This window comes from Actinoplanes sp. NPDC026670 (genome assembly GCF_040638175.1).
Taxonomy (GTDB): Bacteria; Actinomycetota; Actinomycetes; order Mycobacteriales; family Micromonosporaceae; genus Actinoplanes.
Genome location: NZ_JBEZXU010000035.1, coordinates 1 through 56574, shown reverse-complemented (window position 1 = coordinate 56574; position 56574 = coordinate 1). Strand labels below are relative to the sequence as shown.

Below are 56574 nucleotides of genomic sequence, written 5' to 3'. Positions count from 1 at the left end.
CGCCCGGATGGCGTCCTGGGCCGACCGGGTGGTGTTCCTGCGCGACGGGCGGCTGGCCGACCAGACCGTGCCGAGCCCCGGCCCCGAGTCACTGCTCACCCCGGGTGACGGCCGATGAGCCGCAACGGCGGGCTCCCGGCCCGGCGCGCCGTCGTCCGCTGGGCGCTGCGGCTGTTCCGCCGCGAGTGGCGGCAACAGCTCGCGGTGCTGACCCTGCTCACCGTCGCCGTCACGGCGGCCGTCCTCGCCGTGTCCGCCGGCTACCACGCGACACCACCCGCCACCGCCGCCTTCGGCACCGCCCGCCAGGCGCTCACGCTGAACGGCGACGGCTCACTCGACGCCCGGCTCGCGGAGGCCCGCGACTGGTTCGGCACCATCGACGTCATCGGGCACACCGACCTGCCGATCCCCGGCCCCACGGGCACGGTGGAACTACGCCGGCAGGACCCCTCCGGGCCATACGCCGCACCGATGCTCCGGCTACGTGACGGCCGCTACCCCACCGGGCCCGGCGAGGTCGCGCTCACCGACCAGGTCGCCGCGCGTCTGCCGGCTGAGGTCGGCGGCACACTGACCCTCGACGGCCGTACCTGGACCGTCGTCGGCACGGTCGAGAACCCCGGCGACCTGCGCGCCCAGTTCATCCTCGGCGCGCCCACCGCCGGCGAACCGCCGCAGTCGGTCACCGTGCTCACCGACGCCACCTTGCAACGGTTCGAGCAGTACCTGGAACGGCACGGCCGTCCGGCGTACGCCCTGCGCCCCTCGCTTGTCTGGGTCGAGGCGGCCGCCGGGGTGTTCAGCGTCTTCACCGTCGGCATGCTGCTCATCGGGCTCATCGCGGCGGCCGGTTTCGCCGTCGTCGCGCACCGGCGGCAACGCCAGCTCGGCATGCTCGCCGCGATCGGCGCCACGCCCCGGCACCTGCGGCTCGTGCTGCTGGCCCACGGTGCCGCGGTCGGCGCCACCGCGGCCGCGATCGGCACGCCACTGGGTGCTCTTGCCTGGTTCGCCGTCACGCCCCGGTTCGAGACGGCGGCCGGTCACCGGATCGGCGCGCTGGACCTGCCGTGGGGGCAGATCGCCGTCACCGTCCTGCTCACGATCCTGGCCGCCACCGCGGCCGCCTGGCGCCCGGCACACTCCGCGGCCCGGCTCCCGGTGACGCTCGCCCTGTCCGCGCGCCCGCCACGGCCCAAGCGGGCCCGCCGGTCGGCCGCGGTCGCAGCCGTGCTCGTGGTGCTGGGCATCGTGGCGTTGCGGCTGGTGCAGAGCAACCGGCCGGCCGACGGTGACGCGCTGACGATCGGTGACGTGGCGCTGGTCGTCGGCGGCACGCTCGCGATCGGGTTCGCCCTGCTGTCGATCGGGCCGTCGGCGATCCGGCTGCTCGCGGCATCGGCCGGCCGGCTGCCCGTCGCCACCAGGCTGGCGTTTCGCGACCTCGCCCGCCATCAGGCCCGGTCCAGCGCCGCACTGGCCGCGATCAGCGTGGCGCTGGCCATCCCGGCGGCGATCGTGATCGGCGCGCGGGCCCTCGAATCCGAACCGGCCTCGGGCGACGGGCTGGGCGCCCTGCGCGCGATCGCCACCACGGCCGGCGCGCTGCTCGCGCTGGTGATCCTCGCCGTGACCGTCGGCCTGATCAGGGCCGAGGCCGCCGGTGACCTGCGTACGCTGACCGCGGTCGGCGCGACCCGGCGTATCCGGCGCGCCCTGACCTCAGCCACCGCGGGCGGGCTCGCGCTGCTCGGTGCGGTTCTGGGCATCCTCGCCGCGTACACCGTCATCCTGGCCGGCTCGTCCGCCGAGCAGTTACGCGAACTCGCCCGCGTACCGGTCGTCGACCTGACCGTGATCGCCGTCGGCGTGCCACTGATCGCCACCGCGCTCGGCTGGCTGCTAGCCGGCCGCGAACCGCGATCCCTGACCCGGGCACGACTGGAGTGACGCCCACCAGCGCCGGATAGCGGCACGGGTCTCAGCGGTGGCGGTTCAGCAACGCCCGGGCCACCACCGCGACGGACGGCAGGTGGTCGACGGTCACCAGTTCCAGAGCGCTGGACGTACGGACACCGACCGCGCAGCCCCGGCCCGGAGCGATCGCCGCGACCACGAAGTCGGTGGAGGCGGGCTGGTCCAGGACGATCACCGGGCGGCCGCTGCCCGCCAGGTCGGCGAGGGACAGGGCGACACCCGGCACCCCGGTGTCGGCGCCGGACATCACCACCACCGCGGTGTCGTGGGCGGCGGCGACGTCACGCAGGCGATGCAGCGCCGCGGCCACCTCGGCGCGGGTGGCCGGCGCGGGGCTCGACGCGCCGGCGGCACAGTCGTACGGCTGCGCCATCAGGTCATGGAATCCGGGCCGCGCCGGCCGCAGCAGCCCGACGGCGCTCGCGTCGTACCGATGCCGCTGTTGAATGGCGGCCGGCCGGCCGAACAGCCACCCCTGCCCCCATCGGGCGCCCAGCAGACGGGCGGTGTCCAGGTCCGCGGCGGTCTCGATGCCTTCGGCGACCACCAGCGCGCCGGTCCGTTCGGCCTCGGCCCGGACCACCGCGCACACCGACCGGGTGTGGTCGCTGTCCGGGTCACGCAGCAGGCTCATGTCCAGCTTGATCACTTCAGGTTCGATGAGCGGCAGGAACGCCAGCGACATCGGGTCGACGCCGACGTCGTCGAGGGCGAGCCCGTTGCCCCAGCCCTGTGTCTGCCCGGCGATGCGCAGCATGCTGCCCGGCACGGCGGCCAGCGCACGCTCGGTGAACTCGACGACCTGACGGAACGGCAGGCCACCGCCGACGAGTTCGACCAGGCGCGGTGACAGCGGCTGGTCGAGGACCGCCGGCTCGGCGTTGGTGAACAGCAGCGGCGGCGGTTTGTCGGCGGCGATCGCGAGTTCCAGGGAACGTTCCGAGCACAGCAGGTCGAGCGCGCCGAGACAACCGGCTTCGATGGCGGCCGCGAACAGGCGGTCCGGGTACTCCAGCACGGTTCCGGCCGGGCCGCGGGCGAGCGCCTCCAAACCGATGACCAGGCCGGAGGCGAGGTCCACGATCGGCTGGAAGACAGGTTGCACCAGCCGCCCGGCCAGCACCTGTTCGATGGTGACGCCACGGGCGGGCGACCCCGCCGGGGCGTGAGCGGCTGGGATCATGGACGCCTCCCTGCGCCGGGCGCGACTGGACCTCCTGACCTTCGGCAGGGCCGGCCGCCGGTGAAGTGGTTTCCCGGAAGCCATCGCCGATTCCGATGGGCCCCACCGTCAACATCGTTCAACGGAGCCCTCCAGGTCCGCGATCGTAGGTGTCGCATCCCTTTCCGGACCGAAAGAGAAATCTGTCATGACTCGCAAGTTGATCCGCGGCGGCCACGTGCTCTCGATGGACCCCGCCGTCGGCGACCACGCCGGCGGTGACGTCCTCATCCAGGACGGCGTCATCGTCGAGGTCGCGCCGCACCTCGCCGACGACGGCGCGGAGGTCGTGGACGCCCGCGGCATGGTCGTCATGCCCGGACTGGTCGACACCCACCGGCACACCTGGCAGGGCGCGTTCGCGCAGGTGGCCGCCGACTGGACGCTCAACGAGTACTTCGCCGGCGTCATCGGCCGCCTGTCGCCGCTGTTCACCCCGGACGACGTCCGCGACGGCACCCTGTTCGGCGCGCTGGAGGCCGTCGACAGCGGGGTGACCACCCTGTTCGACTGGGCGCACATCATGAACACGCCGGAGCACGCCGACGCGTCGGTGGAGGCGCTGCGGACGGCCGGTATCCGGGCGGTGTTCGGCCACAGCGTGCCCACCTCCGACCCGTCCTGGTACATGGGCAGCGACAAGCGGCACCCGGAGGACGCCCGGCGGGTCGCCGCGCAGTACTTCAACTCCCCCGACCAGCTGCTCACCCTCGCCCTGGGGGTCCGCGGCCCGGAGATGGCCACCATCGACGCCACCAGCGACGACCTGGCCCTCGCCCGTGACCTGGGCGTCCGCGCGTCGATGCATGTCGGGGTCGGCCTGCTCGGCGGGCAGCGGGCGATCACCCAGCTGCATGACCGCGGGCTGCTCGGCCCGGACCTGATCTTCCTGCACGCCAACACGTCCACCGACGACGAGCTGAAGATGCTGGCCGGCGCCGGGGCCTCGGTGTCGGTGTCGGCGCGCGTGGAGATGATGATGGGCCACGGCTTCCCGGTCACCGGCCGCCTGCTGGAGGCCGGCATCCGGCCCGCTCTCTCCGTCGACGTGGTGGCCGGCGTGCCCAGCAGCCTGTTCGACGAGATGCGGTCGGTGGTCGAGGCCGAACGGCTGCGCCAGTACGACCGGCTGCTCGCCGCCGGCCAGGCCCCGGCCGCCGTGCCGGTGACCACCCGCCAGGCGATCGAGTTCGCCACCATCGAGGGCGCCCGCACGCTCGGCCTCGACCACCGGATCGGCTCGCTCACCCCGGGCAAGCGGGCCGACATCATCCTCGTCGACACCGGCCGGTCCCCGCTGCGGCTGCCGGCCGACCCGGCCGCCGCCGTGTTCTTCGCCGACGCCCGCGACGTCGACACCGTCCTGATCGACGGCGAGTTCCGCAAACGGCACGGCGCGCTCGTCGGCGTCGACGCCCTCGCCGTCCGGCAGCGCGCACAGGCCTCCCGCGACCGGCTGCTGGCCGGCCCCGCCAACTGACCTCACCAACATAAGAGGAGACCCGAAATGACCCACACCCTCGACCTCGACTGGCTGACCGCGAACGTCGTCGGACCGGTGCTGACCCCCGGTGACGACCGCTACGCCGAGGAGACCGCCACCTGGAACCAGGCCCTGATCCACCATCCGGTCGTCGCGGTCGGCGCCACCTGCGTCGCCGACGTGCAGGCCGCCGTACGCTTCGCCGCCGCCAACGACCTCCCGGTGGCGGTCGTCGCCACCGGCCACGGCGCGTTCGTGTCCGCGGACGGCGCCGTGCTGATCAACGTGCGCCGGATGGACTGCATCACCATCGACGCCGAACAGCGCACGGCCACCGTCGGCGCGGCCGTCGAGATGCAGAACCTCGTCGACGACGCGGCCGAGGAAGGGCTCGCCCCGATCGCCGGGTCCTCGCCGAACGTCGGCGTCGTCGGGTTCACCCTGGGCGGCGGCATCAGCCCGGTGCTGGGCCGCAGCCTCGGCTACGCCGCCGACCACGTGATCGCCGCGGAGATCGTCACCGCCGACGGGCAGGTCCGCACCGTCGACGCGGACACCGAACCCGACCTGTTCTGGGCGATCCGCGGCGGCAAGGGCAACTTCGGCGTCATCACGTCACTGACCGTCGCCCTGTTCCCGGTCACCAGGTTCTACGGCGGCGGGCTCTTCTTCGAGGGCGGACACGCGAGTGCGGTGCTCACGGCGTACCGCAAAATGATCGAAACCGCGCCCGAGACGCTCACCGCATCCGTCGCGTTCCTGCGGCTTCCGCCGCTGCCGTTCGTGCCCGAGCCGCTACGCGGCCGGTTCACCGTGCACGTGCGCATCGCGCATCTGGGGTCGGCCGACGAGGGCGCCGAGCTGATCGCCGGGCTGCGGGAGGCGGCGCCGGCGCTGATCGACGACGTCACCGAGAAGCCGTACCCGATGATCGCCGCCATCCACGCCGACCCGGTCGATCCGCTGCCCACCTATGAGGTGTCGGCCGAACTCGGCGACTTCCCGCACGAGGCGGCCGACGCACTGCTGGCCGTCGCCGGGCCGGACGCCGACATCCCGGTGCTGATGATCGAGGTCCGCCAGCTCGGCGGCGCGCTCGCCCGCCCGCCGCGGACACCGAGCGCCGTCGAGCACCGCGACGCCGGCTTCCAGCTGTTCGCCGCCGCCGTCGGCGCACCCGGCATGGCCGACGACTTCCGGCCGGCCCTCGACGGCGTCACCGCGGCACTCGCGCCATGGGCGACGGGCCAGACCCAGATCAACTTCCTTTCCGGGTACGACCTGAGCGCCGACGCCGTGGCCAGAGCCTATCCGCGTGACGTCTTCGAGCGGCTGACCGTGGTCAAGGGTGCGTTCGACCCGCGCAACATGTTCCGGATCAACCACAACATCCCGCCGGCTGGCTGACCCGTACCGCTCAAGGCCGTCTCCCCGCAACCACCGGGGAGGCGGCCTCGGTCCGGCCCACCGCCCGCAGAATGCTCGCCAGCAGCGCCGCGGTGGCCGCCGACGGGTGCCGGTCGCTGGGGGTGGCCATCGCGATCGGCAGGCACAGCGAGTCGTCGTCGATGTCGATGATCGCGATGCCCTCCTCGTCCTCGTTGCCGGCCCGGGGCGCCAGAGTGACACCCAGCCCGTTACGGACCAGGCCGAGAGCCGTCTCCTGATCGGCCGCCTCGAACGGAATGTTGCGCACGATGCCGGCACCGGCGAACGCCCGGTCGGTCATCGTCCGATTGCCCCAGCCCGGCGGGAAGTCGACGAACGTCTCATCGGCCAGATCCTCCAGCATCACCGAGGTGGCGTCGGCCAACCGATGCCGGCGCGGGCAGATGAAACACCACGGAATCGACCCGAGATGATGCAGCTTCACACCGTCCGGATGGTTGCGGGTGCCGACCATCGCCAGATCGAGCTCACCGGCGACGATCGCCTCCAGATGGCCGGCGCTGCCCCGCGGCGAGGTCCGCAGCTGGAAGGTCACCTGTGGATGGGTGACATGGAACCGGCCCAGCACCTTCGGCAGGTCGACGACCAGCAGACCGCGCGAGGCCGGCCGCACACCGATCGACGTCAGGGTGCCGATCCGGATCGTCCCGCGCAGACCGCCGCGCACCTGGTCCACCGTGTCCCGGGCGCGGCGTTCCGCGCTGAGCAGCCCACGCGCCTCCGGCAGCAGAGCCGTGCCCGCGTCGGTGAGCACCACACCGGCGGCCTCCCGTACGAACAGCGGCAGGCCGAGCTCACGTTCCAGCTTCTGGATGGTCGCCGACACCGCCGACTGGGCCACCCGCACCCGCCGGGCGCCTCTGGTGAAGCTGCCCTCCTCGGCGACCGCGATGAAATATTCAAGCTGACGAAGTTCCACGGCCATCACTATGGCCGACCGTTGTTCCGAACCAGTCAACAGCGGTCCGCCGGCTTTCTCTGCGCACCGGTCGCGCTCGCCGAAACCGCCAGCCGTCGCTGAGCACTGGAATGCGTGCCGCTTTCCCGTCGTGAGCGACGGCCGCCCTTCGGGCTGCCGCGTCGCGCCGGTGGAGCCGATAGCATCGAATCGTGTCGAAGCGGCGTCGGTCCACTCTGGAGGTGCGTGTGCCCGAGTCGGCAGGAGTCCGGTCGTGAGTGTGGCCGCGGTCGACTGGGGGTCGGTGCCGGATTGGATCGCCGGTGTCGGCTCCGTCATCGCCACCCTGCTGGCGGTCAGCGGGCTGCTGTATGAGATGCGCAAACGCCGGCTCAACGAGGCACGGGCGGACGCCGAACGGCGGGCCGCCGCGGCCAACCAGGCCCGGCTGGTGAGCGTCCAGGCCCGGGTGCGCGGTGACGGGCACCGGGCCGAGTTCACCCTGCGTAATGACAGCGGGGCCCCGATCCGTACCGTGACGCCGGTCCTGTATTGGGCCGACACCGACGGCGTGTGGCGCATTCCCCGGCTGTCGAACGGCAATCCGCACGCGGTGCTCGGCCCGCACGAGTCGGCCACCTCGTTCGCCGAGGTCGCCTTCGGTGAGCCCGGACCACCCGGGCCCGGCGCTGTCCGGAGCGCTGTCGCGTTCACCGACGCCGAGGGCCGGCGCTGGCTCAGCCTGACCGGCGCCGGGTCACCGGTCCCGGTCCTCGACCACTCCGACGCCGGCGCCCTGCTGTCCGCACTCGGCCCACCCTGACCACGTCAAGCCGTCGCGAGGCTGAGGGCGCCGACCTCCTTGCGTTTCTTGGCCTCATACATCGCCAGGTCGGCCCGGGTGAGCACGTCGTCGGTGGAGTCGCCGGGCGCGGAGTGGGCGACACCGACGCTGACACCGATACGCACCTGCTCGGCGCCCACCGGCAGCGTCCGCGCGACCAGCGCCCGGATCCGGTCGACCATCACCTCGACCGATCCCGGACCCCGGCAGACGATCACGAACTCGTCCCCACCGAAACGGCTGACCAGGTCGTTCTCGCGCAGCCCGGCGCGCAGATGGTCGGACACCTCGATCAGCAGCGCGTCGCCGGCGGCGTGCCCGAGCCGGTCGTTGACCGGTTTGAAGCCGTCCAGGTCGCAGAAGAGCACCGCCAGCCCGGCCGGGTCCGACGCCAGTTCGGCGTCGATCCGGTCGACGCACGCCGCCCGGTTCGGTAATCCGGTCAGCGGGTCGGAGGTGGCCATCAGGTGCAGGGCGACCTCGGCCTCGCGCCGGGCCCGGGACAGCCTGGCGATCCGCACCATGACCAGCGGAACCATGCCGGCCGACAGCACCGCCAGCAGCACACCGTCGACGGGCAGGCCGAGCAACGCCCGGATACCGCCGGCGACCGGGGCGATCGCCAGCATGATGCCGAGGAACACCAGACGGCCGGTGCTCAGATGGTCGTCGGGGGCCTGCCCCGCGGTGGCCACCCCGGACATCGACGGGTGCAGTGCGGCACAGCCGACCGCGATGAACGCCGCCATGTAGGGGATGTTCACCCAGTCCGCGCCCATGGTGAACGCGATGTTCTCGACCAGCGCGAAGCCGACGGAGACGCTGAGCAGGCGTACCGACACCACCCGCCGGTCGGAGACGATCGACACCCGCAGCAGCGCGCCGAGGGTGCCGGACAGCAGCAGCACGTTGGTGAACCGGCTGATCTGGTGGCCGGCCGACATGTCGTGGGCGGTCATCGCGGGCAGCAGGACGGTGCTCCAGAGCACACCACCGAACCCCAGCGCGACCACCACCGAGTCGAGGATCCCGCCGATGTCGGCGCGGCCCCGCTGGAGCACCACGACCAGCGACGCCGCCAGGATCAGCGCGCCGCCGGCGGTCATCGTGACGCCGACGATCGGGTCGGCGTCAGCCGTGGCCCGCCCGGCCGTCGCGAGCAGCCACGACCAGACGACGTTCCCGACGTCGTAGACGACGGTGCCGCTCAGGAACAGCCACCACGCCAGCCGGGTGCCCGCCGGGGCACGGCGGAGACCGGCGACCAGCGCGGGCAACGGGCTGAGGGTGACCAGGACGAGCGGCCAGCCCTGCTGCTCTGCTGGCCACGCCGGGTAGGTCACCACCACGAGGCAAGTCAGGGCAGCGTAGAGACGCAGCAGTGACACGCCTGGCCATCGGCCCTGCCGGGCCAGGCATGAGGGAACCCTTGCACGACGTACGCCACACGCCTCGTCGAAGGCCGGGAGTCCCCTGGTCAGCCGCGGACGATTCGGGGCTCGCCGGGATGCTCGTTGTCGATCAGGATGTCGGCTCGCTGCTGTGGCGTGCAGGCGGCGAAGTAGATCTGCTGGGCCTCGACGTAGCGCCGCATGCCTGGATGTGCCGGATCGGGGTTCGTGCCGTCACGCTGCGCCATTCGCCTGGCCGTGGTTTCGAACGGAACCTCCAGGAACACGGACAGGTCCCACGCGTCGCCGATCTCGTCGCGATGCAGGAAGAGCCCGTCGACGATCACGACCGTACCGGGAGCAGCGGTGCGCCAGGGCGGGTCGAGGACCGCGTCGGTGTCCAGATCGTGGCCGGCCGGCCGATAACGCCGGGAGCCACCGGGCACGAACGGGTCCAGAACGTCGCTGCGGAACCGCGGGTAGTTGAAGGAGTCCTGCCAGAAGCCGAGCGGGGAGTCACGTCCCTGGCGGTAACGCACCGCACGGACGTTGTGGAAGTCGTCGAGCGACACACTGGTGACCGGACGGCCGAGGAGACGGACGGCAGCGGCGAGTTCCGCCGCGAAGGTCGTCTTACCGGCGCCGTCGGGACCGTCGATCGCCACCCGGGGACAGTCGCCGCCGCTGAGCTCCGGAACCCGGCGGGCGACATGGTCGAGAACAGCTCCCCGCGAAGATCGATGCACCGGCCAAGGATGCCACCCGCCGGCGGCCTGATTGGGCCTGCACGCCGGATCATGATCCGGGCTCCCGCCGCCTATCCTGTCGCCGTGATGATCCAGATTCTCGGGTGGGTGGCCCGACTGCGGGTGGCGCTGCTGACCATGGCACTGCTGACTGCTGTCGCCCTCCAGGTGCTGCTCCGGAACACCGAGAACGGCTTGGGGCTCAGGCTGGCGGCCGGCATCGTGCCCCCCATCGCATTCATCCTGTGCTCGGCGTTCGCCGCCCGCTTCTTTCACCCGGCGAAGCTGGTGGCACGACCCGAGGTTCCCGCCTTCGACGTCCCGGCGAACCCGACTGTGGTCCTCGCCTCCATCGGTTACACCTTCTTCGCCGTCCTCATGGTGAGCGGGCTGGTCCGTGACATCGCGGCCGACGAGGAACTCTGGTGGTTCCCGGCGATCCTTGCGATTCTCGTCGCCGGTCAGCTGGCTGCGTTCTGGAGTTCGGCGCTGGGACGATTCGGCGCGCGACTCACCCCGGACGGGATCGAGTTCCGGGAGTTGTTCGGGTCTCGGTTCACACCCTGGGATGCCTTGGCCACTCCCCTTGCGGCCTACCCGCACGACGCGCAGCAGGTGACCCTGCACCTCGCGCATCCCGAGTTGGTCCGCCGGCGCGGCCTCCGGCACACCAGCCCGACGTCGCTGCCGGCCGCCGGCGTCGACGCGGAATTCCTGGCCCGCGCGATCCACGAGTATGCGAATCGCGCCGACCTTCGCCCGGCCATCGGCTCGACGGCCGAACTGGAGAGATTCCTGGCCATTCCCCAAATCGACGATATCGCGACCCGGGCGCCGAATTGATTCGACTGCTGCGGCCGGCCCGCGCGTGGATCACGGCATATCAATGAGCCTGCTACGTTCGGGCAGTGGACGAAGGCGGGTTCTGGGCACTCATCGCCGCGTGCCGGCAGGAGGGCGGGAGCGACACCGAGCTCGTCTCACGCCTGCTGTTTCGTCGCCTGCGCGTGCTGGGCACGACCGAGATCGTCGAATTCGTTCGGATCTGGCAGCAGGTCGGATCTCGCCTCTACACCTGGCCGGTGACCGACGCGCTCTGCCTGTTACTGGGAGTGGTCGAGGAAGAGGATCTGCCTCATGCCCAGGACTGGATCATCTCCCACGGTCGAACGGCGGTCGAGCGTACGATCGAGGACCCGGACAGCCTCGTCGAACTCGCGTCGGATGCGAAGAACGCCCGTGCTTCGTGGTTCGACGAATTCATTACCGAGGCCCACATCCTCGTCAGCGGGGCCTGGCCCCTGGGCTATGACCCTGACGGTCCTGATGAGCTGCTCGGTGAGCACGTAGACCTGGCCGAGCAGGCTGTCATCGCGCAGAGCTTTCCGCGGTTGGCGGCCTCCCGCCGTCGGCACCCGGAACTGGGCGCCCCGGAACTCCGCTGACTGTCCGGAACAGCGCGCTGGAGCACAGCAACAACCTACTGCCCGGTCCCGGGGCTGTAGAGGTCGTCCTCGGTGACGACCGGGGCGAGATCGTCCTCGGGGCGGCCGACCCGCGCCGCTGAGCCGAACATCGCGCCGCGGGCCGGGTGCACCGGAGCGAAAGATGCGAAGCCACGGCGCTGCGGGATGTCGTCGTAGACCGCCTCCATGCCGCCGCGCAGCAGGTAGGTCTCGTGCCAGAAGCCGGTGCCGCCGCTGTCACGCAGGAAGTCGCGCCACCACAGGCGATGCGGCTCGGAGCGGGCCCAGGCCAGCAGCGCGGGCAGGTCCCGCCAGTACTGGCGGATGCCGAGGTGCATGGGAAACAACGACCAGAGCAGCGTCTCGTGGGCGAGCAGCCCGTCCGGTTTGTCGTCCGACGGGCCGATCCGCGGGGCGCGGGCCATCAGGGTGCGCAGGCCGTAGAGCCGGTTGACGCGCATGCCCAGGTAGACCACCACCAGGTCGGGATAGGACGACAGGTCGACGGTCTCTCGATTGACGCGGCTGGGCATCGCCAGACCCCCTTCATTCAGATCCTCCGATGGTAGGACAGCGAGACCGTCCAAATTTGCGTGGCGACCCACGGTCCGAATCGAGCCACAGAACCATCACCCGAACCACGACGATCACCTGGTCAGAGGCGGTAGCCCGGCAGTGGCAAGAGCACGGCCGACGTTGAGGTCCAAGCCGATAAACGCCCTGATCTCACCGATTCGCAGGTTTTCTACAGATTTCCTACAGATCCATGCGCGACGATCGATGCCCCTGTTCGGTTTGGCATCCGGCACGGGCGGCGTCGCCGCCCTGGCGATCGGTAGTCACCGCGGGACCGGCGTGGTGAACAACTCCAGTCGGGCTTCTGCTGAAGCCGCGAGCAAACCTGCGATGGAGGAGAACAGTATGCGGAAAATATCCACTTTCGCGGCCGTCCTGACGTTCGCCGCGACAGCCGCGGCGATAACGGTGGCAGATCCGGCCCTGGCCCTCAATCAGAAAACCTGCCAGGTGAAGTACGACGGCTTCGGTACTGCCCTGGACTGACGCTGTACTTCGCCAACGGCTGAGCAGCTCTGTCCACACCGAGGCGGGACACGACCGACGGGTTCGCCGCCGGTGACCCGCCCGCCCGGTCCACAAGATTCCGTGAAATCACCATATTCATCAGACGAGGTGACCAAGATGCGCGGTAAGAAATCGATCCTTGCGGCCGGCCTGACAGCTGCCGCAGTCACGCTGAGCGGGGTCGTCGGAATCCAGCCGGCTTCCGCGGCGGGCTGGCTCGGCACCTGCTATCCCTACCGCGGCAGCTACGTCGCCGGAGGCTGGTGCGATGGCAACGGTCCGGACTGGACCTATGAGGCCGTCGTCAGGTGCGACAACGGCGGGCAGTACTGGGGAGGGGAGAGTCCGCGCCGCTGGGCCGGCGACCGCAACGGTTCGTATGCTGAATGCCCGGCCGGATCAAGGACAATTTCCGGTGGCCTTTACTACTACTACCGGGGTCGCCAAGAAGGGTATGCAGGATCCTAGTCCGGGTCGCACCTGACGACGGGCCGCCCCGCTCAGCGGCGACACCGCTATGCGGGGCGCCTTGGGCGTACCTCGGTTGCGTCTTTCTGGCGGGCGATCAGCCGCAGCGCCTGTTCACGGTGGCGGAAACGGAAGGTCGAGCAGCGGGAATCGGCCAGGGAGCCGTTCATGGCGTGGTAGGCGCAGCCGCCCATGCAGACCGGCAAAGCCACACAGGTCCGGCATTCCGGATCGCTGAACGGGTCGTACGTGAGCCACTTCGACAGCCGGTCGCCCGCCGCCGGCCAGTCGCGCAGGTTTCCGATCACCTCGTTCGGATCGCCGACCGTCTCGGTGCATTTGTAGATCTCGCCCCGGGATCCGATCACCAGCTCGTTGTCGCGGACCGCGGTGCACGGCGCCCCGATCGGCGCGGGTGGTGGCGGGGTGGCGAACCCGAGCGAGCCGGCCAGTTCGAGGAACCGCTGCTCGGCCTCGGCGAAAGCGGGCCGCGTCAGGCATTCGGTGGCGTAGCCCGCGCTCGGGGCGAGCAGGTTGACCCGGGCCGGCAGGACGTGACCGGGGCTCACCGCGACCCGCCCGGCCAGTCCGGCGTCGGCGAGGATCCGCAGCAGCCGGGGCACCGAGGCGAGGTTGCCGGTGTCCAGGTTGACCCGGACGGTGACGTCGAGGATCCCGGCGACGGCGACGACGTTGGCCAGGATCTCCCGGAACGTGCCGCGGCCACCGGCCAGCGGGCGGCGGGCGTCGTGGACCTCGGGCGGGCCGTCCAGACCGACCTGCGCCACGGTCACCGCCCGATCGCGCAGCCGGCGGGCCACCGGCTCGGTGAGCAGATAGCCGTTGGTGATAATCGCCGCCCGGTAGGCGACCCCGGCCGCCGCCGCCCGGGTCAGCAGTTCACCGGAGAGGGCGAGCAGGGCGGGCAGCCCGACCAGGGGCTCCCCGCCGTACCAGAGGACGGCCAGTTCGCGGATCGCCGGCAGCCGCCTGTCGACCAGTTCCAGCAGGCGCCGCTGGACGTCGTCGGTGAGCAGCGACGGATGCTTGGCCTCGAAGCAGTACGGGCAGTCGAAGTTGCAGCCCAGACTGGTCACCACGGTCAGGTGGAAGCGGTGCGGGTTCCGGCGGGTGGCCGCGTACCGTTCCCGGAGCAGGTCGAGCTCGTCCAGGTCGTCCGGGAGGATCATCTGGCCGCGGGCGAGGGCGTGCAGCACCTCCGGGTCGGCGGGCGCGCCGTCGTCGCCGGTGAGGTAGCCCCCGATCGGCCCGCGCTGGCCGGCCGGCACTGCGACGACACGGCCGGAGACGCCGTTGTAGACGTACGATCGCGGGCCGTCGTCGACCCAGATGTTGTACCGCGACTCTCTCACTGCTCGTCCGGCGGACGGTTCAGCGCCTGGTTCACCCGGTCGGCCGCGCCGGGGCCCCAGAGCAGCAGGATGTCGCGCCCGGACGGGGGCGCCTCACCTGCTGCGAACACCGGCCCGCACGCCGAGAAACTCGTGAATGCGGCGCCGAAGGCGGCGTTGCCGGCGGCCGCGGCCTGCCGGCCCGTGTCCTCGTAGTCCGGACGGGCCCGCGGGGTGCCGCCGTGGCCGCGGGCGGCGAGTCCGGCGTCGAAGCCGTCGAGGTAGGTGGTCAGCACCTCGATGGCCTGGCGGACCTTGGGCGGGTAATAGTCGAGCCGCACCGGGCCGGCGGGTCCCTCGATCACCATTATCTGGAGTCCGTCGGACATGAACGCTCTTCCCTTCATATGGAAACTGCGGCGGGAATGATCAGGAATAGACATCCGACTAAGTACGTTTCCGATCGCCGACGTGAATGTCAATACACTGAGCGGGCACTTGACTCATCTATTTTCCCAACTATTTTGATCAATTCTCGCCGCCTACGATCAGGCTTATGGTCGGGCGGCCGAGAGTCGTCGCCGCGGCATGGGCACGCCCCGTCGCGATGGTCGAGCGGACGCGTGAGCTGGCCGCGCTGACGGCATGCCTCCAGGAGATCAAGACCGGCACGGCACGGGTCGTGGTGATCGAGGGCGTCGCCGGGATCGGCAAGACCGCGCTGCTCCAGGCCGTCCGTGACCGCGCGCCGGCCCAGGGCGTACGGGTGCTGGCCACCCTGGTCCCCCACCTCAGTTCCGCCGCGCCGTACGGGCTGCTGCGCCGCCTGCTCGGCCCGGAGGTCGCCCGCCGGGGCGGGGCCACCGCGCTGACCGGTGCCGCCGCGTTCGCTGCGCCGCTGTTCACGCCGGGCGCGCCGGTCGCCGCCGGGGTCGACTACGGCTGTCATTGGCTGCTGGCCGCTCTGGCCGACGCCGGGCCGCTGCTGATCGCGCTGGACGACGCGCACTGGGCCGACACCGAGTCGCTGCGGGTGCTGACCGACGCCGCCGAGGATCTGGGCAGCGCCCCGCTGGCGGTGATGGTCACCGCCCGGCCGGGCCTGAATCCGGCCGCCGAGCCGCTGCTGGCCCGCCTGGCCACCCTGGACGGCGCTCGCGTGGTGCGCCCGGCGCCGCTGTCCGACACCGGGGTGGCGACGCTGCTGCGGCATGCGTTCAACTGTGACCCGGACCCCGAGTTCACCGCCGCCTGCGCCCAGGCCAGCGGCGGCAACGTGTTCTACCTGCGCGAACTGATCCGCCCGCTGATCGCCGCCGGGCTCGCGCCGGCCGCCGGGGCGGTCGCCGAACTCGACGCCGCAGGTCCGGAGGCGCTCGTGCACACGGTGCGGCGGCGGCTGGGCGAGCTCGGGCTGATCGCCACCGATCTGGCCCAGGCGGCCGCGGTCCTCGGCGACGACACCCCGTTCGCCGACGTGGCCGCGCTGGCCGGGGTGGCGGCCGACCCGGCCGGTGACGCCGCGGTGTCGCTGCGGGTGTCGTCGATCCTGGCCCGTACCGCCCCGGTGGCGTTCCCGCACCCGCTGATCCGGGCCGCGGTCGAGCAGACCGTCCCGCCGGAACGTCTGGGCCGCCTGCACGCGAAGGCGGCCGGGGTGCTGCGGGCGGCCGGGACGCCGGCCGCGAAGATCGCCGAGCATCTGCTGCTCGCGCCGCCGGCCGCACAGTCCGACGTGGTCGATCTGCTGGTCGGCGAAGCCCGCCGGGACCTCGCCACCGGCTCGGCCGAGGCCGCCGGCCGGCTGCTGCGCCGGGCCGTCGCCGAGCCGCCCACCCCGGACGCCCGGCCCGGCGTGCTGCTGTCGCTGGCCACCGCGGAACGCGCGACAGGCCGCCTGACCGAGGCCGGCGGACACCTGAGCGAGGTGGTCGAGACCGGCGCCCGGCCGGTCGCGCTGGCCGCCATGGCCGACCTCTTCGAGGTCCTCTACGAACTCGACGACGCCGACGCCGCCTCCCGGTTGCGGCGCCGGGCCTACGCCGCCGAGCCCTACGGCAAGGACCAGGCTGAGGTACGGCTACGCTCCGCGCTGCTGCTCCAGGCCGCCGAGACCGCCGACGACCGGGCGCCGGCGCGACTGGCCGACATCGACATCGACCGGCTCCCGACCGGCACCGGCGAGGAGCGCCGTCTACTGGTCTGCGCGGCGATCCACCACCGGGCCACCGGCCAGTGCCCGCCCGAGGAGTTCCAGGCCCACCTGCGCCGGGCCGTCGAGAACCTGCCGGCCGACCGGCCGCTCACCTACTGGGAGGTGCTGGCCGCCCTGGAGTCGGCGGCGTTCCTGGCCGCGGCCGAGGCGATGACCGACGCCGAGACGGTGCTGGAGCGGCTGCGGCCCGAGGTGGTGCGGCTGCGCCGGATCGCACCGGGGCTACAGGCCGAGTGGTCCAACCGGACCGTGCTGAACAATCTGCGCCGCGGCCACTTCGAGGAGGCCGCGGCCGGGCTGGCCGAGGCTGAGCGGTTCGCGGCCCGGCACGGCCTGACCATGTACGCGGCGCTGGCCAGTTTCGCCCGCGGCATCATCGACCTGGAACGCGGCGACTTCGCCGGGGCGGGCGCCCACCTGCTGCGCGGCCCGGCCGAACCGGCGGTGGTCGGCGCGCTGGGCGAGCTGCTCAGCGGCCGCCCGGCCGAGGCGCTGGCCCGGCTGGCGCTGCCCGGGCACCCGGACGCGCCGGTCACCGAACGGGAGATCGAGTTCGAGATCCACCTGATCGCCAGCCACGCCTACGAGATCCTCGGCGACCGGGCACAGGCGCTGCGCGCAGCCGACCGGGAACTCGCCGTGCGCCGCCGGCACGGCCCGTCCTACCGGCTGGCGGCGGCGCTACGCAGGCGGGCGTCGTTCGCGCCCGCCCGGGAGGCCGTCGACCTGCTCACCGAGGCGATGGCCGCGTGCGACGGCACCCCACGGGAACCCGTGCTGGCCCGGGTCCGCGCCGCCTACGGGGCCGCGCTGCGCCGGTGCGGTCGGCTGCGCGAAGCCCGTACCGAATTGGCGGAAGCTCTTGATCTGGCCACCCGCCTCGGAATGCCGCGGCTGGCCGCCAAGGTCGGCGACGAGATCCGGGCGGCCGGAGGCCGGCCCCGCCGGACCCGGGTGACAGGCGTGGCCGCGCTGACCGGCGGGCAGGCCGCGGTGGCCCGGTTGGCCGCCGCCGGGCGCACCAACCGGGAGATCGCCGAGAGTCTCTACATCACGATCAAGACGGTCGAGACCCACCTGGCTGCGGTCTACCGCAAACTCGCGGTGCCCGGCCGGGAGCAGTTGCGGGCGGCGCTGGCCGGCGACCCCTAATTCTCAGGGTCCGCACCCTGATGACCCCCGCGGGCCAGGCAACCAGGCTGAGAAACATGATGACCCTGGAGAACCTCACCGCCACCGACCGCGCTGCCGCACTGTTCGCCTCCCGGCTGCCGGCCGGCGTCCCGGTCACCGCGAGTGTCCTGAGCGCCGCGATCACCGAGGCGTTACACGACCACGGCGGCCCGCCCGGATGCGCCGGGCAGATGGCCGCCGTCTACGGCGAGAATCCGGCGTACGCCGCCGCCCGCATGCGGTGGGCACTGGCCGTCCTACGTGCCCCGACCCGGCCGTGAACATCCGGGTGCTGGTCGCCGACGACCAGCCGCTGATCCGCGCCGGGATCGCCGCCCTGCTCGCCGCCGAGGCCGGCATCGAGGTGGTGGCGGCCACCGGCGCCGGGCCGGACGCGATCAAGGGCGCCGCCACCCACCTGCCCGACGTGGTCCTGCTGGACCTGCCGGCCGAGGACGACGGCACCGGGGTGGAGACGATCGGCCGGCTGGTCGGCGACGGCGCCCGCTACTGCCCGCAACGGCCGGTACGGGTGCTGGGCATGACCGCCGGATACCACCCCCAGCTGGCGTGGCGGGCCCTCGCCGCCGGCGCCGCCGGGTTCCTGCTCAAGTCCCAGCCGCCGGAGATGCTGCTCGGCGCGGTCCGGGCGATCGCCGAGGCGGGCGCCTGGCTCGACCTGATCGTGCTGCGCGACATGCTGGTCGAGCTCTCCTGCCGGCCGGCCGGCGGACCGAACCCGTCGCGGCTGGTCGCGCGGCTCACCGGCCGGGAACGGGAGGTGCTGGTGCTGCTGGCGTACGGGCTGGGCAACGCGGAAATCGCCGCCCGGCTGTTCCTGAGCGACGCGACCGTGCGTACCCACATCGGTCGGATCTTGATGAAGTTGCAGTGCCGGGACCGGACCCGGGCGGTGATCGTCGCCTACCGCTCGGGTCTGGTCCGCATCGACAGCGGCGACAGCCTGCCGGCCTAGCCGCGGCGGCGGACCTTCGCCGCCAGGTCCACCAGGTCTCTCGCGGTCTGCGGGTCGAAGGTGCCCATGGCCTGGTCGTTGCCGGTCAATTCGTCGAGCAGCAACGCCGCCTCGACCGGGTTGGGTTCGCCGACCACGCACCCGCTGGCGCCGAACTCCAGGTAGGTCCGGCTGTAGTGGATGCCGAGGGTCCGGTGGATCGCGGCGGCGATCGGATCGCCCCGCCGCCCGCGCTTGAGCCGCTGCGCGGCGAGCTCCCGCAACTCGTCGGGAACCGCGCCGAGCCGGTTGGTGCCGCCGATCGCCAGGAACGCGCCGACCTCGGGCCGCAGCAGGGCGTCGGCGTCCCGGGCGTCCTCCCGGGAGGTGGGCGCACCGACCCGGATCAGCAGCGGCTCACCGCGGATCACCGTGGTGAACCCGCGGCCCGCCTGGTCGGCGATGGTGATCATCGGGGTCAGCCGGTACAAGCCGGGTCGGTCGAGCTGGTGGCCCTCGGCGCCGTACGTCAGGTTGAGGTTACGGCTCATCGTCGCGCCAGGCGTCAGCAGTTGCGGGCCGGGCGTGACGTCGGTGAAGCATCGCTGCATCATCGGCGCGAACGCCCGGGCGTCGGCGAGCCGGGCCGGTCCCGGACCAGGATCGCGTTCCACCATGACCAGCAGGAAACCCGCCTTGACGTCGAGCAGGTTGCGCGGCAGCTCAACCGCCCGGCCACCGGTGTTGGACAGCAGCACCTGCAACACCACCGGCTGCCCGAGCTCGAACAACGGACCTCCGGGCGGCGCCACCAGCGTCAGCACCAGGCCACGGTCCGGTTCCGGCGGCACATGCGCCGGCTTCGCGCCGCGCGCCGTGCTCCAGTAGTCGACGTCATGGAACGGCGAGGCGCCGGGCATCACCGCACGCCGTGACCCGTGCCGCAGGAACGACACCTCGTCCGGATCGAACCCGAACGCGAACTGCTGCCAGTACTCGGCCTGCCGCCCGCCGCCGCGGTACTTGTCGGGATAGTTCATCACCGACGTGGAGTCGACCCGACCCACCTCCAGCTCGAACCGATGCGCCAGGTTCAGCACGTGCCCGACCTCGTGCGCCATCGTCCAGGCGATGTGGTGGTCCTCCAGGCGGTCGCCGAACTGCTCGCGGATCTCGTCGACGAAGACCGCGCAGCCCTGCCGTGGCCGGTCCACCAGGTCGAACATCACCCCGTACAGGCCGTTGCGCTCGTCGAACGGGTGCGACAGCATCAGCAGCTGCGCCTGCCAGCCCGGCCCGGACCGCTCCGGGTTCGCGAACGCGGCCATGGTCTCGTCCAGGACACCGTAGATGTTGCCCTCGTGCCACTCCCAGCCCTGGACCCGGCGCGGGATCAGCGCGCCGCCGTCCCGGTAGCGGACCTCGACACCGGCGCCGGCCAGGCAGGTCCGCAGCGTCGCGCGGGCGCTGTCCGGGATCGTCACGCCGACCTCGCGTTCGACCTCCACCTCCAGGACCCGCAGCGCCGGCCCGGTCCAGTCGACCCGCACGTCGATCGGGTCGACCGCCGGCAGCGCGTTGAGCTGCCGGTCCAGGCGCAGCCGCACCGACGGGCGGCCGTCCGGCATCGGGTGCAGCTCCACCACACCGCCGGAGACCCGGCCCTCGGAGTCCTGGCACCGCATCCGCCACGGCCCGGCCCGGCCCGGCACCGCCTCGTCCGGGGCGGTACGGAACGACGCCAGGAACACCGGCCGGCTGCCGACCGTCAGGAAGAGGTCGCCGCTGATCATCCCGGCGGCGGTGGCCTCATTCCGCAATTCCAGGAACAGGCCGTCGCCACCGCCCTCGTACCTGCCGTCCGGCGGCAGCGTCACATCAGTCATCGTTCGATTCTTCGGCCGCTGCCGGGCGCCGGTCGTCAGCCGCTCATCCGAATTCCGATGTCGGATCAATGACGTGCACACCGGCGTGGATACGCGATCGCGCGTACGCCGTACCGCGTAGCCGTTGACGTCTTCTCCCGGACGCCGGAAAGGCGTCCGCGAAAACACCATGGGAATCCGCACCGCCGAAAAGGAGTTCCCATGGCCCGCAAGGCATTGCTGGTAGGAATCGACATCTATCCCGACCCCCGGAACAATCTCAATTCCTGCGTCGCGGACACTCTCGCGTTCCGCTCCCTGCTGATCTCGCAGTACGGCTTCCAGGCCGCCGAGATCACCCTGCTGCACAACAGCAGCGCCACCCTGGCGAACGTCCGCGCCGCCCTCGACGACCTGGTCGCCGGCGCCGAGAGCGGCGACACCCTGGTGTTCTTCGACTCGTCGCACGGCTACCGGTTCCCGCAGGGCGACACCATGGTCGAGGTCCTCTGCCTCTACGACGGCTTCCTGCACGACCGGGAACTCGTCGACCGGGCCGCCGGCCTCCCGCCCGGCGTGTTCACCTGCGTCGCCGACGCCTGCCACGCCGGCGGCCTGAACAAACTGTTCTTCGCCGCCGACGGCGCGCAGCTGATCCGGGCCAAGGTGTGGCAGCCCTCCGCCGCCGACGCCGACCGGCACGCCGGCGAATCCAGCCAGGTCACCAAGTTCAAGTTCTTCGGCCGTGAGGCCACCGGCGACAGCGCGGCCGTCGCCAAGAACCTGGTCGCCGCGCCGGAGAAACTGCTCCAGACCAAGAGCAGCGGGGCCGGGAGCGTCCTCAACGGGGCGCTGTTCGCCGCCTGCCAGGCCGACGAGACAGCCGCCGCCGGCAGCGCGGCCACCGACAACCTGTCGGCCTTCACCTACGCCATCGTCCGTGAGGTCACCGGCCCGGTCCAGCTGCGCACGCTCGCCGACCGGGTCACCGCCCGGCTCCAGACGATCGGCATGCGGCAGACCCCACGCGCGCTCACCCCGGCCGGCCCGCCACAGCTGCTCGACCGCGGCTTCATCACCTTGCAGCCGGTCGGCGGCGGCCCGATCACGCAGCCCGCTCCCGAGGAGGAGTTCGACCCCTGGGAGTGGCTGCGCGGCCAACTGTCCGGCGTGCTCTGACCAGGCACGACCGGGAACACCGAAGAGGAGAGGAACCTCATGTCCACCAACAAGCTCGACGCCCGCATCGAGAACCTGCGGGCGCAGATCGACAGCGCGATGTCCTCCGGCGGCACGAAGGACTTCGACTACCCGATCGGCGGCCCCGTCGTCCCGGACTTCACCACCATCGTCTATCCGCTGCTCGACGCCTACCGGCACGCGGTGCAGGTCAACCCGGCCAAGGCGTTCGCGCCCAAGCCGGTGCCGGCCAAGGCGCTGGAGAACCCGGCCGTCCTCGGTGACAAGGACTTCTGGTCCGACCTGTGGGGCATCGTCCAGCAGGTCGCGCCGATCATCATCGGCGCGCTCACCAAGGACTTCAACCCGTCGGTGAAGTCGCTCAAGCAGGTGGTCGCCGACCTGCCGCCGAACCTGCGCGACGACCCGGAGTTCCGGGCCTACGCCACCGAGCTGCTGCTCTACACCGCCCAGCACACCATGGGCGCCCTGTCCGGCGCGAAGGACTACACCGACGCGAAGAACGTCCCGGCCCCGCCGCAGCCGCCGGCCGGCAAGGACTTCTGGGGCGACGCGTGGAACTTCGTCCGCGACGCCATCCCGGTGATCGCCCCGATCATCCTGAGCCTCCTCTAGGCCCGCGATGAACGCGCCCGCCCGACCCGCAGGCGCGGACCCGGCGCCGGAGCCCTTCCAGGCTCCGGCGCACGGCGTCCACGAGGCCATCGCCGACGCGCTCGCCACCCTCCACGAACCCGACCTGACCGGTTTCGGCCAGACCGAAATCGAAACGGCGATCTCCGAGATGTACGGCCACAGCCCCACCCTCCGGCCCGCCTACCGCGACTGGCTCTACCGGAACGTCAGCGCGGCCAGTTTCGGGCTGACCCGGATGAGCCCGGCCGGACCCGGCGACGCCGCCGTCCCCAGCAAGGACTTCACCAGCACGTACCACCGGCTCACCGGCCTGTTCACCGAACGGATCGTGATCCTCCAGCGCTCCCGCCCACCGATTTCGCTCGTCGCCCCCATTTCGCTCGTCGAACCCAAGGAGACGCCATGACCGACAACGGCCATGCCCGCGCCCCGGTCGAAGACCCCACCCTCGGCATCGAGGTGGACGCCGGATTCAACGGCGACACCCCACCCAACCGCCTGGTGACCATCGGCGACTCGCTGCTGCACGGCATGCAGAGCGGCGCCGTCTACCAGACCGACCTGTCCGCGCCGGCCATCATCGCCCACGAACTCGGCTGCCTCGACGACTTCCGCTATCCCACGTACGGCGGCCCCGGCGGCCTGCCCCTCAACATCGAACTGCTCCTGCGTGTCCTCGAACAGCGCTACGGCACCGACCTGAACCTGCTCGAACTGCCGTTCGCCCTGTTCACCGGCCGGCAATGGCTCGACGGCCTGGAGGACTACTGGGAACGCGGACCCGGCTCGGCCATCCCCCGCACCAGCGGCATCCCGCACAACCTGGCCATGTACGGCTGGGACCTGCGCGACGCCCTCGACCAGACCGTCAACCGGTTCCTGGCCCGGCTCGGCACCCCCACCGACGACTTCCTCCAGCAGCGGGTCCAGAACGACTCCGAACGGGCCGCGCTGCGCGTCTACCCCACCGAACCCGAGCACGCCCGCAACCGGTCGGTGTTCGACCTGGCCGAGGAGCTCGGCAAGGAGGGCTCACCACACGGCATCGAGACGCTGGTGGTGTTCCTCGGCGCCAACAACGCGGTCAGCTCGGTCACCAAACTGAAGGTCGCCTGGAGCGGCGACGACTTTCGCGACCTCGACCGCAAGAGCGCCTACACGGTCTGGCGGCCGGAACACTTCGCCGCCGAACTGGCCGAGGTCGCCGGCCGGGTCCGCAACATCGGCGCCCGGCACGTCATCTGGTGCACGGTGCCGCACGTGACGATCGCCCCGATCTGCCGGGGCGTCGGCGGCAAGGTGGCGCCCGGGTCGCGCTACTTTCCCTACTACACCCGGCCCTGGATCCGGGACCGGGACTTCGACCCGGCCCGCGACCCGCACATCACCGCGGCCCAGGCCCGCGCGGTCGACCAGGCGGTCGACGCCTACAACGACACCATGACCGATCTGGTACGGGCAGCGCGCGAAAGCGGCCAGGACTGGTACCTGCTCGACATGGCCGGCGTGCTGGACCGGCTCGCCGACCGCCGCTACCTGGCCGACGTGGCAGCCCGTCCACCGTGGTGGCGGCCGTATCCGCTGCCCGCCCCGGTGGCCGCCCTCGACCCGCCGTTCACCTCGGACTTCCTCACCTCCGACGGGCGCGGCGGCCGGGCCACCGGCGGCCTGTTCTCCCTCGACGGCGTACACCCGACGGTCACCGGGTCGGGCATCCTGGCCCAGGAGATCATCCAGGTGATGTCCCGGGCCGGCGTCGAGTTCCGCACCCCCACCGGCATGCCGCGCACCGGCCCGATCAGCGTCGACTTCGACCGCCTGCTGCGCCGCGACACGCTGGTCACCCGCCCGCCGCAGAACATCGGCTCCACCCTGTCCAACCTCGCCTGGGCGGACGAGGCCCTCGACCTGCTGCGCATCGCCCTGCCGTTCTGACCCTCAGCCGTCTGGAAGGAGAACCACCATGTCCACCGACCCCCGCTCCGACGAGGGCCTCGAATTCGGCATCGACTCGATGATCCGCGACGAGCCCGGCTACCGGATCGGCTTCACCGTCGAGGCGCTCGGCAACGACGAAAGCCTCGAGATCGTCCTGCGGACCGTCGACCGGATCCGCTGGTGGAAGTCACTGAGCTACTTCATGTTCGTACAAGGCAATCGGGGCGCCGGCCCGGAGATCCGGATCGAGACCAAGAACGACACCCACGAGGCCCGCCAGTTCCTGTTCGGCCCGGCCCTGACCAGCATCGCCACCCTCGAACTGTGGAAGGGCGGCATCGGCGGGTTCGGCGCGTTCGCCGGCAGCCTCCCGATCAACGCCTGGGCCAACCGCGGCCGCCGGATCATCTTCACCTGGCACCAGGACTGACCGTTACCCGGCCCGATCCGGACCACCAGCCGTCGCCCACCACCGGAATGCGCACCGCTTTCCCGTGCTCAGCGACGGCTGAGGCCGTCAGCCGTCGCTGAGCACGGCTAAACCGCACGCATTCCAGTGCTCAGCGACGGCTCGCGGTCTGGGCCTTGACCGGGCCGGCAGGCGCGAGCACCGGCTGTCCTCTACAGGTGGCCGGTGTTGAGTTTCTTCTGGAGGGCTCGGGCGGTCTTCGGGCCGAGTTCGCCGTCCACGGTCACGCCGAGCCGGGCCTGTAGGACCCGCACCGCGTCCGAGTCGCCTGGGCCCACCGTGAAGGATCGGAGGGCCGGCCAGTGTGCGGCGACGGCCGCGGAATTCTGGTTGGAGATGACGCCGTCGTGGTCGGGGGCGCCGATGTGCCTCTGAAGTGCCACGACCGTGGGCCTGTCGATCACGCCGGACCGTGGGCGGTCGAGAACGAACCGCAGCTTCCGCGCGGATTCCGCGCCGATCACGCCGTCCAGTTCGAGCGCGCCGGGGTTCACGACGACCGGGGCCGCCGACGTCACCGGGCCCGCTGTGCCCCGGAAGCGCAGCACACACGACCAGGGCCGGTCGTAGTAGGAGCGGACGACCGTCTCGCGGCCGGTGCGGTTGCCCAGGTCGCCGCCGGTGATCTCGCCGCGTTCGTCGATCGAGGCCTGCGCGAGCTTGTTGCCGCCGACGAACATGGCCGTGTGGTGGCCGTCGGCCAGCAGCACGTCACCCGGCCGGAGGTCGTCGCGGTCCAGGTTGGGCAGCACCCGCCAGCCGCGCCGCTTGAACTGGGCGCGCATGTTGCCGGTGTAGGTGGCGCCCTTGCTCCGGCGGATGTCGTTGCCGTTCAGCAGGCCGGACCGTTCGCAGACGATGATGACCAGGGCCGAGCAGTCCGTCTCACCGCCGTCGCGGAAGTCGAGCCGGTTGAACTGGTCGTAGCCGAGGCTCCAGACCTTGCAGGCGATCTTGATCAGCTTGACCGCGTCTTCGATCGCCATGGCAGCGTGCCCTTCGGCCGGGAGTCGTCAATCTCTCCACACGCTGTCACCGTCGCCGGGGAGTCGACATCGGATGATCGACCATCGGCGCTGCGATGATCAGACGTCGTCCCAGCGGCCGGTTTCGGTGCCCCAACCGGCCGGGGCCACCTGAAGCAGCTGCTCCGGGGTCACCGAGGTCAGGTCGGCGAGGCGGAACTTCACGACCGGGACGCCGAAGGGGAACTCGACGTTCGTACCGTCGTCGAACGACACCGTGACGTGGGTGTCCGGGCCGGCCGGGTGGTTGTCCTCCCATTGCACGTGGACGACCTCGTCGGTCAGGGAGCCGTCCGGGCGTACCAGAATGAATCCCTCCAGGTCGCCTTGGGCCACGTCATCCTGATACCGAATCATGGGGGGTCATCTTAAGCGCCCGGCGGGCGTGGTCGATGAACGCGCCGGTCGCGGGATGGGTCGGGACGCGGGGCCAGAGCAGCCACACCGTCACGGTGCCGCCGTCGGTGATCGGCAGATACCTGATGCCGGGATACGGGTGGCTGCGCTCGGTGCCCTGCGCGGTCACGCCGACGGCCTCGCCGGTGGCGATCGTGGTGAGCCACTCGTCGACGTTGGCCACGTCGAAGGTGTGCGGGCGCTGGTCGCGGGGCCACAGCTGCCCGGTGGTGGCGGAGGTCGAGCAGAGCACGACCCGCTCGTCGCGGAGGTCGGCCAGCCGCACCGACGACCGGCCGGCGAGGCGATGGCCGTCCGGGACGGCGGCCAGGCGGGGCTCACGGTAGAGCTCCGCCGACAGCAGATCGCCGGGCGGGGACGGCATCAGGCGTACGATCGCCGCGTTCAGTTCCCCGCGGCGCAGCGCGGTCTCCGGGTCGTCACGGCGGTGCACCCGGACCGGGGCCGCCGGATGCTGGTCACGCCACGTCCGCAGCAGGCCGACCGTGTGGTCGCCGAGGGCGGCCCAGGCGAACCCGACGTGCAACGGTTGTGGCCCGGCGGTCGCTTCGGCGAGCGCGTCGTCGAGCTGGTTGAGGATGAGGTGGGCGCGTTCGTGCAGTCGCCGGCCGGCGTCGGTGAGGGCCAGCCGCCGGGTGGTGCGTTCCACGAGGGTCGTGCCGAGCCGTCGTTCCAGCTGGTCGAGGGTGCGGGAGAGGGCGGGCTGGCTGATCCGGAGCACGGCTGCGGCGGCGCTGATGGTGCCTTCGTCGCCGATGGCCGCCAGGGCACGCAGGTGCCGCACTTCCACATTCATAACCGTTGAGCATAGATGCCTGCGTGAACGGCATTTCCCGGCCGGCGGCAGCCGACCTAGCGTCGTCGGCATGAGGATTCTGCTCGCCGGGGCGACCGGCACTCTCGGATCGTTCCTGCACAAGGCGCTGTCGGCCCGTGGCCACGACGTGCTGGCCGTCACCCGAAACGGTGGTGACCTGCGGTACGACATCACCGATCCAGCCCAGGTCACCGCCCTGTACCGGGCGGCCGGCCGACTGGACGCCGTGGTCGGCGCCGCCGGTCACGTGCCGTTCAAGCCGGTCACCGAGATGGCCTCGGAGGACTATCTGGCGGCGTTCCACGGCAAGGTGCTCAGCCAGATCGAGCTGGTCCGCCAGGGTCTGGCCCACGTCGCCGAACGCGGGTCGTTCACGCTGATCACCGGGATTCTGGCGCGGGAGCCGATCCCGACCGGCACCGCCGCCTCGATGGCCAACGCGGCGGTGGAGGCGTTCGTGCGGGCCGCCGCCATCGAGATCGCCCCGCAGCGGATCAACGCGGTCAGCCCCAACGTCTTCACCGAGAGCCTGCCCGGGTACGGAAGCCTGTTCCCCGGCATGGGCTCGGTCGACCTGGCCGACGTCGCGCAGGCGTACATCAGGTCGGTCGAGGGGGCACAGACCGGACAGGTCTACACACTCTGAGTCGTTGTCGGCAGGATGGGGTGTGTGGCCGTACACAATGTGATCGTCATCGGTGGTGGTGTCGCGGGGACCGCGACCGCTCTCGCCTTGCGGGAGGCCGGAATCACCGCCGAGGTTTATGAGGCGCATCCGTCCGGGGCCGCCGACGGCGGGGCGTTCCTGACCGTGATGCGTAACGGGATGCTGGCGCTCGCGGAGATCGGCGCGGCCGAGGCGGTCGAGGCGGTGTCGTTCCCGGCGCGGACGGTGGCGCTGGCCGACGAGCAGGGCAACCGGCTCGGGCAGCGGCCGATCGAGGGGCCGGCCCGGACGCTCACCCGGGCCGCGCTCTACCGGGCGTTGCAGGAGCTCGCCGTCGCCCGCGGGATCAGCGTGCGGCACGGCATGCGGATGATCGGGGCGACGAGCGGGCCGGACGGGGTCGAGGCCGAGTTCGCCGACGGCAGCCGGGTCACCGGGGACGTCCTGGTCGGTGCGGACGGCATTCATTCCCGGACCCGGCGGCTCATCGATGCGGCCGCGCCCGAGCCGCGGTGGTCCGGGCAGCACATCGTGTACGGCTACACGCCCGGCAACCCGGCCGGCCTCGACGTCGGCGAGTACCAGATGATCCGTGGCAGCAAGGCGTTCGCCGGTCTGACCGTGCCCGGCGGCGACGGCCGGACCTGGTGGTTCGCCCGGCTGCCGGGCACCGGACCGGCCACCGGGCTGAGCCCGTCGCAGTGGCGGGAACTGGCCTTGGCGACGTGCCCGGCGCCGGCCTACGACGTGATCGCCGCCGGCGAGGACGTGCTGGGCTCGGACTCCTACGACATCCCGACCACACCGCACTGGCACGCCGGGCGGATGGTGCTGGCCGGTGACGCCGTGCACGCCGCGGTCCCGGCGGTCGCCCAGGGCGCGTCGATGGCCGCCGAGGACGCGGTGGCGCTGGCCGCGGCGCTGCGTGAGCACGACGGGCCGGCGGCCGCGTTCGCCGCCTACGAGCAGCGGCGCCGGGCCGAGGCGGAGGAGACGGTCGCCACGAGCGCCCGTCTGAGTTCCCAGTGATGGTCAGGCGCGACTGCGCATCTCGGTGTCGAAGGACGTCTGGGCGTACCGCATGATCTCGATCTCACCTGGATCACCGAAACGCTCGCGCATGGTTTCGGCGTCGACGTCCTCGAGGTGGGTCTGGATCCACCAGATGTTGCCGGCCGGATCTTTGATCCGGGCGCCGCGGTCGCCGATGATCCGGGAGGTCCGCAGCTCGGTGACCAGGGTGGCGCCGGCGTCGAGCGCGCGGGCGACGACCTTGTCGGCGTCGTCGACGTAGACGCTGAGCAGGCTCGGGGTGTCCGGCCACTCCGGCCGGGCGTCGAACGCCATGATGACCGACTCGCCGATCCGGATCTCGGCGTGGCCGATCGTGCCGTCCTCGTTGAGTACCCGCATGGCCGGTTCGGTGGCGAAGGCCGTCTCGACGAACCGCAGGAACCGTTCGGCGCCCTTGGCCGCGACGTACGGGGTGACCGTGGACTTGCCGCCGGGAATGCGCATGACTACCTCCGTGTGTTTCGGTGGAGGTCCAGCATCGCGGGGATTGCGGTCAGTTTCCGGCCGCATGGAGACGGTGGCGGCGGCGCAGGATCAGCCAGGAGATCCAGCCGACGCCGATGATGAAGCCGAAGCTGATGATCCGGTAGAGGACCACCGCGGCGATCGCGGTGGACGCGCTGACCCCGCCGGCCATCAGGCCCAGGATCAGGGCGCTGTCGATGATGCCGAGCCCGCCCGGGACGATGGTGACCGTGCCGGCGGCCATCCCGGCGCAGAACGCGAGCAGCAACTGGGCCGGGTTGATCGGCTCGCCGCTCACCGCCCGCACGCACATCCACAGGCAGACGGCGTCGAGCCCCCAGTTGAGCACTGCGAAGACGGCGGCGGCGATGCCGCGGCCGGGTGTGAGCCGGGCCCCGCCGAGCTGGCCCACGAAGGCGCGGACCTGATCGATGCCGTGCTCGGCGGGCCGGCGGCGGAACCGGTTGACCAGCGCGAGGACTCTGGCGGCGGCCGGGTCCACGATCGACGGGTCGTTGCTGACCCGCTGGACGCCGGCGACCAGGAGCAGGATGACCGCGCCGAGACCGGCCAGGCTGAACCAGTGCACCTCGCCGTCGGAGGCCAGCGCGCTGACCGCGGTGACGACGGCGAGGGCGGTGGTGGACAGGATGCCGGACAGCGCGATGGCCCAGGAGGCGATGGCCGGGGTGGCCCCGAAACGGCGGAGCTGCTGGTAGTTGAAGCTGGTGGAGAAGGCCGGGCCGCCGGGCAGGGTCTCGTTGAGCGAGTGCGCGGCGTAGGCGAGGGCGACGTTGCGGTAGAGCGGCACCCGCAGTCCGGCCGAGCGCAGCAGGGTGTGCTGCATGCGGGCGTACATGCCCATCGCCGCGAGCCCGGCGAAGACTGCGGCGGCGAGCCAGCCGGCGTGCGGGGCCTGCAACTGCGCGACGGCCGACGACAGTGCCGGCCAGCCGACCACGAGTTCGGCGGCGAACAGCACGAGCAGCGCCGCCACTAGGGCGCCCCGCAGCCACCGGCGGCGTCTGGCCACCGGGTCGGGGCGTTCGAGAGCCACGGCCATGCTCTCTGTTTCGGTCCGCACGGCCGTGGCTTGATGATTCATCGCCTCGGACACCTCCCCAATTTAAAGCGAACGTTCGTTCGGGACAAGCTGTCGTGACGTCCACCCCATCCCACGGAGCCGGCCCGCGTCGAGCGCGGCGTCCATGGCCAGGAAACCGGCGAGCGGGCCGTGCGCAGCCAGCGCCTCGGCGTGGGTCCAGGACGCCACCGGCACACCCGCGGCCGCGCCGATCGCGGTGACCAGGTCGGCCATCGTCACCGGGACCATCTCGGCGCAGTGGAACACCCCGGTGGCCCCGGTCTCCACGATCAGCGCGTACGCCTCGGCGAGATCGTCGACGTGAACCGTCGACCAGCGGTTCTGCCCGTCGCCGGCATATCTGGCGATCCCGTCGGCGCGGGCCCGCTCCACCAGACCGGCGACCGGGCCGCCGCCACGGCCGTACACCATCGGCGGCCGGACCACCGCGCCGCGCACCCGGGCCGCGGTCAGGACCCGCTGCTCCGCGTCGGCCAGCCAGGCCAGCGGCCCCACCGGCTCGGCGGTGTCCTCCTCGACGACCGGCTCCCGCGACGAACGCGCCCGCGGCGCTCCGGTGGTGGTGACGAACGAACCACCCGCCATCGCGCCCAGCATCGCCCGCACCGCGGCGGCGTCGGTGGCCGGCCGGTCGTCGCCCGCGCTCGCCGCGGTGTGCACCACCGCGTCGCCGGCCGCGGCCGCCGCGGCCAGCACCATGACGTCGGTGAGACTGCCCCGCACCGGTTCCGCTCCGGCCTCGCGGACCAGCTTCTCGGCGACGTCACTACGGGCCAGCCCCCGCACGCGATGCCCGCGCGCGAGAAGTGCCCGGGTCACCGCCGAGCCGATGTATCCGCTGGCCCCGGTCACGAAAACGTCCACATCGAACTCCTGACAAGACATCGAAGGGTGTGCGATCGACGCTAGGCACCAGGCCGCGGTCCGGGAATGTGACAGAGTGCGGATGCCATGCGCGATCGTTCAGCCCCCGATGTCCTCACCGCCGTCCTGCGACACGTCCGGATCAGCACGAGCCACCTCGCCCGGGTCGAGCTCGGCGCGCCCTGGGGCGTACGCCTGCCGCCACGCGCCACCGTGTCGCTGCATCACGTCCTCAGCGGCAACGCCTGGCTCACCGGCGTCGGCCGGGAAACCGCCGCCCGCAGCGGCGACCTGCTGATCCTCACGCACGAGACGGCGTACGAACTGCGTCACCAGCCGGGCGCCCCGGTCGCCGACGAACCCGCCTGGCCGCAGCCCTCGCCGTTGTCGGTGCGCCGGCGGCACGGCGGGCCGGGAGCCCGGACCGTCCTGCTCTGCGCCGAACTGCACGTCGCCGGCGCGGCCCGGACCACCCTGGTCCGAGCGCTGCCACCGGTCGCCCACCTGCCCGCCGGAGCGGTCCCCGGCCTGGACGCGATCCTCGACCTGCTGCGCGACGAGGTACGCACCGCCCGGCCCGGCGCCGAACTCGTCGCGGCCCGGCTCACCGAACTGCTGCTCGTGCAGGGCATCCGCGCCGAACTGGACCGCCACACCGAACCGGGCACCTGGCGCGCCGCCCTCACCGACGACCACATCGCCCGCGCGCTCGACGCCATGTACACCGCCCCGGAACGCCCGTGGACCCTGGTGACCCTGGCCCGCGCCGCGGGCCTGAGCCGGACGACGTTCGCCACCCGGTTCCGCGCGCTGGTCGGCGAGACACCGTTCGCGCACCTGACCCGCTGGCGGATGGCGCTCGCCAAGGACCTGCTCCGCGAGGAGCCGGCGAGCACGCTCGCCACCATCGCGGCCCGGGTGGGCTACGCCGACGAGTTCACGTTCAGCACGGCCTTCCGCCGCGAGGTCGGCGAGCCACCCGGCACCTACCGCACATCGGACCGCGGCGGCCGGTAGCCGGATCAGCCGAGGCGCCAGAGCTGGTTGTTCTGGCCGGTGGTGGTGCAGTCCCAGATCTGCAACCGGGTGCCGTTCGCGGTGCCACGTTCAACGGCATCAAGGCATTTTCCGGAGTACGGGTTGAGCATCGTCCCGTCGCCACGGGCGATCCACTGCTGGGCGATGCCGTTCGGAATGCACGTCCACAGCCACACCTCGGAGCCGTTGGCGGTGCCCGCACCCCGCACGTCGAGGCACTTACCGGACTGCGGGTTGACCCACGCGTTGCCGGATCGGCGCCACTGCTGGTTCCAGCCGCCGTGGCAGTCCCACAGGATCACGGAGGTGCCGTCGCCGGTACCCCAGCCGGCCAGGTCCAGGCAGCGGTTGCTGCCCACACCGCGGATCACGGTGCTCGTAGCCGTACCACCGTTGAGGTTGAAGGAGAACCGGTCGACGGCCAGGCCGGTGCCGCCGGTCCAGGGTTCGAATCCGGCTTGGACGCTGGTGAGGAACCAGGCCGGATCGATCTGCCGGCGGGCCACCGCGTCGTCGGTGAACGCCTTGACGCTGAAGTCGTTCATCGTGTTGGCCGGGGTGGTGCGCACGTAGGAGACGACGTTCCAGCCGATGTTGCCGATCCAGACGTCCCAGGTGCCGCCTTCGAGGTTCACCGAGGCGACCCGGGAGCCGATCGGCTGCGGCCGGCCGCGGTGGTTGGTCCAGATCATCAGCTCGGCGCCGTAGTTCTGGCCGGGCGGGTTGGCCGAGGCGTCGAACCACAGGTCGAACGCGGCATCCCATTCACCGGAGTTCGGCGTGGAGATGTTGAACGTGGCACGCGGGTTGCCGAAGTCCCGGACCCGCACCGGCAGGCCGCTGCCGGTGGTGCAGTTGCCGTAGTGGCAGCCGGCGTAGATCGACGGGTACGAGGCGGGCGGCCCGTTGGTGGCGTTGTTGTGGTCGGCCCGGGTGATCCGGAAGCCCGCCCCGTCGACGCTGATGCACTGAGCGGTGCTCGCACCCCAGCGGTTGTTCTGCACGATGTAGCGCCCACCTTCGACGGTCACCGTCCCGTACTGCTCACACGTCTCGACGGCGGCCCGCGCCGGCCCCGCGACCAGCACCGCGGCGGCCGTCACCACCGCCGCGACCACGATTCTGCACAGCCCTCGCATGGGTTCTTCCCTTCACCGGCACCGGATGGGAGCGATCCCAGCGAGTGTCCGGCCGAACCCGCAAGACATCCATGAGTTTCGAAACTTGACGTTGCCGTGACCAGGATTGCCGATGACGCTGGTTCGCATCCACGCATCGAGCCGACGTTCCCGCTGATCCACCGCGTGACCGCCGGAGTGTGGGGCCGACGCGACAGGCCGCCGGCCCACCGGGCATGCTGCCTGTTGATCGAGGCGGAAGAGGTGGCTGATGGTACGGCTGGCGTGGGTGTCGGCGCGCGAGGCGCTGGGACGCGACGAGGACGAGGCGCTGGCCCTGCCGGCGTTGCGGGACGCCGGCGTCGACGTCGACGTGGTGGTGTGGGACGACCCGGCGGTGCGCTGGGACTCGTACGACCGGGCAGTGTTGCGTTCGGCCTGGGACTACCCGCAGCGGCTCGGCCGTTTCCTGGAGTGGCTGGACCGGGTCGCCGCGGTCACCGACCTGCGCAATCCGGCCCCGATGGTGCGCTGGAGCCTGGACAAGCACTATCTGGCCGACCTCGACCGGGCCGGCGTGCCGATCACCCCGACGGCCTTCGTCGAACCCGGTGACGAGCCGGTGTTCCCGGCCGGCCGGTTCGTGGTGAAGCCGGCGATCGGCGCCGGCAGCCGGGACGCCGCCTGGTACGACCCGGCCGACCGGCCGGTGGCGCTGGCGCATGTACGCCGGCTGCACGAGGCCGGCGCGAGCGTCCTGGTCCAGCCGATGCTGAAGTCGGTCGCCGAGGACGGCGAATGGCCGCTGGTGTTCCTCGCCGGCCGGTACAGCCACGCCGCGAGCAAACGGGTGGCGCTGCCCCGGGCCGGACTGGTCGAGGACCTGTTCGCCGAGGAGACCAACGTGCCCTATCAGGCTGAACCCGAGCAGATCGCCGTCGCCCAGCGGGCCGTCGACCTGGTCACCGAGCGTTTCGGCGTCCCGCTGTACGCCCGCGTCGACCTCGTTCGCGACGACGACGGGAAGGCTTGCGTGCTGGAGGTGGAACTCGTGGAGCCGTCGCTGTTCCTGCCGCAGGCGCCACCGGAGGCGGCGGCCCGTCTCGCTGCGGCGCTGCGCGACGGCTGACAGCTAGGTCAGCTCAGGTCAGGGCGACGAACTTCAGGCCCTGGGCCTGCAGGGCCGGGATCACCGTCTTCAGCGAGGCCAGCGTCTGGGAGCGGTCGCCGCCGCCGTCGTGACAGAGCAGGATCTGGCCGGGCCGGGCGGCCAGCATGCGGTTGGTGATGTGGGCGACGCCGGGCTGGGCCCAGTCGCGCGGGTCGTTGGTCCAGTCCATTGCGATCACGTTGCTCTTGGAGACCGCCCCGGCCAGCCCGTCGGACCAGGCGCCGCCGGGCGCGCGGAACAGGCTCGGCGTCGCCCCGGTGGTGCTGTAGATCTTGTCCTGGGCCCGGTGGATCTCCTTGATCATCTTGTGGGGCGGCAGCTGGGCCAGGTCGATCGGGTGGCTCCAGGTGTGGTTGGCGATCTGGTGGCCGTCGGCGGCGACGTCCTTCGCGGTGTTCTCGTGGCCGAGAACCTGGTTGCCGATCATGCAGAACAGCGCCGGCACGTGGTACTTCTCCAGCAGCCGCAGAATGGGCGGGGTCCACACCGGGTGCGGGCCGTCGTCGATGGTGAGCGCGATCGAATCGGCCGGGAACGGGTCGCCCGGGACCAGTTTGCGGAAGTCCGCCAGGGTATGAACCGGAACCTTCACGACCGGGGTGGTGGGCTGCGGCGAGCTGGGCCTCGGGGACGGGTGCTGAGCCGGCGGCGGCTCGCTGACCTGCAGGTTGGGGGCCTTGGCGGCCTCCGGCTCGCCACGTCCGGCGAGGGCCGCGATCGTGCCACCGGCCAGAGCGGTCCCGGCGACGGCCGACAGACCCCACAAAAGGCGACGACGACCAAACCTCTGGGGTACGGCGACAGGCGCCACCGGCGCGACCGGAAGCGCGACCGTCGGCTCCGACGGCGGCGGGGTGACCGTCGGCGCGGGCCGCTGGGCCGGCACGGACGGCAGAGCGACCGTCGGCTCCGGCGCGGGCCGGGGCGACGGCGGGATCGACAGGGCGACCGTCGGTTCCGCGTCGGGTGTGCGCTTGAGCGGCAGGGCCACCTTCGCTTCCGGCGAGATCCGGGGCTTGGGCAGCGCGATCGTCGGTTCAGCCGGGGCGGAGATCACCGCGGTCGGCTCGGACTCCGCAGCCTCGGACGCGGCGGCCAGCTCCCCCGCCGAGAGAGCGACCGTCTCCTCACCGCCATCGTCCAACAGCGCTACCGTCTCCTCGCCGCCATCCTCCGACAGCGCGACCGTTTCCTCGCCGTCCTCCGGCACCGACAGCGCAACGGTCTCCTCGCCGCCATCCTCCGGCGCCGACAGCGCGACGGTCTCCTCGCCGTCCTCCTCCGGCACCGACAGCTCCACCGTCTCGTCCGCGGCCTCCGTGTCGGCCGGCAGATCGACTGTCGGCTCGGCGGCCGGCAGGGCGACCGTCGGCTCCCCGGGCTCACTCAACACGGCCGTGGGCTCGGCCGTCTCATCGACCGCGGGCATGCTGTCCTGGGTTGCCGGGGTGGGCTTATCGGTGTTCATCGGTGGGATTGTCGCGCCCACGGTCAAATCGGTCTTCGTCTGTGTCTCGGCTGTGAATCAGCTGCGTCAACGGGGTTCGCGCACGCTCTCACCAGCAACGAGAACGGCAGGTGATCATGCGCTCACAGCGCACCTGGACCACCTCCCGGGCAACGCCCCGGATCGACGATTTTCGTGGTGTCCGTCACATCCGGGCGGCGCCGGCCCCAGCAGGAACCGGCACCGCCCGGTAGTGGGGTCAGGGCGTCGTCGCCTGGTCCCGCGCGATCCGGACCAGTTCGATCAGACCGCCCGCATACTCCTGGGACTCGGCGTGCGCCTCGTCGAACGGAGGCTGGAAGCCGACCCCCTCCCATTCCTGGGTCGCGTCGTTCCAGAGATCGTTGCCGACCTCGAAGTTCCACGCCGTGATGCCGAGGTCGTAGTAGAGGTGGTCGGCCGAGTTGCCGGCCGCCGAGTAGAGCACGTCAGCGACCGGGCCGGTGTAGGCCGGCCAGGTCACCGTGCCGCGCTCGGCGGAGATGGCGCCGACGATCCGCCTGGCGCTGTCCAGGAAGAACTTGGACTCGTCGATCGACGGCCGGGGCAGCGTGACCCGGCCCGGAACCTTGTAGGCGCCCGGCGACCACATGAAGTAGCCGCCGTAGCTGTGCACGTTCAGCGAGAACCTGATGTTGCTGTGCTGCGAGGCCAGCGCGACCACGTTGCGGCTCTCCGCCTCGGACAGTTCCGCGGTGCCGGCGTAGGTGCCGGACAGGCAGTTCGCACTGCCGCCGACATAGCCGTCGAAGTAGGAGCCGACCCCGTAGTTGCGGTTCACGTCGACGCCCCACGAGTCGCGGTAGCGCGGATCCCGGGTCGCGCCGGCACAGTGGTTGACCAGGTTCTTGCGCTGGAAGTTGAAGTCGTTGAACGAGTAGTTCGCCCCGTCCGGGTTCACCGTCGGGATGATGAACACGTCCGTCGAGTCGACCAGTGCCCGGGTGGCCGGGTCGGTCGCGTAGTTGGCCAGCAGCCGTTCCGCGAACTCCAGCGTGACCAGCGGCGTCGCCCACTCCCGGGCGTGCTCCTGGGAGTAGGCCAGCACGCCGGGCCTCGACCCGTCCCGGTACTTGCCGATCCGCAGCGCCTGCACCGTCTGCGGGCCGCGCGGCACCTCGGTGCCCTCCAGGCCGTCGTCGAGCCGCACCGGGGCGACCACGGGCATCGGCAGTCCGGCCGAGCCGTCCTCGACGACGGCCCGGAAACGCTGCGGGAAGCGGGCGGTGATGAACGCGGCGACCTCGTCGGTCGTGCTGATCACCTTGCCTCCGGCATCGGTGGCGAGAGTCACGGTCAAGACCCGGTCACGGTACGCGGCGGACAGCACCCGATTCGGCCGGCCCGGGTCGACCGTGCGCACCTGGACGCCGTTCAGCCCCTGGTCACCGAACTTGACCGACTCGACGACGACCGCCGCTACCGCCGGGTCACCGAGGTACGCGCTGGCCGTACGCCGATAGCCCTGGGTCTTGTTGGGCAGTTTGATGACGTCGACCAGGGCCGGATACTGCCGGTGGAGCCGCCGGATCCGGGCGTTGATGTCGGTCGGCGTCATGTAGGCGGTGATGAAGTCCTTCTGGTATCCGCTGGGCAGCGCCGGCGGGGTGGCGCCCGGCCAGGCCTGCGGGGTGACCGCGCGGGTCTGGCCGCCGAGGCTGGAGGCCGCGGTGACTGACACCGGCTGCGCGGGCAGCGGCTGGGGCAGCGCGTAGTGGTACTGGTATTCGCCGGCGTCCTCGAACCTGATCAGCGGGTAGGAGCCGGTGACGCCGTCCGCGGTACGCCAGGTGACGGTGATCTCGGCGTCCGGATCGTCGGTGGCGGTGGTGGCGACCTGGGTCTGCAGGAAGGTGCGACCGTTGCTGCTCCACCAGTAGGCCTGGAGGAACTTCAGGGTGTCGGCGGCGGCCGGTGCGACGGTCCGGCTCTCGGCGAGCCGGCGGGCGGCGTCGGACTCCCGCTGGATCAGCTGTACGGCGGTGGCGCCCTCACCGGTCAGGGCGCTGAGCTCACGGTCGTCGATGACCACGTCGAGCAGGATCGCCTCGGGCACGACCCGTGGCCGCGCGGCGATGTCGGCGCCCCGGGCGAGCAGGCGATCGACGGCGGCCTCGTCGGGCAACTGGAAGCGGATCAGGGCCCGCTCACCGGCGGCAAGCGTGATCGGCGCAGTCGCGGGCGCCTGGGCCGGGGCGGCGACCGGACCGGCGGCGGCCGGTCCGGTGATGAGCAGTGCGGCGGTCAGGACGGTGGCGGCGGTGGCCGACCAGCGATGTCCGGACGACATGGAACCTCCTGCGGCTGTGAAGGATGTCGTGATCCAACGCAACCTAGAGATCGCCATATGTCAATACGTGAGGTCCATTTAGCTCCCCGCGGCGCCGGGCTCGCTCTCCAGATAGATGCGGTTGATGGCGCTGCCGGAGTCCAGCGACGACACGAAGGCGGTGACCGTCTTGTTCGCGGTCAAGGCGGCCAAAGCGGTGGCCATGACCTGTTCCGGGGCCTCCCGGGCCTCGAACCAGGTGTTCTGGAGCCGCCCGTTCGGCTGGTTCAGCAGGACGAGGAACTTGCCCGCGTCGGCGGCCGGCCCGGCAGCCCGGACCGTGCATCCGTAGCAGCGATACTCGACCTCGCCCTGCTGGGCGGCCGACACCGCCGAACCACCGAAGGCGAGACACCCCGCGGTCACCGCCGCGACCACCGTCGACCGCCACATTCCTGTCCGGCTCATCTGCTTCCTCACGATCCTCTGACTGCGTCGTCTGAGGTGAAGCTAAACGGCCGCGGTTCGCCGATCGGCCGGATCACCGCTCGGCTACCCCTGCGGGTGATCATCAGCCAGGCCGGGCCGACCTGGAATCATGGCCGGCGTGACACCTGAGGAACACGCCGCCCGCGCCGCCGAACTCGTCGCCGAAGCCGAACGGCTCTACCAGATCTGCCTGGTCGACTACGAGACCAACATCAACGAGGACGATCATTCCGAGGAACCGTACGTTCCCGGCGCCGACCTGGCGATGCTGAGCGCCACGACCCAGCTCGCCCAGGCCCACGCCGCACTGGCGCAGTTGGGGCTGCGGTAGGCGTACCGTCAAGGTCGTGGATGGCTCGGAGCGCGCCGGAGGCCACATGGACAGCGGATCCCGGCCGATGCGCATCGGCGTGCTCGGGGCGGCCCGCATCGTCAAGAACGCCCTGATCGACCCGGCCCGCCTGGTCGACGGTGTCGAGGTCGAGGCGATCGCCGCCCGCGACCACGACCGGGCCCGGCGCTACGCGGCCCGCCACGGCATCCGGTTCGCGCACCCGTCGTACCAGGAGCTGCTGGCCGACCCGGTCCTCGACGCCGTCTACATTCCGCTGCCCGCCGCCCTGCACGCGCGGTGGGCCGTCGCGGCCATCGAAGCCGACAAACACGTGCTGTGCGAGAAACCGTTCACCAGCAACACGGCAGCCGCCGAGGAGATCGCCGCGGCCGCCGTCGGCTCGGACTGCGTGGTGATGGAGGCCTACCACTCCCATCACCATCCGCTTCAGGCCCGGCTGCGCGACATCCTCGCCTCCGGCGAGCTCGGGCGGATCGTCACCGCCCGCGCCACGTTCTGCGTGCCGATCCCACCCGGCCGCGACATCCGCTGGAATCTCGCGCTCGGCGGCGGTGGCTTGCTCGACGTCGGCTATTACCCGGTACGGCAGCTGCGTGACCTGTTCGGCAGCGCGCCCGAGGTGACCGCCGCCCGGGCCTGGCAGCGCGGCGGCATCGACCGGCTGATCACGGCGACCCTACGGTTCGAGTCGGGCGTGGAAGGCCACATCGTCTCCTCGATCTGGTCACGTCACCTGCTCAGCGCCGCACTGGAGGTGACCGGCTCGGACGGCCGGATGCGGGTGTCGTGGCCGTACCATCCGCATCTACGCGGCCGGATCAGCATCCGGGCACGTCACGGTTCGCGGACCGAGACACCCGAGAGACGTTCGACGTACGCCTACCAGCTGGAGGCCTTCCGCGACGCCCGCACCACCGGCGTCGGTCCGGCCGAGGCGGTCGCCCAGATGCGTACCCTGGACGCCATCTACCGAGCCGCGGGCATGTCCCCACGCCCATGATGGTGCCCCCGGCTGGATTCGAACCAGCGACCTCCAGGTTCGGAACCTGGCGCTCTCTCCGCTGAGCCACGGGGGCGTGCGTACCCGAGCCGGGACTCGAACCCGGGACAGCCGGTGTGTAAAACCGGAGCTCTTGCCGCTGAGCTACTCAGGCGTGCTGCTACTGCGTGTTCCGGCCTGGAATCGAACCAGGGACCTCCGTCTTGTCGAGGCGGTGCTCTACCAATTGAGCTACCGGAACGTGAGCCTTCGGCAGGCCTCGAACCTGCGTCGCCCGCCGTACCAGGGCGGGGCCCGTCCCGTCGGGCGAAGGCATGCTGGGGGTGCGGGATTCGAACCCACATAACCGAGGTCAAAGCTCGGCGGCCTGCCATTAGCCGAACCCCCACGGGCACATTTAATGACCATTCCGAAAATGAGGAAGCCGCCCATTTCGCCGGTTGACGAGGGCGGCCCAGGCGCATGAAATGCTGCGCTAGCCGCTCCACCGGACCAGGTCGAAGCCGGTTTGTCGAACTCGGAACCGCCGGTCAATCACGCAGTTCACATTCAACTCCCTTCACGGCTGTTTCGGATCCGGCCGCGGCAGCGGCGTTGAGGACACTCTGCCTCATCCATGAGGGGCCGCGCGACTCATTTAACGCGTCATATTCGGGGTGTGCGGTCGCCATCCACCGATCGGTTGGTCGCACGTACCGCCCCTCGTTGGATGAAGTGGCCGCGCTACCCCGCGACGATGGGTCCTATGACGACGAAGAGCGCCAGGAACCTCCTCTCGTACCGGTCGAACGGCTCGATCCTGAGCATCTGCTCGACGGACTCGGTGCTGTCCATCGGTTCGGTCGGCTCGATCCTGTCCGTCGGCTCGTTCGGTTCCGTCCTGTCGGTGGGTTCGGTGGCCTCGTTCGGATCGGTGCTGTCGGTCGGCTCCTTCGGCTCGCTGTTCGCGATCGGCGCCTTCGCCTCGCAGATGACCATCGGGTCCGTGGCCGTCGGTGCCGGGGTCGCGGCAGCCGTAACCCTCATCGTGCTCTTGGCCCACCGGATCACCACGTCGGCCCATCAGTGACCTTCCAGCACTCCCGAGCCTGACTCGCCGAGCGCCGCAGCAGCGACGAGCGCACACGTTGACGTTGCGTGTGCTCGGGCATTCGTCGGGGCGTGGATGAGCGCTCACGATCGGCCGTGCGTGTGCTCCTGCCCCTGCTGGGGCAACAACCAGATCACACGCACCGCCAACGTGTGCGCTGGTCGACGTTGCCGACCCGCGCGACCCGCAGCAGACCTCGCGGAACGGGCCGCGAACCCCGTCGGCCGTCGCTCAGCCCGGTGAAACCGCTCGCATTCCAGTGGTGAGCGACGGCTGGCGGTCTCGGCCGGGTGACTTACGGAGCGTGACCGCGGAAGGTTCGTGGCGTCATGGGTGTTGTGGCGCCGGGGAACTGCAGGTCGCGGGGGTCGGCGGTGGGATTAAGCGGAGTGGGTCAGCCGGACAGCCGAGTCCACGGGCCGCGTGGTCAGTGTGTTCCGGATCGGCGCTGATTAGCGTCCGGAACAGACAGTGACGACGGCTTTCCGCCCTGCGAGGGCGTGATCCCGAGGGCGAGGGCTCCGTGGACGAAACAATTCAGCAGCCACCGGATCCGGTTCTGGAACGGCTGGACCGGGTGGAGGCGCAGCTCGCCGACTTCCACCAGCGGTCAGCGCACCGGGAGTCGGTGATCGACCGGCTGCACTCGGAGAACCAGGAGTTCCGCGACGGGCTGCGCCGGGTCGTGCTGGAACCGGTGGTGAGCGACCTGCTGCGGCTGTACGACTCGATGGTGCGCGAGGCGGTCCGGCTCGGCGGGACCGAGCCGGTGGCCGCGAAGCTGCTGGACAGCTACGCCGACGAGGTCGGGCTGGCCGTCGAGCGCTGCGGTTACGAGCTGTTCTTCGCGGTGCCCGGGGAGCCGTTCACGGTGGGCCGGCACACCCCGGCGGGAACCGTGCCGACCGCCGAACCGGATTCGGACAACACCGTCGCCGAGGCGCTGTCGGCCGGGCTGCTGGAGATCGAGACCAGCAAGGTCCGCCGCCCGGCCCGGGCCCGGTTCCACAGGTACGACCCGATCGACGTGGCCCTGGACGAGACCGCATCAGAACCCGGAAGTGAGTGACCCATGGCGACCTTCGGCATCGACCTCGGCACGACCTACTCCTGTGTCGCCACGATCGACGACACCGGGCGGCCCGCGATCATCAAGAACGCGGTCGGTGAGGACACCACTCCCTCGGTCGTCTACTTCGAATCCGACGACAACGTGGTGGTCGGCAAGGACGCGAAAGCCAACGCGAAGCTCAACCCGGACCTGGTGGTGTCGCTGATCAAGCGGCAGATGGGCCAAACGTTCGAGATCACCGCGCACGGGCAGACCCACTCCCCCGAGTCGATCTCCGCGCTGATCCTGCGGGAGCTGGCCCGGGCCGCGGCCGAGAACAGCGGCGAGGAGGTGAAGGACGTCGTCATCACGGTGCCGGCGTACTTCGGGGTCGCCGAGCGGGACGCCACCCGCAAGGCCGGCGCGATCGCGGGCCTGAACGTGCTGAGCATCGTGGACGAGCCGGTCGCGGCGGCGCTGCACTACGACGCGGTGTCGGCCGGTGGCACCCGCACGCTGTTCGTGTACGACCTGGGTGGTGGCACCTTCGACACCACGGTGATCAAGGTGTCGCCCGAGGAGATCCAGGTGATCTGCACCGACGGCGACCACCACCTGGGTGGCGCCGACTGGGACGACCGGCTGGCCGAGTACCTGCTCGAGGCGTTCCTGGCCGAGCACTCCGGTTCCGAGGCGGCCGACGACGAGGAGTTCCTGCAGGAGCTCGCGGTCGGCGCCGAGGACATCAAGAAGCAGCTGAGCAGCATGCAGACGCGCCGGTTCAACGCCCGGTTCGCCGGTGACGTGTCGAAGATCGAGGTGACCCGGGAGAAGTTCGAGGAGCTGACCTCGGAGCTGCTCAAGCGCACGTTCGTGATCACTGAGCGGACTCTGGCGACCGCCCGGGAGAAGGGTGTGACCTCGTTCGACGAGGTGCTGCTGGTCGGCGGTTCGAGCCGGATGCCGGCGGTCACGGCGGGCCTGGAGGCGCTGGGCCTCAAGCCGCGCATGCACGACCCGGACCTGGCGGTGGCGAAGGGCGCCGCCCAGTACGCGCTGATCGAGTCGATCAAGGTGCAGTTGCCGTCGGACGGCTCCCCGGCGCCGGACTCCGCGGTGCAGGATGTCGCGAACCAGCTCGGCGTCACGACCGAGAAGGTACGGGCGCTGGCCGGCAAGAAGGTCGCCACCGTGGTGCCGCGGGCGTTCGGGGTGAAGGTCGTCGACATCGACGACCGGGGCAACGAGGAGTTCCGGATCGTCCATGTGCTCCGCGCGAACACTCCGCTTCCGGCCCGTACCGATGCCATGCGTTTCGCCACCGCCTATGACCGTCAGGTGGCGATCTCGGTGGAGATCTGGGAGCAGTCGGGTTCGGTGGAGTCCGACGTGGTGGCCGACAACCAGCACATCGGCGAGGGCCAGATCAGCGGGTTGCCGCAGCTGTCGAAGGGTTCGCCGATCGACATCAGCTTCGAGATGGAGACCGACGGCCTGCTCAAGGTGCACGCGGTCGAGCTGACGACCGGCAAGGACCTGAAGATCGAGCTGGAGATCAAGGCCGGACTCTCCGACGACCAGGTGGACGAGGCCCGGTCGGCCGTGGCCCGCTACAGCGTCTCGGCGTGAGCGCGGAGGTCCGATGTTCGACCAGGACAAATACCGGCAGGAGGTGCTCGATCCGGCCCGGCGCAACGGCAACGTCCCGCCGGCGGATCTGTTCACCAGGTACGCGATCAGCATCGACCGGATCCCGCGCGGCGACCAGTTCTCGGCGCACCTGGCCGAGGTCCTCAAGTACTGGCAGTCACTGACACAGCGGCGGGCGTACCTCCGGATCGCCGAGACATTGATCTCGGCGCACCGGCAGATGGACCAGGCTGGTCAGCTGACCGCCGAGCACTTCGCGGGCGAGCGGGACCGGCACACCGCCGAGACCGGCCAGAAGATCAAGGAAGTGGTCGAGGACATGGTCGCCGGCGGCCAGGTCGTCGCGGCTGCGACGGTCGCCAGGGTGGCGGCCGGTCTCGGCGGCGGCGCCGAGGCTGACCTGCGGCGTGAGCTGACCAAACGCCGGATCCGGATCCTCGACGAACTGTGGCCGCTGCCCGAGGCCACCCCGGGCAAGGGCCGGGACGTGCTGCGCGACAAGCGGCTGCTCGGCCTGCGCCTGGCGATCGACGTGCTGGCCGCGGACGCCGGCAGCCCGGCCCGTCCGGTGACGCTGCGCAAGGGCCTGCGCCTGAACGGCCAGCCGGTGACCGCGCAGATGTTCCGCGAGGCCCGGGACCGGGCCGAGCGCCGCGCGCAGGACGACCGCAAGACCGCCATCGAGAATCTGCTCGTCAACCTGGGTGACGCGTTCGAGAAGGGCAACCTCGACCAGCTCGTGCTGTGGGAGCTGACCGAGGCGATGCGCGAGGCGGCGGACATGCCGCTGGCCACGGTACGGCGGGTGTCGCGTGAGGGGGTCCGGGTCGGCCTGGACTCGAACGAGGCCGAGGAGCTGGCGCTGGCGCTGCTGATGGCCGGCGAGGGCACGGCGGCGCCCCGGAATCCGACGGCCGAGGTGGAGGAGCTGTTCGCGGCCGGGTCGCTGCGGGCCGCCGAGCGGCTGATCGCCACCCTGCCCGCCGAGGAGGGCGTGGAGCTGCGGCAGCGGATCCAGGAGGCGGTACGGAAGGTGGCCGCCCTGGTCACCAAGGCGCAGCAGGAGATCGCGGCGGGCCGCCCGGAGCACGCGGCCGAGCTGCTCACCGAGGCGGTACGCGAGGCCGCGGACGACACCGACCTGGCCGGGCGGCTGCGTACCCTGGCACCGCCCGCGGTCCCGTCGGCGCGGGCCGGCGCGGCCTCCGGTGATCACGTCACCACCAGCTGGACGCCCAGTCCGGCACGCACCGGCGGGGTGGCCTATCAGGTGGTCCGGACCCGGCAGCGGCCGGCCAGCTCGGCCACCGACGGCGAGGTCGTGGGCCGTACCGATGGCAATGAGATCGTCGATTCCCGGCCACCGGCCGGCGCCGAGCTGTACTACACGGTCTTCGCCACCAGGTCGGACGGTGTGTGGTCGCCGGGCGTCAGCGCCGGGCCGGTGAGGTTGCTGCCCGAGGTCACCGATGTGTCGGTGGCGGCCGACGAGACCTCGGTGCGGGTCACCTGGCAGGCCCGGTCCGATGCGTCCCGGGTGACCGTGGCCCGCGCCGACGGCAGCCCGGTGGCCTGTTCGCGCGGTGGTTTCACCGAGGAGGGCCTGCAACCGGGCCGGGAGTACCGGTATCTGATCCGGGCCGGATACGACGCCGGGAACGGCCGGGTCACCGATTCGGCCGGGGTGACCGCAACCGCCACCCCGCAGCAGGCGCCGAGGGTCGTGCCCGACCTGGCCGTCGAGCCGCTGCCGGGTCAGGATCCGGGCAAGCTGCGGCTGGTGTGGACCGCGCCGGCCAGTGGCACGGTGCAGTTGCGGTCCGCGCCGCACCGGCCCCGCTGGCAGCGCGGCGCCGAGCTCACCGAGACCGAGATGACCGGGTACGGCACCGAGCTGGTGGCCCGTGCCGAGCCCACACCGGACGGCCGGTTCGCCCGGACCGTGCCGATGACGCAGGGCCGGATCTTCGTGACCGCGTTCAGTGTCGGCGCGGGCCGCGCGGTGTGCGGGCCGACCGTGTCGGTGACCAACACCGCCCCGGTGACCAGGCTGCGGGCCCGCCGGATCGGCGACCGGGTCCGGCTGAGCTGGGACTGGCCGCCGGGCATCGGGCTGGTCCGGGTGCGGTGGTGGCCGGAGGGCGCCGAGGGGCACGTCGAGCAGGCCGACTGCTGGCTGCGCTCGTACCGCGACGACGGCGGCCTGGAGATCCCGGCCGGGTCGGGGGCGGTGCACGTCTCGGTGGCCACGGTCAGCCGCGACGCCGAGGGTGAGGCCGTCGGCAGCCCGGTGACCGTGCGGGTGAGCGGCACCGGGGTGAAGGTGCGGTACCGGTTCGTGGAGAGCAACCGGCTGTTCCGGCAGCGCACCCGGATCGAGGTCAGCACCGAGCAGGTGTGCCCGCTGCCGGAGCTGATCGTGGTGCAGACCGCGGGCCGGATCGCGCCGCTGCGCCCGGAGCAGGGCACCACCGTGGCGCGGATCCCGGCCCAGCGCCTGGAGCCGGGCAAGCCGGTGTCGGTCGACGTCGAGGTCCGCAATCCGCGGGGACCGTACCGGCTCGGATGTTTCGTCGACGGCCACGGGGACGACGGGTCCGGCGTGGTGCTCATGGGAACGCCGGGAGGGCGCTGACGATGACCAGGCTGACCTGCCCGTACTGCTACGGGAGATTCGCCGAGAAGGAGATCAAGTTCCGCTGCGGCGGGCTGCACCCGATCGAGGGCAAACCCTGCGCGCCCGGACCCGACCCGGTTCGCGGCCAGGTTCTCGGCGACACGAAGTTGCAGCTGCCGGTGGTGGAGGGCAACGGCAAGCGGCTGTCGGCGAGGTGCGCGAAGTGCCGGATCGAGACGACGATCCAGATCTGCCCGAACTGCCACAGCCAGCTTCCGGTGCACTACAGCAAGATCAACAACCGCATGGTCGCGATGATCGGCGCCAAGTTCAGCGGCAAATCCGTCTACATGACGGTCCTGATGCACGAACTCATCCACCGGGTCGGGCGGCGCTTCGACGCGGCCGTCACCGGCGCCGACGAGCGGACCCGCAAGGACTTCAGCAACGAGGAACGCGACCTCTACACCGAGGGTGTGCTGCCCGGGGCGACCCAGACCGCCGCCGCCGAACGCGGCCGTGCGCCGTTCGTCTTCCGGGTGTCCCTCGGCGAGCACCGCCGGTTCCGCAGCACCCTGCGGCACACCGTGCTCTCGTTCTTCGACACCGCCGGCGAGGACCTCGAATCCGACAAGGGCGTGGCCGAGAACGTCAGGTATCTGAGCTGCGCGGACGGCATCATCGTGCTGCTCGACCCGTTGACCGTACCCAATGTGATGGAGAAGTTCGGTCTTGATCCGAGCGTTCTGCCGCAGGCGGCGAACCGGGCCGACAGCCCGATCAACATCCTCACCCGGGTCACCGAGGTGCTGCAGAAACTGCCCGGCAACGGGCCCAACAAGATGATCGACATCCCGGTGGCGGTGGCGTTCTCCAAGGTGGACGCGCTGTGGGAGGGCCTGCCGCAGGACAGTCCGCTGCGCCAGCCCGCGCCCGGCACCCCCTATTTCGACGAGGGCGACGGCGAGGCCATCCACGCGCACGTGCAGGCGCTGCTCTACGACTGGGAGGGCGGCCAGATCGACCAGCTGCTCACCAAGAACTACCGCACCTTCCGCTACTTCGGCCTCTCCGCCCTCGGCGCCGTCCCGGCCGTGCGCTCGCCGGGACAGGCGCGGCAGAAGGTCGGCGGCGCCATCCAGCCGCACCGCGTCGAGGACCCGTTCCTGTGGCTGCTGAGCCGGCTCAAGGTCGTCACGACCGGAAAGGACTGAGATGGGCGCGCCGCAGATGTACTACACCTCCTGCGAGTCAGGGCTGGCCGGCTACCCCGGCTTCCAGTTCAACGCCGCGACCCCCGGCGTCGGCGAGGACGTCCTGCGCCGGGTCGAGCAGGCCACGTCGTACGAGCCCCCGCGCTCACTGGGCTACGAGCCGACCACCGAACAGATCGACGGCTGCCCGGTGAACCTCTGCTACCTGCCCGGCACGGACGGCGAACCGGCGGTCCTCGCCCGTACCGTCTTCGTCGGCAACGACTACTCGCAGCGGTTCGGCAACTACTTCGTGCACGCGCTCAGCCTGCCGCCGGGCCACGACCTGGACGGCGCGCTGCCGATCGACTTCTGGGCGGCCGGGTTCTGGTCGGCCACCCAGGCGAACGGCACCCGGCTGCCCGAGCTGCACCCCACCCCGGCGGCCACCTTCGGCCGCGCGTCGGCCGAGGCGTTCCTCCAGGACGCCGGCCGGCTCGGCTGGGTGCCACGGCTGCTCAACGCCGTCGAACGGGCCATCGTCGCCGGCGAGCGGTCGGTGATCGTGCTGGAGTCCGACAGCGAGAAGGTGGCCCGCTGGATCTCAGCGGTCTGCCACCTGCTGCCGCCGCCGATGGCCCGCCGGCTGTCCTTCGCCACCTACAGCTACCGGCCCGGCCGCGGCACCGAACACCTGGTCGGCACCGTCCCGGAGACCGACTTCACCGCCGACGACTCGGCGCTGCGCGGCTACTTCCTGCTCGACGCGGTGGGCGGGCAGGTCTCCGACGGCGCGGCGCACCCGCTGGCCGAGATGCTCGCGGCGCTCGGCCCGGAGGACGCGCAGACCGTCTGGTCGCTGGCCGGGCCGCTGGCCACCGGCGACGAACCGGACTTCGCCGCCTGGTACCCGATCGCGGTGGCCGGCGCCCTGCGCGCCGACCTGCCGATCGAACCGGACGCCCTGGCCGCCATGCTGCACTGGCTGCCGTCGGCCGCCGGGCGCCTACAGCCCCGGCTGGTCGGCGACATCGTCGAACGCTGCCTGGACCACGACATGCTGACCCTCGCGCACTGCCTGTCCCTGATCGGCGTGGCGACCGGAACCCGTGACGAGAACCTGGTCGCCGACGCCGAGGTACGCGCGTTCGACCTGCTCCTGGACGAGCCGTCGGTAGTCCCGCCCCGGGTGCCGCGCCCGGTCACCGCCCGTGGCACCGGATACGCCGTGGAACAGGTCACCGCCGCACTGAGCCGCGCCACCGGCCGGCCCCGCGAGACGCTCGCACTGATCACCGTGGCCCTGCACGCCCGGCTCCCGCTGCGCTCGGCCGACCTGGCCGGATACGGACGGGACCTGGTCGCCCCGATCCTGCTCGACGACCCCGGACAGCCGGTTCCGGAGCTGCTGGCGAAGGCCCCGGACGTACGCCGTGGCGTGCTCGACGGCCTGTCGGCGGCGCTGTCCGGCCGGGAGGCCGCGGTGCTGGCGGTCGCGTCCCGGCTCAGCGACGTGGTGAGCGACGACGAACTCGCCGCCTACCCGGACCTGAGCCGGATGGTGCTGCTGGCCCGGGCCGCCCGCCGGCCACAGGACCGCCTCGACACCCTGATCCGGCTCACCGGCAAAGGTGTCCCGGAGTCGTCGGTGGTCGCGGCGCTGTGGCCGCACGAGTGGACCCTCGACGAGGCCGCCGACGTGGTCCGGGCGGCGCCGCAGCGGTTCTGGGAGTCCGACGCCCTGATCGACCGGCTCGACCAGGTGCTGGCCCGCGACGACGAGCCCCGCACGGCGTGGGGACCGTACTTCCTGGTCACCGAATTCGTCGCGGACCGCAAGCTCGGGTCGCGCCTGTCCCCCGTCGCCGAGGACCGCGTCCGCGGCATGGTCTGGTCCCGCCAGCAGATCCGCTCGCTGTCCCGGGTCCGCGGCCGGCAACTGGACGAACGCCTCCGCAAGCTGCTCGGCATGGTGGAACACGGCGAACCGGCGGTCGCCCGGTGGCTCACCGGCCAGGTCCACACGCTGATTCTCCGGCTCGACCCGGAACACCTGGCCGCCCTGCTGCCCACGGTGAACCCGAAGATCCGGCAGCAGTACCGCGAAACCCTCGCCGCCACCCTGGGCAAACGGCCTGACGACGACGTCATGACCATCGCCGCCGCCACCTTCGACGCGCGGACCCGCCTGGGCCGCAAGGACCGGGCGACCGCCGACGAGCTCGACCGGGTCTTCGCCGACACCGTCGCCCGATGGAAGACCCGCGACCTCGATCACCTGGAGAAGATGCTGGCCGGCTCCAGCGCCAGGAACGTGCCCGCCGCCTTCGCCAAGTGGCGCGAGGACGAGGTGCCCCGGGGCATCGGCCGGTTCCTGCCCCGCCGGCGGCACTGACCCCACCGACCACGGAGAGCGAGCATCCGATGTTCTACCTCATCTACCTCATGTTCCTCCTCTGGTGGTACATGCTGGTCGCCGGCATCTTCCTGACCTTGGCCATCCCGGTGGTGACCGCCTCCAGCGGCTACTTCCTGGTCCTCTACCTGGGCGCGTACCTGCGGGCCAGCGGCCAGGCCCTCGGGCTGCGCACCCCGGGCCAGGCCGTGCCGATCGCGCAACCCGGCCTGGACCCGCCCGCCTACCTGCACTACCTGTCCGGACCGGCCGGCCGGGACCTGCAGAACGTGGCCCGGCTCTCCTGGCAGGGCATGAAGCTCGAGGGACGCAAGGCCAACGACAAGGTCAAAGGCAAATGGTTCGGGTACGGGACAGGCAAGTACCGCAAGGCCGTCGGCTTCTTCCTCAGCGCCGGTCTCTGGCTCGGCTCGGCGCTGACGGCGGTCGTGCTGGCCATCGCCGTAGTCGGTGCGATCCTGCTCTGGGGCACCCTGTTCGTCCTGGCCAAGGCCCTGCTCTACACGCTGCGGGGCCTCGACGCCGGCGTGTCGGCGCTCCGCCGCATCCGTCTGAGCTGCCCGGTCTGCCACCAGCCGATGGCGTACCCGGCCTACGAGTGCCCCACCTGCGCGGTCCGGCACCACAACGTCCGCCCCGGCCGGTACGGCGTGCTCCGGCGTACCTGCCGGTGCGGCACGAAGATGCCCACCCTGCTGCTGCTCGGCAGCCACCGGATGAACGCGTTCTGCCCGCACCCCAACTGCGGCACGCCCCTGGCCGAGGGCGCCGGCACCGCCCGTGAGGTGGTCGTGCCGATGCTCGGCGCCACCACCAGCGGCAAGACCCGGATGATGCTCGCCCTCTCGGCCGCCCTGGTCGACGGCAACCCGCTGCCCGGACTGTCCGCGTCACCGGCCGACGACGCCACCAAACTCAAGATCGACCAGTTGCAGCGGGCGCTGCGCAGCAAGGGCGCCACCGACAAGACACTGGCCGGTGACGCCATGCGCGCCTACTCGTTCAACCTCGACAGCCGCGGCGGGGTCAAACGGCTGATGCACATCTTCGACCCGCCCGGTGAGAACCTCAACGAGTCGGCCCGCCTGCACGGGCTGCGGTTCATGCGGATGGCGCACAGCTTCGTCTTCATCGTCGACCCGCTGGCCATCCCGGACGTGTGGAACTCCCTGGACGCCACCGCCCAGCAGGCCAACCAGCAGTACCGGTCGGCCCAGCCACCGGACTTCATCTTCTCCCAGGTCCTGCAGAACCTCGAAGGCATGGGCGTGCGCCCGCGCAAGAAGGCGATCGCGGTCGCCGTCACCAAGAGCGACCTCACCGACGGCATCCCGCTCTGCGCCGAACTCGGCGACGGCGGCAACGACGTCGTCCGCGACTGGCTCAAGGACCGGGCCGGCATGGACAACATGGTCCGCGCCATCACCAAGGCGTTCGGCGACGTCCGCTACTTCCACACCACCGCCCGCTTCACCGACGGCGACGTCGACGACAACGTGCGCGCCATGCTCCTGTGGACCCTCGGCCGATACGGAGTCAACTGATGAGCAGCCAGACCGGCCCCTACGACAGGTGGCGGCGGATCGTCTACTACGGCGCGGCCGGCGCGATCGGTTTCATGACGTTCCTCGTCCTGCTCACCCTGCTGGGCTGCCTGCTCGGGTTCTTCGGCATCGGCGCGCAGGTGCAGACCGGCCCCGGCACCGGAACGGGATACGGTCCGTGACCGCGCTGACCGAGGTGCCCCGGCATCCGATGGACGGCGACACCGCCGAGGTCCGGCTCGCCGCCACGTCCGGGCAGGCGCAGTTGTTCGCGCTGCTGCTCGACCGCCGGGGCCGGGTCACCTCGGAATACGACCTGGTCTTCGCCGGGATGCCGGCCCATCCGACGGGTGCGGCGCAGTGCGCCGGCGACACGCTGCGGCTGACGCCGGCAGCGGCGGGCGAGGACGTCCGGCGGATCGCGGTGGGCCTGCTGCGCGGTCCGGAGGCGACCGCCGAGGCCAAGATCAGCATTTCGGGTACGCCGTTCCGGCACCGTGCCGGAGCCGCCGAACCGGTGGTGCTGCTCGCCGAGTTCCTCCGCGAGCCGGATGGCGGGTGGAGCTACCAGCGGGCCGGGTACGGGCTGGGTTCGGCGGCCCGGTTCGCGACCCGTTTCCGCGCCGAGCCGGACGGCACCCTGCAACGACGGCTCACCACCCACCTGGCCGCCCTGTATCCGGCCGTGGCCGCGCCGATCGCCGCGCCGCCGGCCGGCCTGATCGTCGGCAGTGTCTCCCTGGATCGGGGCGAGCAGGCGTCGGTCGCCCGCGGGATGGCTTTCCAGGCCGCGCTCAACTGGAGCATGCGGGCCAAGGACCTGGACCTCTACGCGCTGTACGTGGACGCCGCCGGCCGGTCCGGCGCCTGCTACTACCGCGACCAGGGTGCGCTGAACGGGCCGCCGTACATCTGCCTCACCTCGGGTGACTCCCGCGGGCGCGAGACCCTGGAGGTGAGCCGTACCGACCAGTTCCGGTACGTGCTGATCTGCGCGTACTCGGCGGTCGAGAACGGATTCGGGTCGTTCGCCAGCTTCCACGCGTTCGCCGAGGTGGACAACGGCGACGGGTCGCTGGTCCAGGCGCCGCTGAAGCACCGCAACCGGTACTCGTACTGGGTGGCGATCGCCCTGGTCGACCTCACCGCCCCGGACCGGATCTCGGTACGGCACGTGGAGCGCTACTCCCGGCCACGCAGCGAGGCCCGGCCCGCCCTGTACCCGGACGGCACGTTCCAGATGGACGCCGGGCCGGTCGAGTTCAAGACCCGTTGAGGCGGACCATGGACGACGAACTTCTGCACGGGTACGCCGGGGTGGCGCTGGCCGCGGCCGGCCACGGCGACGTGGACACCGCGATCAGCACGGTGCTGACACTGCCGGACGAGGCCCCGGGGCGCGCCGGGCTGGCCGTGGCGCTGCTCGCCGCGATCGTCCGCGACGGGAAGGTCGACCTGAACCGGATGCGATGGCTCGACGAGCTGGTCGCGGCGGCCGATGCCGATCCGCCACGGTCGGCGTCGTGGCCGGCGTTGCGGGCCGGCGCCGCCGCGATGGCTGTCATGTTCGCCGCCGCGCAGGGCCGGATGCACGATCCACGCGAGGCCATGGCCGAGGTCGAGAAACTCGCCGCGGAGGCCGGTCCCGGCTCGCCGGCGGCGATGCTGCTGGACTCGGCGCGGCAGGGCCTCGGCTTCATGACGGCGATGCGCGAGGGCGACGAATCCTCCGTGCAGCAGCTGCCCGAGCAGATCGCCCAGCTGCGCGAACAGGCGATGACCAGCCTGCCGCAGGCGCTGCCGACCGCCGACGTGCTGGCCGCGCTGGGCGACCTGATGGCCGCCAACCAGTCCGGCGCCGACGTCCTCGAGCCGCTGCGCCGGGTCCGGGCCGCGGCCGAAGGACTGGCTGCCGACGATCCGCTGCGCGGCATGGTGCTGGAGGCGCTGGCGTCGATCGGCCCGCTCGCCGGCCTGCCACCCGAGGACCTCGACGGCCTGCACCCGGCCGACGGGACCGGCGGCCTGCACGACCCGGCGATCCGCCTCACCCAGGAGGCGATGCTGCTGCTCGGCGGGTGGGAGGAGTCCGACCCGGCGAAGATCGAGCAGGCCGTCGCCAAACTGCGCGAGGCGGTCGCCCTCACCCGGCCCGACGACCCGCAGCGCCCGTTCCATTTGTCCGGGCTGGCGCTGACGCTGCTGCGGCGCTCCGAGGTGACCAACTCGATCGCCGGCCTGCCGGAGGCACGCGACCTGCTGCTGGAGGCGCGGGAACTGGCCGGCGGCGCGCACCACGTGCAGTGGGCGTGGATCAACCAGATCTACTCGGCGGTGGAACAGCGGCTCACCGGCACCGGCGCCGTCCACCAGGACGCGGTGATGGACGCGCTGCGCGGCTACATCTACCAGGTGATGGTCCAGCGGGACCTGGCCGGCGCGACCGTCGCCGCCCGCGAAGCGTCCCGCGAGGCGGCCAGTGCGGCCCGGTGGGCGTTGCAAGCCGGCGACCCGGCCGGTGCGATCGCCGCCCTCGACATGGGGCGCGGGCTGGCCCTGTTCTCCGCCACCGAGGTCGGCACGATCGGGCGGCGGCTGCGCGACGCCGGGCACACCGGCCTCGCCGGGCGCTGGGACGCCGCGGTCGCCTCGGGCCAACCCGACCAGCTGCCCACGGCGCTGCGCCGGGAAGCCCTCGCCGCCCTCACCCGCGACGGCGAGAGCGCGCTGCTCGACCCGCCGGAGCTGGGCGAGATCCAGGCCGCGCTGCGCGCGCTCGACGCCGACGCGCTCGTCTACCTCGTGCCGGCCCCGGACGACATGCCGGCGATTCCGGGGTACGCCGTGATCGCCCCCGCCGCCGGGCCACCCAGCTACATGCACCTCACCGGCCTGCGTACCGCCGATCACGACGTGGAGCGCTACCTGGCGGCGTCCGCGCGGCGCGACATCGACGTGATCGACGAAGAGCCCGCGCCGGACATCACGTTCACCGGGAGCCTCGACAAGCTCTGCGACTGGGCGTGGCGGGCCGCGATCGGGCCGCTGATCGAGAAGTACCTGCCCCGGCTCGGCGCCCCCGCCGGCGGACGGCCACCGCGGCTGGTGCTCGTGCCGATGGGCAACCTCGGCCTCATCCCCTGGCAGGCGGCCCGCCGCGCGGACGGCCGGTACGCGGTCGAGCTGGCCGCCATCTCGTACACCGCGTCGGCGCGGATGCTGTGCCACGCGGCCGCGCAGAACGCCGTGCCGCTCGCGCCGACCGGACTGGTCGTCGGCGACCCGGGCACCGGCGGCGGAGTCCGTTCGCTGCCCGCCGCGCGCGCCGAGGCGTACGCGATCCGCCGGTCCTTCTACCCTGGCGCCCGGTACGTCGGCCGGCGGGCCGACGGCAGCCCCAGCGCGACCGGCCCCGGCAGCGCCGCCGAGGTCACCGGCTGGCTGACCAACACCGGCCCGGCTGCCGGGGCGATGCTGCACCTGGCCTGCCACGGGTTCATGGCCACCGAGGGGGTGCCCACCGCGTACGTCCTGCTGGCCGGCGGGGACCGGCTCACCGCGGAGTCGCTGGGACCGCTGATGGCCCGCACCCCGCAGCGGCAGATCGGCCTGGTCGTGCTGGCGGCCTGTCACACCGGGCAGGCGATCAACGGCTACGACGAGGCCTACAGCCTGGGCACCGCGTTCCTCGCCGCCGGGGTCCGGTCGGTGCTCTCCACCCAATGGAGCGTGCCCGACAGCGACACGTCGGTGCTGATGTACATGTTCCACCACTTCCTGATGACCCGGCGGCGGCCGGTGTGGGCCGCGCTGCGAGACGCCCAGCTGTGGATGCTCGACCCGCACCGGCAGGTGCCCGACCGCATGCCCGCCGAACTCCGCCACCAGCTGCGCACGGCCAACCCGGCCGCGGTCGTGTCGTGGGCCGGGTTCCTGCACTGGGGCCGATAGAGGGGATCCTCCGTTGATCGACGACGCCGACTCGCTGCGCCGGAAGCTGACCGGCCTGACCGGGCCCGCACGCACCCAGACCCTGTGCGAGCTGGCCCGGGTGCTGGGCGACCGCTACTGGCGGACCGGTCCCGGCAACGCGCGGGGGCTGCCCGACCTGGAAGAGGCGATCGGGCTGCTGGACGAGGCCTACGGGTACTTCCAGCCCGGCGACGGGCTACGCGGGGCGGTGGCGGCACAGCTCGGCTCCATGCTGACCGCCCGGTTCTCCGGGCACGGCGGCCCGGAACACGACCGGGAGCGGGCGATCGCGCTGCTGTCGGAAGGCCTGGACTCGCCCCGGCTGTCACCGCCGATGGTGGCCGGCGCCCACGGCATGATCGGCCAGCTCCATCTCAGCCGGTGCGGCTCCGGGATGCGGCAGGGCGCCATGTCGCTGGCGGTCGGGCGGGACAACCCGTCGCAGGTGGAGGCGGCCCACAAGGCGGTCGAGCATTTCCGGGCGGCGCTGGCCGGGCCGCAGCTCAGCTCCGAGATGACCGAGGTGTTCACGGCCATGCTGGCGATGGCCGAAGGCATGGTGAAGACGCTCAGCGGCCACGTCTTCAACATGAGCGGGATGATCCAGGCGATGCAGACCCTCCAGCGGCTGCAGAAGCAGGGCATCGGGCCGGGCATGGGGTCGATCTTCACCATGGGGCAGCGGATGGCCGACACGGACCCGCTGGACCGCGCGGTCCCGGTGTTCGACGGCCCGATCCCGGCGCCCCGCAACCCCAGGCCGGCCCCGCCGCAGGGCACACCACCCCGGCCCCGCACCGCCACGCCGCCGTCGGCCACTCCGCCGC

Annotated in this window: 52 protein-coding genes and 5 tRNA genes (1 of these 57 only partly in view); 34 read left to right on the top strand and 23 right to left on the bottom strand. The window is 71.6% G+C overall.

The window, feature by feature from the left end; genetic code table 11:
- Together AB0E94_RS30405 and AB0E94_RS30400 are read left to right on the top strand one after the other, a co-directional pair.
- A protein-coding gene (locus AB0E94_RS30405) for an ABC transporter ATP-binding protein (protein WP_360333034.1) crosses the window boundary here: on the top strand, positions 1-118 show its final stretch. 608 nt of this gene lie to the left of the window's left edge; the window shows 118 of its 726 coding nt (coding positions 609-726); its start codon lies off the left edge, out of view; it ends in the stop codon at positions 116-118.
- Positions 115-1953, top strand: coding sequence for an FtsX-like permease family protein (locus AB0E94_RS30400; protein ID WP_360333031.1), 1839 nt, complete (start codon positions 115-117; stop codon positions 1951-1953). Before AB0E94_RS30405 ends, AB0E94_RS30400 begins: the two co-directional genes overlap by 4 nt.
- A 31-nt stretch (positions 1954-1984) precedes the next feature.
- Here AB0E94_RS30400 and AB0E94_RS30395 read toward each other — a convergent pair whose 3' ends face one another.
- Positions 1985-3163, bottom strand: a complete 1179-nt coding sequence (locus AB0E94_RS30395) for an EAL domain-containing protein (RefSeq protein ID WP_360333028.1) — start codon at positions 3161-3163, stop codon at positions 1985-1987.
- A 187-nt stretch (positions 3164-3350) separates the two neighbouring features.
- Here AB0E94_RS30395 and AB0E94_RS30390 point away from each other — a divergent pair, with 187 nt between their 5' ends.
- Both AB0E94_RS30390 and AB0E94_RS30385 read left to right on the top strand, forming a co-directional pair.
- Positions 3351-4682 carry an amidohydrolase family protein gene (locus AB0E94_RS30390; protein ID WP_360333024.1) on the top strand — a complete coding sequence of 444 codons (1332 nt, stop codon included), beginning with the start codon at positions 3351-3353 and terminating at the stop codon, positions 4680-4682.
- Between the two features lie 27 nt (positions 4683-4709).
- The gene (locus AB0E94_RS30385; protein ID WP_360333021.1) at positions 4710-6092 is read left to right on the top strand and encodes an FAD-binding oxidoreductase; all 1383 of its coding nucleotides are present in this window, start codon (positions 4710-4712) and stop codon (positions 6090-6092) included.
- A 10-nt stretch (positions 6093-6102) separates the two neighbouring features.
- Here the strand turns inward: AB0E94_RS30385 and AB0E94_RS30380 are convergent, their stop codons facing one another.
- Entirely contained in the window at positions 6103-7053 is a 951-nt protein-coding gene (locus tag AB0E94_RS30380) for a LysR family transcriptional regulator (RefSeq protein ID WP_360333018.1), read from the bottom strand.
- A 253-nt stretch (positions 7054-7306) separates the two neighbouring features.
- On the opposite strand from AB0E94_RS30380, the gene AB0E94_RS30375 reads away from it, so the two are divergent.
- On the top strand, positions 7307-7855 hold the full coding sequence (locus tag AB0E94_RS30375; protein WP_360333015.1) for a hypothetical protein: 549 nt from the start codon (positions 7307-7309) through the stop codon (positions 7853-7855).
- Positions 7856-7860: 5 nt separating this feature from the next.
- Here the strand turns inward: AB0E94_RS30375 and AB0E94_RS30370 are convergent, their stop codons facing one another.
- Positions 7861-9264 carry a GGDEF domain-containing protein gene (locus AB0E94_RS30370; RefSeq protein ID WP_360333012.1) on the bottom strand — a complete coding sequence of 468 codons (1404 nt, stop codon included), beginning with the start codon at positions 9262-9264 and terminating at the stop codon, positions 7861-7863.
- An 89-nt stretch (positions 9265-9353) separates the two neighbouring features.
- Positions 9354-10013 (bottom strand): AAA family ATPase, encoded by a 660-nt coding sequence (locus tag AB0E94_RS30365; protein ID WP_360333009.1) that lies wholly within the window; start codon positions 10011-10013, stop codon positions 9354-9356.
- A gap of 84 nt (positions 10014-10097) precedes the next feature.
- Between AB0E94_RS30365 and AB0E94_RS30360 the strand changes: the two genes are divergently transcribed.
- Both AB0E94_RS30360 and AB0E94_RS30355 read left to right on the top strand, forming a co-directional pair.
- Positions 10098-10856 carry a hypothetical protein gene (locus AB0E94_RS30360; RefSeq protein WP_360333007.1) on the top strand — a complete coding sequence of 253 codons (759 nt, stop codon included), beginning with the start codon at positions 10098-10100 and terminating at the stop codon, positions 10854-10856.
- Between the two features lie 65 nt (positions 10857-10921).
- Positions 10922-11458, top strand: coding sequence for a DUF4240 domain-containing protein (locus AB0E94_RS30355; protein ID WP_360333005.1), 537 nt, complete (start codon positions 10922-10924; stop codon positions 11456-11458).
- 35 nt (positions 11459-11493) lie between these two features.
- On the opposite strand, the gene AB0E94_RS30350 is transcribed toward AB0E94_RS30355, so the two are convergent.
- Positions 11494-12012 carry a DUF4188 domain-containing protein gene (locus tag AB0E94_RS30350; RefSeq protein WP_360333002.1) on the bottom strand — a complete coding sequence of 173 codons (519 nt, stop codon included), beginning with the start codon at positions 12010-12012 and terminating at the stop codon, positions 11494-11496.
- Positions 12013-12259: 247 nt separating this feature from the next.
- On the opposite strand from AB0E94_RS30350, the gene AB0E94_RS30345 reads away from it, so the two are divergent.
- Both AB0E94_RS30345 and AB0E94_RS30340 read left to right on the top strand, forming a co-directional pair.
- The gene (locus AB0E94_RS30345) at positions 12260-12541 is read left to right on the top strand and encodes a hypothetical protein (protein ID WP_360333000.1); all 282 of its coding nucleotides are present in this window, start codon (positions 12260-12262) and stop codon (positions 12539-12541) included.
- A 138-nt stretch (positions 12542-12679) separates the two neighbouring features.
- Positions 12680-13030, top strand: a complete 351-nt coding sequence (locus AB0E94_RS30340; protein ID WP_360332997.1) for a hypothetical protein — start codon at positions 12680-12682, stop codon at positions 13028-13030.
- Positions 13031-13077: 47 nt separating this feature from the next.
- On the opposite strand, the gene AB0E94_RS30335 is transcribed toward AB0E94_RS30340, so the two are convergent.
- Together AB0E94_RS30335 and AB0E94_RS30330 are read right to left on the bottom strand one after the other, a co-directional pair.
- Positions 13078-14403, bottom strand: coding sequence for a radical SAM protein (locus AB0E94_RS30335; protein ID WP_360332995.1), 1326 nt, complete (start codon positions 14401-14403; stop codon positions 13078-13080).
- On the bottom strand, positions 14400-14771 hold the full coding sequence (locus tag AB0E94_RS30330; protein ID WP_360332992.1) for a hypothetical protein: 372 nt from the start codon (positions 14769-14771) through the stop codon (positions 14400-14402). The genes AB0E94_RS30335 and AB0E94_RS30330 overlap by 4 nt, the downstream gene beginning before the upstream one ends.
- 167 nt (positions 14772-14938) lie before the next feature.
- Here AB0E94_RS30330 and AB0E94_RS30325 point away from each other — a divergent pair, with 167 nt between their 5' ends.
- From AB0E94_RS30325 to AB0E94_RS30315, 3 genes are read left to right on the top strand one after another with little or no spacing between them, the layout of a single operon-like run.
- Complete coding sequence (locus tag AB0E94_RS30325; RefSeq protein WP_360332989.1) at positions 14939-17749, top strand: AAA family ATPase; 2811 nt, start codon at positions 14939-14941, stop codon at positions 17747-17749.
- Positions 17750-17805: 56 nt separating this feature from the next.
- Positions 17806-18051: a hypothetical protein gene (locus AB0E94_RS30320; protein ID WP_360332986.1), complete on the top strand. Its 246-nt coding sequence runs from the start codon at positions 17806-17808 to the stop codon at positions 18049-18051.
- Positions 18048-18746, top strand: coding sequence for a response regulator transcription factor (locus AB0E94_RS30315; RefSeq protein ID WP_360332983.1), 699 nt, complete (start codon positions 18048-18050; stop codon positions 18744-18746). Before AB0E94_RS30320 ends, AB0E94_RS30315 begins: the two co-directional genes overlap by 4 nt.
- Here AB0E94_RS30315 and AB0E94_RS30310 read toward each other — a convergent pair.
- The gene (locus AB0E94_RS30310; protein ID WP_360332980.1) at positions 18743-20611 is read right to left on the bottom strand and encodes a hypothetical protein; all 1869 of its coding nucleotides are present in this window, start codon (positions 20609-20611) and stop codon (positions 18743-18745) included. The genes AB0E94_RS30315 and AB0E94_RS30310 overlap by 4 nt on opposite strands.
- Before the next feature lie 201 nt (positions 20612-20812).
- On the opposite strand from AB0E94_RS30310, the gene AB0E94_RS30305 reads away from it, so the two are divergent.
- The 5 genes from AB0E94_RS30305 to AB0E94_RS30285 are packed head-to-tail and all read left to right on the top strand — an operon-like array spanning position 20813 to position 24794.
- Positions 20813-21769: a caspase family protein gene (locus AB0E94_RS30305; protein WP_360332977.1), complete on the top strand. Its 957-nt coding sequence runs from the start codon at positions 20813-20815 to the stop codon at positions 21767-21769.
- Between the two features lie 39 nt (positions 21770-21808).
- Positions 21809-22405: a hypothetical protein gene (locus tag AB0E94_RS30300; RefSeq protein WP_360332974.1), complete on the top strand. Its 597-nt coding sequence runs from the start codon at positions 21809-21811 to the stop codon at positions 22403-22405.
- A gap of 7 nt (positions 22406-22412) precedes the next feature.
- The gene (locus AB0E94_RS30295) at positions 22413-22832 is read left to right on the top strand and encodes a hypothetical protein (RefSeq protein WP_360332971.1); all 420 of its coding nucleotides are present in this window, start codon (positions 22413-22415) and stop codon (positions 22830-22832) included.
- On the top strand, positions 22829-24361 hold the full coding sequence (locus AB0E94_RS30290) for a hypothetical protein (RefSeq protein ID WP_360332968.1): 1533 nt from the start codon (positions 22829-22831) through the stop codon (positions 24359-24361). The genes AB0E94_RS30295 and AB0E94_RS30290 overlap by 4 nt, the downstream gene beginning before the upstream one ends.
- A gap of 28 nt (positions 24362-24389) precedes the next feature.
- On the top strand, positions 24390-24794 hold the full coding sequence (locus AB0E94_RS30285; RefSeq protein WP_360332965.1) for a hypothetical protein: 405 nt from the start codon (positions 24390-24392) through the stop codon (positions 24792-24794).
- Between the two features lie 191 nt (positions 24795-24985).
- Here the strand turns inward: AB0E94_RS30285 and AB0E94_RS30280 are convergent, their stop codons facing one another.
- From AB0E94_RS30280 to AB0E94_RS30270, 3 genes are all read right to left on the bottom strand, one after another.
- Complete coding sequence (locus AB0E94_RS30280; protein ID WP_360332962.1) at positions 24986-25819, bottom strand: hypothetical protein; 834 nt, start codon at positions 25817-25819, stop codon at positions 24986-24988.
- Between the two features lie 99 nt (positions 25820-25918).
- Complete coding sequence (locus AB0E94_RS30275) at positions 25919-26215, bottom strand: hypothetical protein (RefSeq protein ID WP_360332959.1); 297 nt, start codon at positions 26213-26215, stop codon at positions 25919-25921.
- A complete protein-coding gene (locus AB0E94_RS30270; RefSeq protein WP_360332956.1) occupies positions 26196-27071 on the bottom strand; it encodes a LysR family transcriptional regulator in 876 nt (291 codons plus the stop codon). The genes AB0E94_RS30275 and AB0E94_RS30270 overlap by 20 nt, the downstream gene beginning before the upstream one ends.
- A gap of 70 nt (positions 27072-27141) precedes the next feature.
- Between AB0E94_RS30270 and AB0E94_RS30265 the strand changes: the two genes are divergently transcribed.
- On the top strand, positions 27142-27738 hold the full coding sequence (locus tag AB0E94_RS30265) for a short chain dehydrogenase (protein WP_360332953.1): 597 nt from the start codon (positions 27142-27144) through the stop codon (positions 27736-27738).
- A 24-nt stretch (positions 27739-27762) separates the two neighbouring features.
- Positions 27763-28788: an FAD-dependent monooxygenase gene (locus AB0E94_RS30260; RefSeq protein ID WP_360332950.1), complete on the top strand. Its 1026-nt coding sequence runs from the start codon at positions 27763-27765 to the stop codon at positions 28786-28788.
- Positions 28789-28791: 3 nt separating this feature from the next.
- On the opposite strand, the gene AB0E94_RS30255 is transcribed toward AB0E94_RS30260, so the two are convergent.
- The 3 genes from AB0E94_RS30255 to AB0E94_RS30245 form a co-directional block, all read right to left on the bottom strand.
- On the bottom strand, positions 28792-29277 hold the full coding sequence (locus AB0E94_RS30255; protein ID WP_360332947.1) for a VOC family protein: 486 nt from the start codon (positions 29275-29277) through the stop codon (positions 28792-28794).
- 49 nt (positions 29278-29326) lie between these two features.
- Positions 29327-30361 carry a YbhN family protein gene (locus AB0E94_RS30250; protein ID WP_360332944.1) on the bottom strand — a complete coding sequence of 345 codons (1035 nt, stop codon included), beginning with the start codon at positions 30359-30361 and terminating at the stop codon, positions 29327-29329.
- 63 nt (positions 30362-30424) lie between these two features.
- Positions 30425-31267 (bottom strand): NAD-dependent epimerase/dehydratase family protein, encoded by an 843-nt coding sequence (locus AB0E94_RS30245; RefSeq protein ID WP_360332941.1) that lies wholly within the window; start codon positions 31265-31267, stop codon positions 30425-30427.
- A gap of 87 nt (positions 31268-31354) precedes the next feature.
- Between AB0E94_RS30245 and AB0E94_RS30240 the strand changes: the two genes are divergently transcribed.
- The gene (locus tag AB0E94_RS30240; RefSeq protein ID WP_360332938.1) at positions 31355-32284 is read left to right on the top strand and encodes an AraC family transcriptional regulator; all 930 of its coding nucleotides are present in this window, start codon (positions 31355-31357) and stop codon (positions 32282-32284) included.
- Between the two features lie 5 nt (positions 32285-32289).
- Here the strand turns inward: AB0E94_RS30240 and AB0E94_RS30235 are convergent, their stop codons facing one another.
- Positions 32290-33444: an RICIN domain-containing protein gene (locus tag AB0E94_RS30235; RefSeq protein WP_360332935.1), complete on the bottom strand. Its 1155-nt coding sequence runs from the start codon at positions 33442-33444 to the stop codon at positions 32290-32292.
- A 250-nt stretch (positions 33445-33694) separates the two neighbouring features.
- Between AB0E94_RS30235 and AB0E94_RS30230 the strand changes: the two genes are divergently transcribed.
- Positions 33695-34552: a hypothetical protein gene (locus AB0E94_RS30230; RefSeq protein ID WP_360332932.1), complete on the top strand. Its 858-nt coding sequence runs from the start codon at positions 33695-33697 to the stop codon at positions 34550-34552.
- A gap of 13 nt (positions 34553-34565) precedes the next feature.
- Here AB0E94_RS30230 and AB0E94_RS30225 read toward each other — a convergent pair whose 3' ends face one another.
- From AB0E94_RS30225 to AB0E94_RS30215, 3 genes are all read right to left on the bottom strand, one after another.
- Positions 34566-36062 carry a polysaccharide deacetylase family protein gene (locus AB0E94_RS30225; RefSeq protein ID WP_360332929.1) on the bottom strand — a complete coding sequence of 499 codons (1497 nt, stop codon included), beginning with the start codon at positions 36060-36062 and terminating at the stop codon, positions 34566-34568.
- Positions 36063-36300: 238 nt separating this feature from the next.
- Positions 36301-38391 (bottom strand): M14 family zinc carboxypeptidase, encoded by a 2091-nt coding sequence (locus tag AB0E94_RS30220; protein ID WP_360332926.1) that lies wholly within the window; start codon positions 38389-38391, stop codon positions 36301-36303.
- A gap of 78 nt (positions 38392-38469) precedes the next feature.
- Positions 38470-38838, bottom strand: coding sequence for a hypothetical protein (locus tag AB0E94_RS30215; RefSeq protein ID WP_360332923.1), 369 nt, complete (start codon positions 38836-38838; stop codon positions 38470-38472).
- A gap of 130 nt (positions 38839-38968) precedes the next feature.
- Between AB0E94_RS30215 and AB0E94_RS30210 the strand changes: the two genes are divergently transcribed.
- The gene (locus AB0E94_RS30210; protein ID WP_360332920.1) at positions 38969-39190 is read left to right on the top strand and encodes a hypothetical protein; all 222 of its coding nucleotides are present in this window, start codon (positions 38969-38971) and stop codon (positions 39188-39190) included.
- A 16-nt stretch (positions 39191-39206) separates the two neighbouring features.
- A complete protein-coding gene (locus tag AB0E94_RS30205; RefSeq protein ID WP_360332917.1) occupies positions 39207-40214 on the top strand; it encodes a Gfo/Idh/MocA family oxidoreductase in 1008 nt (335 codons plus the stop codon).
- On the opposite strand, the gene AB0E94_RS30200 is transcribed toward AB0E94_RS30205, so the two are convergent.
- The 5 genes from AB0E94_RS30200 to AB0E94_RS30180 all read right to left on the bottom strand — a co-directional run bounded on the left by AB0E94_RS30200 (position 40215) and on the right by AB0E94_RS30180 (position 40602).
- Positions 40215-40290: transfer RNA gene (locus AB0E94_RS30200), tRNA-Arg, on the bottom strand.
- Positions 40291-40295: 5 nt separating this feature from the next.
- A tRNA-Val gene (locus AB0E94_RS30195) sits at positions 40296-40368 on the bottom strand.
- 14 nt (positions 40369-40382) lie between these two features.
- A tRNA-Val gene (locus tag AB0E94_RS30190) sits at positions 40383-40455 on the bottom strand.
- A 3-nt stretch (positions 40456-40458) separates the two neighbouring features.
- Positions 40459-40528, bottom strand: a tRNA-Thr gene (locus tag AB0E94_RS30185).
- A gap of 3 nt (positions 40529-40531) precedes the next feature.
- Positions 40532-40602, bottom strand: a tRNA-Gln gene (locus AB0E94_RS30180).
- 357 nt (positions 40603-40959) lie between these two features.
- On the opposite strand from AB0E94_RS30180, the gene AB0E94_RS30175 reads away from it, so the two are divergent.
- The 11 genes from AB0E94_RS30175 to AB0E94_RS30125 all read left to right on the top strand — a co-directional run.
- Complete coding sequence (locus AB0E94_RS30175) at positions 40960-41283, top strand: hypothetical protein (RefSeq protein ID WP_360332914.1); 324 nt, start codon at positions 40960-40962, stop codon at positions 41281-41283.
- Positions 41284-41827: 544 nt separating this feature from the next.
- A complete protein-coding gene (locus AB0E94_RS30170) occupies positions 41828-42373 on the top strand; it encodes a molecular chaperone GrpE (protein ID WP_360332911.1) in 546 nt (181 codons plus the stop codon).
- 3 nt (positions 42374-42376) lie between these two features.
- Positions 42377-43984, top strand: coding sequence for an Hsp70 family protein (locus tag AB0E94_RS30165; protein ID WP_360332908.1), 1608 nt, complete (start codon positions 42377-42379; stop codon positions 43982-43984).
- A gap of 13 nt (positions 43985-43997) precedes the next feature.
- Entirely contained in the window at positions 43998-46640 is a 2643-nt protein-coding gene (locus AB0E94_RS30160; RefSeq protein ID WP_360332905.1) for a hypothetical protein, read from the top strand.
- A 2-nt stretch (positions 46641-46642) separates the two neighbouring features.
- Positions 46643-47836, top strand: a complete 1194-nt coding sequence (locus AB0E94_RS30155) for a hypothetical protein (protein ID WP_360332902.1) — start codon at positions 46643-46645, stop codon at positions 47834-47836.
- Between the two features lies 1 nt (position 47837).
- Entirely contained in the window at positions 47838-50210 is a 2373-nt protein-coding gene (locus AB0E94_RS30150; protein ID WP_360332900.1) for a GTPase-associated protein 1-related protein, read from the top strand.
- A 29-nt stretch (positions 50211-50239) separates the two neighbouring features.
- The gene (locus tag AB0E94_RS30145; RefSeq protein WP_360332897.1) at positions 50240-51775 is read left to right on the top strand and encodes a hypothetical protein; all 1536 of its coding nucleotides are present in this window, start codon (positions 50240-50242) and stop codon (positions 51773-51775) included.
- Positions 51775-51957: a hypothetical protein gene (locus AB0E94_RS30140; RefSeq protein WP_360332894.1), complete on the top strand. Its 183-nt coding sequence runs from the start codon at positions 51775-51777 to the stop codon at positions 51955-51957. Before AB0E94_RS30145 ends, AB0E94_RS30140 begins: the two co-directional genes overlap by 1 nt.
- Positions 51954-53051 (top strand): hypothetical protein, encoded by a 1098-nt coding sequence (locus AB0E94_RS30135; protein ID WP_360332891.1) that lies wholly within the window; start codon positions 51954-51956, stop codon positions 53049-53051. Before AB0E94_RS30140 ends, AB0E94_RS30135 begins: the two co-directional genes overlap by 4 nt.
- Before the next feature lie 8 nt (positions 53052-53059).
- Positions 53060-55726, top strand: coding sequence for a CHAT domain-containing protein (locus AB0E94_RS30130; protein ID WP_360332888.1), 2667 nt, complete (start codon positions 53060-53062; stop codon positions 55724-55726).
- 13 nt (positions 55727-55739) lie between these two features.
- The coding region (locus tag AB0E94_RS30125) for a hypothetical protein (RefSeq protein ID WP_360332886.1) at positions 55740-56574 on the top strand (835 nt) is incomplete at its 3' end.

Excerpts from the sequence above, each read along its gene's own strand:
- AB0E94_RS30400 (WP_360333031.1), top strand. The coding sequence starts at position 115 with ATGAGCCGCAACGGCGGGCTCCCGGCCCGGCGCGCCGTCGTCCGCTGG.
- AB0E94_RS30395 (WP_360333028.1), bottom strand. The coding sequence starts at position 3,163 with ATGATCCCAGCCGCTCACGCCCCGGCGGGGTCGCCCGCCCGTGGCGTC.
- AB0E94_RS30390 (WP_360333024.1), top strand. The coding sequence starts at position 3,351 with ATGACTCGCAAGTTGATCCGCGGCGGCCACGTGCTCTCGATGGACCCC.
- AB0E94_RS30385 (WP_360333021.1), top strand. The coding sequence starts at position 4,710 with ATGACCCACACCCTCGACCTCGACTGGCTGACCGCGAACGTCGTCGGA.
- AB0E94_RS30350 (WP_360333002.1), bottom strand. The coding sequence starts at position 12,012 with ATGCCCAGCCGCGTCAATCGAGAGACCGTCGACCTGTCGTCCTATCCC.
- AB0E94_RS30345 (WP_360333000.1), top strand. The coding sequence starts at position 12,260 with ATGCCCCTGTTCGGTTTGGCATCCGGCACGGGCGGCGTCGCCGCCCTG.
- AB0E94_RS30340 (WP_360332997.1), top strand. The coding sequence starts at position 12,680 with ATGCGCGGTAAGAAATCGATCCTTGCGGCCGGCCTGACAGCTGCCGCA.
- AB0E94_RS30330 (WP_360332992.1), bottom strand. The coding sequence starts at position 14,771 with ATGTCCGACGGACTCCAGATAATGGTGATCGAGGGACCCGCCGGCCCG.
- AB0E94_RS30325 (WP_360332989.1), top strand. The coding sequence starts at position 14,939 with ATGGTCGGGCGGCCGAGAGTCGTCGCCGCGGCATGGGCACGCCCCGTC.
- AB0E94_RS30320 (WP_360332986.1), top strand. The coding sequence starts at position 17,806 with ATGATGACCCTGGAGAACCTCACCGCCACCGACCGCGCTGCCGCACTG.
- AB0E94_RS30310 (WP_360332980.1), bottom strand. The coding sequence starts at position 20,611 with ATGACTGATGTGACGCTGCCGCCGGACGGCAGGTACGAGGGCGGTGGC.
- AB0E94_RS30305 (WP_360332977.1), top strand. The coding sequence starts at position 20,813 with ATGGCCCGCAAGGCATTGCTGGTAGGAATCGACATCTATCCCGACCCC.
- AB0E94_RS30300 (WP_360332974.1), top strand. The coding sequence starts at position 21,809 with ATGTCCACCAACAAGCTCGACGCCCGCATCGAGAACCTGCGGGCGCAG.
- AB0E94_RS30295 (WP_360332971.1), top strand. The coding sequence starts at position 22,413 with ATGAACGCGCCCGCCCGACCCGCAGGCGCGGACCCGGCGCCGGAGCCC.
- AB0E94_RS30290 (WP_360332968.1), top strand. The coding sequence starts at position 22,829 with ATGACCGACAACGGCCATGCCCGCGCCCCGGTCGAAGACCCCACCCTC.
- AB0E94_RS30285 (WP_360332965.1), top strand. The coding sequence starts at position 24,390 with ATGTCCACCGACCCCCGCTCCGACGAGGGCCTCGAATTCGGCATCGAC.
- AB0E94_RS30280 (WP_360332962.1), bottom strand. The coding sequence starts at position 25,819 with ATGGCGATCGAAGACGCGGTCAAGCTGATCAAGATCGCCTGCAAGGTC.
- AB0E94_RS30275 (WP_360332959.1), bottom strand. The coding sequence starts at position 26,215 with ATGATTCGGTATCAGGATGACGTGGCCCAAGGCGACCTGGAGGGATTC.
- AB0E94_RS30270 (WP_360332956.1), bottom strand. The coding sequence starts at position 27,071 with ATGAATGTGGAAGTGCGGCACCTGCGTGCCCTGGCGGCCATCGGCGAC.
- AB0E94_RS30265 (WP_360332953.1), top strand. The coding sequence starts at position 27,142 with ATGAGGATTCTGCTCGCCGGGGCGACCGGCACTCTCGGATCGTTCCTG.
- AB0E94_RS30255 (WP_360332947.1), bottom strand. The coding sequence starts at position 29,277 with ATGCGCATTCCCGGCGGCAAGTCCACGGTCACCCCGTACGTCGCGGCC.
- AB0E94_RS30250 (WP_360332944.1), bottom strand. The coding sequence starts at position 30,361 with ATGGCCGTGGCTCTCGAACGCCCCGACCCGGTGGCCAGACGCCGCCGG.
- AB0E94_RS30240 (WP_360332938.1), top strand. The coding sequence starts at position 31,355 with ATGCGCGATCGTTCAGCCCCCGATGTCCTCACCGCCGTCCTGCGACAC.
- AB0E94_RS30235 (WP_360332935.1), bottom strand. The coding sequence starts at position 33,444 with ATGCGAGGGCTGTGCAGAATCGTGGTCGCGGCGGTGGTGACGGCCGCC.
- AB0E94_RS30230 (WP_360332932.1), top strand. The coding sequence starts at position 33,695 with ATGGTACGGCTGGCGTGGGTGTCGGCGCGCGAGGCGCTGGGACGCGAC.
- AB0E94_RS30225 (WP_360332929.1), bottom strand. The coding sequence starts at position 36,062 with ATGAACACCGATAAGCCCACCCCGGCAACCCAGGACAGCATGCCCGCG.
- AB0E94_RS30220 (WP_360332926.1), bottom strand. The coding sequence starts at position 38,391 with ATGTCGTCCGGACATCGCTGGTCGGCCACCGCCGCCACCGTCCTGACC.
- AB0E94_RS30215 (WP_360332923.1), bottom strand. The coding sequence starts at position 38,838 with ATGAGCCGGACAGGAATGTGGCGGTCGACGGTGGTCGCGGCGGTGACC.
- AB0E94_RS30210 (WP_360332920.1), top strand. The coding sequence starts at position 38,969 with ATGGCCGGCGTGACACCTGAGGAACACGCCGCCCGCGCCGCCGAACTC.
- AB0E94_RS30175 (WP_360332914.1), top strand. The coding sequence starts at position 40,960 with ATGACGACGAAGAGCGCCAGGAACCTCCTCTCGTACCGGTCGAACGGC.
- AB0E94_RS30165 (WP_360332908.1), top strand. The coding sequence starts at position 42,377 with ATGGCGACCTTCGGCATCGACCTCGGCACGACCTACTCCTGTGTCGCC.
- AB0E94_RS30160 (WP_360332905.1), top strand. The coding sequence starts at position 43,998 with ATGTTCGACCAGGACAAATACCGGCAGGAGGTGCTCGATCCGGCCCGG.
- AB0E94_RS30155 (WP_360332902.1), top strand. The coding sequence starts at position 46,643 with ATGACCAGGCTGACCTGCCCGTACTGCTACGGGAGATTCGCCGAGAAG.
- AB0E94_RS30150 (WP_360332900.1), top strand. The coding sequence starts at position 47,838 with ATGGGCGCGCCGCAGATGTACTACACCTCCTGCGAGTCAGGGCTGGCC.
- AB0E94_RS30145 (WP_360332897.1), top strand. The coding sequence starts at position 50,240 with ATGTTCTACCTCATCTACCTCATGTTCCTCCTCTGGTGGTACATGCTG.
- AB0E94_RS30140 (WP_360332894.1), top strand. The coding sequence starts at position 51,775 with ATGAGCAGCCAGACCGGCCCCTACGACAGGTGGCGGCGGATCGTCTAC.
- AB0E94_RS30130 (WP_360332888.1), top strand. The coding sequence starts at position 53,060 with ATGGACGACGAACTTCTGCACGGGTACGCCGGGGTGGCGCTGGCCGCG.